This is a genomic window from Nocardioides sp. NBC_00368 (genome assembly GCF_036090055.1).
Classification (GTDB): Bacteria; Actinomycetota; Actinomycetes; order Propionibacteriales; family Nocardioidaceae; genus Nocardioides.
In genome coordinates this window covers 686,666-742,328 of the sequence record NZ_CP107970.1, presented here as the reverse complement: position 1 = coordinate 742,328, position 55,663 = coordinate 686,666, and the positions used below count along the sequence as shown (strand labels likewise).

60 protein-coding genes and 1 pseudogene (2 of these 61 cut by a window edge) are annotated in these 55,663 nt (G+C 68.4%); 36 read left to right on the top strand and 25 right to left on the bottom strand.

Translation table 11 applies throughout. From position 1 onward, the window contains the following. The 4 genes in view from OG984_RS03425 to OG984_RS03410 are tightly spaced (at most 47 nt apart) and all read right to left on the bottom strand, a layout consistent with a single transcriptional unit that may run on beyond the window. A protein-coding gene (locus OG984_RS03425) for a nitroreductase family protein (protein WP_328530249.1) crosses the window boundary here: on the bottom strand, positions 1–578 show its 5' portion. Its footprint begins 85 nt before the window's first position; 578 of the gene's 663 nt are visible here — the first part of the coding sequence; its start codon is at positions 576–578; its stop codon lies beyond the left edge, outside the window. Between the two features lie 18 nt (positions 579–596). Next, a complete protein-coding gene (locus tag OG984_RS03420; RefSeq protein WP_328530248.1) occupies positions 597–1,358 on the bottom strand; it encodes a sulfite exporter TauE/SafE family protein in 762 nt (253 codons plus the stop codon). Further along, positions 1,359–2,477, bottom strand: a complete 1,119-nt coding sequence (locus tag OG984_RS03415) for an SPFH domain-containing protein (protein ID WP_328530247.1) — start codon at positions 2,475–2,477, stop codon at positions 1,359–1,361. 47 nt (positions 2,478–2,524) lie between these two features. Next, positions 2,525–2,986 (bottom strand): NfeD family protein, encoded by a 462-nt coding sequence (locus tag OG984_RS03410; RefSeq protein WP_328530246.1) that lies wholly within the window; start codon positions 2,984–2,986, stop codon positions 2,525–2,527. 166 nt (positions 2,987–3,152) lie between these two features. On the opposite strand from OG984_RS03410, the gene OG984_RS03405 reads away from it, so the two are divergent. The 5 genes from OG984_RS03405 to OG984_RS03385 are packed head-to-tail and all read left to right on the top strand — an operon-like array spanning position 3,153 to position 5,823. Then, entirely contained in the window at positions 3,153–3,866 is a 714-nt protein-coding gene (locus OG984_RS03405) for a WXG100-like domain-containing protein (RefSeq protein ID WP_328530245.1), read from the top strand. Positions 3,867–3,875: 9 nt separating this feature from the next. Then, positions 3,876–4,448 (top strand): HNH/ENDO VII family nuclease, encoded by a 573-nt coding sequence (locus OG984_RS03400; protein WP_328530244.1) that lies wholly within the window; start codon positions 3,876–3,878, stop codon positions 4,446–4,448. 9 nt (positions 4,449–4,457) lie between these two features. Next, a complete protein-coding gene (locus OG984_RS03395; protein ID WP_328530243.1) occupies positions 4,458–5,021 on the top strand; it encodes a hypothetical protein in 564 nt (187 codons plus the stop codon). Positions 5,022–5,056: 35 nt separating this feature from the next. After that, complete coding sequence (locus OG984_RS03390; protein WP_328530242.1) at positions 5,057–5,386, top strand: DUF2185 domain-containing protein; 330 nt, start codon at positions 5,057–5,059, stop codon at positions 5,384–5,386. Further along, positions 5,383–5,823 (top strand): SMI1/KNR4 family protein, encoded by a 441-nt coding sequence (locus tag OG984_RS03385; protein ID WP_328530241.1) that lies wholly within the window; start codon positions 5,383–5,385, stop codon positions 5,821–5,823. Before OG984_RS03390 ends, OG984_RS03385 begins: the two co-directional genes overlap by 4 nt. Positions 5,824–5,827: 4 nt before the next feature. Here the strand turns inward: OG984_RS03385 and OG984_RS03380 are convergent, their stop codons facing one another. Continuing rightward, entirely contained in the window at positions 5,828–6,625 is a 798-nt protein-coding gene (locus OG984_RS03380; protein ID WP_008357048.1) for an ABC transporter ATP-binding protein, read from the bottom strand. Positions 6,626–6,678: 53 nt separating this feature from the next. Here OG984_RS03380 and OG984_RS03375 point away from each other — a divergent pair, with 53 nt between their 5' ends. Beyond that, positions 6,679–7,467 (top strand): hypothetical protein, encoded by a 789-nt coding sequence (locus tag OG984_RS03375; RefSeq protein ID WP_328530240.1) that lies wholly within the window; start codon positions 6,679–6,681, stop codon positions 7,465–7,467. Positions 7,468–7,501: 34 nt separating this feature from the next. Next, the gene (gene serB / locus OG984_RS03370) at positions 7,502–8,746 is read left to right on the top strand and encodes a phosphoserine phosphatase SerB (protein WP_328530239.1); all 1,245 of its coding nucleotides are present in this window, start codon (positions 7,502–7,504) and stop codon (positions 8,744–8,746) included. Between the two features lie 231 nt (positions 8,747–8,977). Here serB and OG984_RS03365 read toward each other — a convergent pair whose 3' ends face one another. The 3 genes from OG984_RS03365 to fabG are packed head-to-tail and all read right to left on the bottom strand — an operon-like array spanning position 8,978 to position 11,018. Continuing rightward, complete coding sequence (locus tag OG984_RS03365; protein WP_328530238.1) at positions 8,978–9,484, bottom strand: SixA phosphatase family protein; 507 nt, start codon at positions 9,482–9,484, stop codon at positions 8,978–8,980. A 17-nt stretch (positions 9,485–9,501) separates the two neighbouring features. Next, positions 9,502–10,275: an enoyl-ACP reductase FabI gene (fabI, locus tag OG984_RS03360; protein WP_328530237.1), complete on the bottom strand. Its 774-nt coding sequence runs from the start codon at positions 10,273–10,275 to the stop codon at positions 9,502–9,504. A gap of 2 nt (positions 10,276–10,277) precedes the next feature. Then, on the bottom strand, positions 10,278–11,018 hold the full coding sequence (gene fabG, locus OG984_RS03355) for a 3-oxoacyl-ACP reductase FabG (protein ID WP_328530236.1): 741 nt from the start codon (positions 11,016–11,018) through the stop codon (positions 10,278–10,280). A gap of 140 nt (positions 11,019–11,158) precedes the next feature. Here fabG and OG984_RS03350 point away from each other — a divergent pair, with 140 nt between their 5' ends. From OG984_RS03350 to OG984_RS03340, 3 genes are read left to right on the top strand one after another with little or no spacing between them, the layout of a single operon-like run. Further along, positions 11,159–11,482 carry a DUF3099 domain-containing protein gene (locus tag OG984_RS03350; RefSeq protein ID WP_328530235.1) on the top strand — a complete coding sequence of 108 codons (324 nt, stop codon included), beginning with the start codon at positions 11,159–11,161 and terminating at the stop codon, positions 11,480–11,482. Beyond that, positions 11,482–11,676: an acetone carboxylase gene (locus OG984_RS03345; protein ID WP_328530234.1), complete on the top strand. Its 195-nt coding sequence runs from the start codon at positions 11,482–11,484 to the stop codon at positions 11,674–11,676. Before OG984_RS03350 ends, OG984_RS03345 begins: the two co-directional genes overlap by 1 nt. Before the next feature lie 24 nt (positions 11,677–11,700). Beyond that, positions 11,701–12,654, top strand: coding sequence for a nucleoside hydrolase (locus OG984_RS03340; RefSeq protein WP_328530233.1), 954 nt, complete (start codon positions 11,701–11,703; stop codon positions 12,652–12,654). A 91-nt stretch (positions 12,655–12,745) separates the two neighbouring features. On the opposite strand, the gene moaA is transcribed toward OG984_RS03340, so the two are convergent. Next, positions 12,746–13,765, bottom strand: coding sequence for a GTP 3',8-cyclase MoaA (moaA, locus tag OG984_RS03335; RefSeq protein WP_328530232.1), 1,020 nt, complete (start codon positions 13,763–13,765; stop codon positions 12,746–12,748). Between the two features lie 66 nt (positions 13,766–13,831). On the opposite strand from moaA, the gene OG984_RS03330 reads away from it, so the two are divergent. Beyond that, the gene (locus tag OG984_RS03330) at positions 13,832–14,719 is read left to right on the top strand and encodes an SURF1 family cytochrome oxidase biogenesis protein (RefSeq protein ID WP_328530231.1); all 888 of its coding nucleotides are present in this window, start codon (positions 13,832–13,834) and stop codon (positions 14,717–14,719) included. Between the two features lie 8 nt (positions 14,720–14,727). Here the strand turns inward: OG984_RS03330 and OG984_RS03325 are convergent, their stop codons facing one another. Beyond that, complete coding sequence (locus OG984_RS03325; RefSeq protein ID WP_328532314.1) at positions 14,728–16,611, bottom strand: ABC transporter ATP-binding protein; 1,884 nt, start codon at positions 16,609–16,611, stop codon at positions 14,728–14,730. 225 nt (positions 16,612–16,836) lie between these two features. Between OG984_RS03325 and OG984_RS03320 the strand changes: the two genes are divergently transcribed. The 5 genes from OG984_RS03320 to OG984_RS03300 are packed head-to-tail and all read left to right on the top strand — an operon-like array spanning position 16,837 to position 20,922. Further along, positions 16,837–18,351, top strand: coding sequence for an ATP-binding protein (locus tag OG984_RS03320; RefSeq protein ID WP_328530230.1), 1,515 nt, complete (start codon positions 16,837–16,839; stop codon positions 18,349–18,351). Continuing rightward, positions 18,341–18,727: a roadblock/LC7 domain-containing protein gene (locus OG984_RS03315; RefSeq protein ID WP_008357073.1), complete on the top strand. Its 387-nt coding sequence runs from the start codon at positions 18,341–18,343 to the stop codon at positions 18,725–18,727. Before OG984_RS03320 ends, OG984_RS03315 begins: the two co-directional genes overlap by 11 nt. Positions 18,728–18,731: 4 nt before the next feature. Then, positions 18,732–19,091, top strand: coding sequence for a DUF742 domain-containing protein (locus OG984_RS03310; protein ID WP_328530229.1), 360 nt, complete (start codon positions 18,732–18,734; stop codon positions 19,089–19,091). Further along, on the top strand, positions 19,072–19,656 hold the full coding sequence (locus tag OG984_RS03305) for a GTP-binding protein (protein WP_328530228.1): 585 nt from the start codon (positions 19,072–19,074) through the stop codon (positions 19,654–19,656). Before OG984_RS03310 ends, OG984_RS03305 begins: the two co-directional genes overlap by 20 nt. 33 nt (positions 19,657–19,689) lie before the next feature. Next, on the top strand, positions 19,690–20,922 hold the full coding sequence (locus tag OG984_RS03300; RefSeq protein ID WP_328530227.1) for a hypothetical protein: 1,233 nt from the start codon (positions 19,690–19,692) through the stop codon (positions 20,920–20,922). Between the two features lie 33 nt (positions 20,923–20,955). Here OG984_RS03300 and abc-f read toward each other — a convergent pair whose 3' ends face one another. After that, positions 20,956–22,554: a ribosomal protection-like ABC-F family protein gene (gene abc-f, locus OG984_RS03295; protein ID WP_328530226.1), complete on the bottom strand. Its 1,599-nt coding sequence runs from the start codon at positions 22,552–22,554 to the stop codon at positions 20,956–20,958. 223 nt (positions 22,555–22,777) lie between these two features. Here abc-f and ypfJ point away from each other — a divergent pair, with 223 nt between their 5' ends. Next, positions 22,778–23,728 (top strand): KPN_02809 family neutral zinc metallopeptidase, encoded by a 951-nt coding sequence (gene ypfJ, locus OG984_RS03290; RefSeq protein WP_328530225.1) that lies wholly within the window; start codon positions 22,778–22,780, stop codon positions 23,726–23,728. Positions 23,729–23,848: 120 nt separating this feature from the next. On the opposite strand, the gene OG984_RS03285 is transcribed toward ypfJ, so the two are convergent. Continuing rightward, the gene (locus OG984_RS03285; RefSeq protein WP_328530224.1) at positions 23,849–24,760 is read right to left on the bottom strand and encodes a phosphotransferase; all 912 of its coding nucleotides are present in this window, start codon (positions 24,758–24,760) and stop codon (positions 23,849–23,851) included. A gap of 90 nt (positions 24,761–24,850) precedes the next feature. On the opposite strand from OG984_RS03285, the gene OG984_RS03280 reads away from it, so the two are divergent. Then, entirely contained in the window at positions 24,851–25,276 is a 426-nt protein-coding gene (locus tag OG984_RS03280; RefSeq protein WP_328530223.1) for a hypothetical protein, read from the top strand. A 10-nt stretch (positions 25,277–25,286) separates the two neighbouring features. On the opposite strand, the gene OG984_RS03275 is transcribed toward OG984_RS03280, so the two are convergent. The 6 genes from OG984_RS03275 to OG984_RS03250 are packed head-to-tail and all read right to left on the bottom strand — an operon-like array spanning position 25,287 to position 29,664. Further along, a complete protein-coding gene (locus OG984_RS03275) occupies positions 25,287–25,901 on the bottom strand; it encodes an acVLRF1 family peptidyl-tRNA hydrolase (protein ID WP_328530222.1) in 615 nt (204 codons plus the stop codon). Positions 25,902–25,910: 9 nt separating this feature from the next. Then, positions 25,911–26,273 (bottom strand): MmcQ/YjbR family DNA-binding protein, encoded by a 363-nt coding sequence (locus OG984_RS03270; RefSeq protein WP_328530221.1) that lies wholly within the window; start codon positions 26,271–26,273, stop codon positions 25,911–25,913. Positions 26,274–26,283: 10 nt separating this feature from the next. Next, positions 26,284–26,832 (bottom strand): ASCH domain-containing protein, encoded by a 549-nt coding sequence (locus OG984_RS03265; RefSeq protein WP_328530220.1) that lies wholly within the window; start codon positions 26,830–26,832, stop codon positions 26,284–26,286. A gap of 27 nt (positions 26,833–26,859) precedes the next feature. Then, complete coding sequence (locus OG984_RS03260) at positions 26,860–27,726, bottom strand: GNAT family N-acetyltransferase (RefSeq protein WP_328530219.1); 867 nt, start codon at positions 27,724–27,726, stop codon at positions 26,860–26,862. A 20-nt stretch (positions 27,727–27,746) separates the two neighbouring features. Beyond that, entirely contained in the window at positions 27,747–28,382 is a 636-nt protein-coding gene (locus OG984_RS03255) for a maleylpyruvate isomerase family mycothiol-dependent enzyme (RefSeq protein WP_328530218.1), read from the bottom strand. Between the two features lie 13 nt (positions 28,383–28,395). Continuing rightward, positions 28,396–29,664: a dicarboxylate/amino acid:cation symporter gene (locus OG984_RS03250; RefSeq protein WP_328530217.1), complete on the bottom strand. Its 1,269-nt coding sequence runs from the start codon at positions 29,662–29,664 to the stop codon at positions 28,396–28,398. A 307-nt stretch (positions 29,665–29,971) separates the two neighbouring features. On the opposite strand from OG984_RS03250, the gene OG984_RS03245 reads away from it, so the two are divergent. Next, positions 29,972–30,313 (top strand): WhiB family transcriptional regulator, encoded by a 342-nt coding sequence (locus tag OG984_RS03245; RefSeq protein WP_328530216.1) that lies wholly within the window; start codon positions 29,972–29,974, stop codon positions 30,311–30,313. A 228-nt stretch (positions 30,314–30,541) separates the two neighbouring features. On the opposite strand, the pseudogene OG984_RS03240 reads toward OG984_RS03245, so the two are convergent. Then, a pseudogene (locus OG984_RS03240) lies at positions 30,542–30,631 on the bottom strand (metal-sulfur cluster biosynthetic enzyme); the annotation flags it as partial. A gap of 489 nt (positions 30,632–31,120) precedes the next feature. Here OG984_RS03240 and OG984_RS03235 point away from each other — a divergent pair. Beyond that, complete coding sequence (locus tag OG984_RS03235) at positions 31,121–32,641, top strand: hypothetical protein (protein ID WP_328530215.1); 1,521 nt, start codon at positions 31,121–31,123, stop codon at positions 32,639–32,641. Positions 32,642–32,734: 93 nt separating this feature from the next. Here the strand turns inward: OG984_RS03235 and OG984_RS03230 are convergent, their stop codons facing one another. From OG984_RS03230 to OG984_RS03215, 4 genes are all read right to left on the bottom strand, one after another. Continuing rightward, positions 32,735–32,971, bottom strand: coding sequence for a helix-turn-helix domain-containing protein (locus OG984_RS03230; protein WP_328530214.1), 237 nt, complete (start codon positions 32,969–32,971; stop codon positions 32,735–32,737). Positions 32,972–33,623: 652 nt separating this feature from the next. Beyond that, a complete protein-coding gene (locus OG984_RS03225; protein WP_328530213.1) occupies positions 33,624–34,739 on the bottom strand; it encodes a PIN domain-containing protein in 1,116 nt (371 codons plus the stop codon). 186 nt (positions 34,740–34,925) lie between these two features. Continuing rightward, positions 34,926–35,516: a MucR family transcriptional regulator gene (locus OG984_RS03220; protein WP_328530212.1), complete on the bottom strand. Its 591-nt coding sequence runs from the start codon at positions 35,514–35,516 to the stop codon at positions 34,926–34,928. A 905-nt stretch (positions 35,517–36,421) separates the two neighbouring features. Next, positions 36,422–36,985: an NUDIX domain-containing protein gene (locus OG984_RS03215; RefSeq protein WP_328530211.1), complete on the bottom strand. Its 564-nt coding sequence runs from the start codon at positions 36,983–36,985 to the stop codon at positions 36,422–36,424. Positions 36,986–37,514: 529 nt separating this feature from the next. Between OG984_RS03215 and OG984_RS03210 the strand changes: the two genes are divergently transcribed. The 5 genes from OG984_RS03210 to OG984_RS03190 all read left to right on the top strand — a co-directional run bounded on the left by OG984_RS03210 (position 37,515) and on the right by OG984_RS03190 (position 39,580). Then, complete coding sequence (locus OG984_RS03210) at positions 37,515–37,709, top strand: hypothetical protein (RefSeq protein WP_328530210.1); 195 nt, start codon at positions 37,515–37,517, stop codon at positions 37,707–37,709. Beyond that, the gene (locus OG984_RS03205) at positions 37,710–37,847 is read left to right on the top strand and encodes a DUF6086 family protein (RefSeq protein WP_328530209.1); all 138 of its coding nucleotides are present in this window, start codon (positions 37,710–37,712) and stop codon (positions 37,845–37,847) included. Beyond that, complete coding sequence (locus OG984_RS03200; RefSeq protein WP_328530208.1) at positions 37,837–38,064, top strand: DUF6086 family protein; 228 nt, start codon at positions 37,837–37,839, stop codon at positions 38,062–38,064. The genes OG984_RS03205 and OG984_RS03200 overlap by 11 nt, the downstream gene beginning before the upstream one ends. Before the next feature lie 132 nt (positions 38,065–38,196). Next, complete coding sequence (locus OG984_RS03195) at positions 38,197–38,541, top strand: hypothetical protein (protein ID WP_328530207.1); 345 nt, start codon at positions 38,197–38,199, stop codon at positions 38,539–38,541. A 109-nt stretch (positions 38,542–38,650) separates the two neighbouring features. Next, the gene (locus OG984_RS03190; protein WP_328530206.1) at positions 38,651–39,580 is read left to right on the top strand and encodes a pentapeptide repeat-containing protein; all 930 of its coding nucleotides are present in this window, start codon (positions 38,651–38,653) and stop codon (positions 39,578–39,580) included. Positions 39,581–39,686: 106 nt separating this feature from the next. On the opposite strand, the gene OG984_RS03185 is transcribed toward OG984_RS03190, so the two are convergent. After that, the gene (locus OG984_RS03185) at positions 39,687–40,115 is read right to left on the bottom strand and encodes a hypothetical protein (protein WP_328530205.1); all 429 of its coding nucleotides are present in this window, start codon (positions 40,113–40,115) and stop codon (positions 39,687–39,689) included. Between the two features lie 265 nt (positions 40,116–40,380). After that, the gene (locus OG984_RS03180; protein WP_328530204.1) at positions 40,381–40,821 is read right to left on the bottom strand and encodes a helix-turn-helix domain-containing protein; all 441 of its coding nucleotides are present in this window, start codon (positions 40,819–40,821) and stop codon (positions 40,381–40,383) included. A gap of 1,083 nt (positions 40,822–41,904) precedes the next feature. On the opposite strand from OG984_RS03180, the gene OG984_RS03175 reads away from it, so the two are divergent. From OG984_RS03175 to OG984_RS03125, 11 genes are all read left to right on the top strand, one after another. Then, positions 41,905–42,420: a hypothetical protein gene (locus OG984_RS03175; RefSeq protein ID WP_328530203.1), complete on the top strand. Its 516-nt coding sequence runs from the start codon at positions 41,905–41,907 to the stop codon at positions 42,418–42,420. Beyond that, on the top strand, positions 42,395–43,741 hold the full coding sequence (locus OG984_RS03170; RefSeq protein ID WP_328530202.1) for a hypothetical protein: 1,347 nt from the start codon (positions 42,395–42,397) through the stop codon (positions 43,739–43,741). The genes OG984_RS03175 and OG984_RS03170 overlap by 26 nt, the downstream gene beginning before the upstream one ends. A gap of 80 nt (positions 43,742–43,821) precedes the next feature. Next, the gene (locus OG984_RS03165) at positions 43,822–46,950 is read left to right on the top strand and encodes a phage tail tip lysozyme (protein ID WP_328530201.1); all 3,129 of its coding nucleotides are present in this window, start codon (positions 43,822–43,824) and stop codon (positions 46,948–46,950) included. Between the two features lie 381 nt (positions 46,951–47,331). Then, entirely contained in the window at positions 47,332–48,111 is a 780-nt protein-coding gene (locus OG984_RS03160) for a hypothetical protein (RefSeq protein WP_328530200.1), read from the top strand. After that, a complete protein-coding gene (locus tag OG984_RS03155) occupies positions 48,108–48,809 on the top strand; it encodes a hypothetical protein (RefSeq protein WP_328530199.1) in 702 nt (233 codons plus the stop codon). Before OG984_RS03160 ends, OG984_RS03155 begins: the two co-directional genes overlap by 4 nt. Positions 48,810–49,046: 237 nt before the next feature. Continuing rightward, positions 49,047–49,415: a hypothetical protein gene (locus OG984_RS03150; RefSeq protein ID WP_328530198.1), complete on the top strand. Its 369-nt coding sequence runs from the start codon at positions 49,047–49,049 to the stop codon at positions 49,413–49,415. A gap of 101 nt (positions 49,416–49,516) precedes the next feature. Continuing rightward, positions 49,517–50,491 (top strand): hypothetical protein, encoded by a 975-nt coding sequence (locus OG984_RS03145; protein WP_328530197.1) that lies wholly within the window; start codon positions 49,517–49,519, stop codon positions 50,489–50,491. A 108-nt stretch (positions 50,492–50,599) separates the two neighbouring features. Next, positions 50,600–53,119 (top strand): relaxase MobL, encoded by a 2,520-nt coding sequence (mobL, locus tag OG984_RS03140; RefSeq protein WP_328530196.1) that lies wholly within the window; start codon positions 50,600–50,602, stop codon positions 53,117–53,119. 187 nt (positions 53,120–53,306) lie between these two features. Continuing rightward, on the top strand, positions 53,307–53,879 hold the full coding sequence (locus OG984_RS03135; RefSeq protein ID WP_328530195.1) for a hypothetical protein: 573 nt from the start codon (positions 53,307–53,309) through the stop codon (positions 53,877–53,879). A gap of 544 nt (positions 53,880–54,423) precedes the next feature. Next, a complete protein-coding gene (locus tag OG984_RS03130) occupies positions 54,424–54,852 on the top strand; it encodes a hypothetical protein (protein WP_328530194.1) in 429 nt (142 codons plus the stop codon). A 44-nt stretch (positions 54,853–54,896) separates the two neighbouring features. Next, a protein-coding gene (locus tag OG984_RS03125; RefSeq protein ID WP_328530193.1) for an AAA family ATPase crosses the window boundary here: on the top strand, positions 54,897–55,663 show its beginning. 1,003 nt of this gene lie beyond the right edge of the window; the window shows 767 of its 1,770 coding nt (coding positions 1–767); its start codon is at positions 54,897–54,899; its stop codon lies off the right edge, out of view.

The following is a 55,663-nucleotide window of genomic DNA, read 5'->3' as shown; positions in this document are numbered from 1 at the left end:
GGCTTCCCCAGCGGCACGACCGCAGCGACGGCGTAGCCTGCCGGAGCGCCGAGCAGCTCCAGGAGCGCCGGCTCCTCGGCGACCGCCATGGTGGTGAGCACGCCGCCGAAGCCCTCGTTGCGCGCGGCCAGGAGCGTGTTCCACACCAGCGGGTAGACCGAGGCTCCGGAGACCACACCGACCCGGTCCAGCTCGGAGTCGAGGGAGGCGACCACGCCGAGATCGACGAGGAAGACGAGCACGACCGCAGAGGTACGCAGCGCCTGGGTCATACCGCTCGGTACCCGGGTCGCGGCGATCTGCTCGTCGGTGACCGCCGTCGGGTGCACCGTGTTCCACGGCATCTCGCCGGCCCGCTGCTGCGCGAGGTATCTGCGGGCACCCGTCGCCGTCAGCTCGACCAGACGCTCACGAGTCTCCTGGCTGCGTACGACCACGACATGGGCGCCCTGCCGGTTGCCGCCCGAGGGCGCGAACCGGGCGTTGTCGAGGATCCGGGCGATGACCTCGTCGGGCAGCGGGTCGTCGGTGAAGTCGCGTACGGCATGGGTGGTCCGCATCGCCTCGTAGAGCTCCATGGGCCCATCCCACCAGACTCAGCCCAGCAGGAAGGCCACCAGTGCGGTGATGCCGACCACGACGATCACGGCGCGGAGCACGTTGGGCGGCAGCCGGCGGCCGATCTTCGCGCCCAGCAGGCCGCCGAGCGTCGCACCGACCGCGATCAGGGCGGCGATCTTCCAGTCGACGTCGGCCACGACGGCGAAGATGAGCCCCGAGATGCCGTTGGTGATGGCGACCAGGATGTTCTTGAGCGCGTTGAGGCGCTGCAGCGACTCGGCGACCCCGATGCCGATGATCGCGATCATCAGCACACCCTGGGCGGCACCGAAGTAGCCGCCGTAGACGCCGAGCCCGGCGATCGCCGGCCAGACCCACCAGCGCTCGCTGCCATCGTCGGGCAGCTCGCCGTGTCGCTCCGCGACCCACCGGGAGATGCGTGGCCCGGTGATCACCAGGAGCACGCCGAGACCGATCAGCACCGGGACGATCGCCTCGAACGCCCCCGGCGGCAGCACCAGCAGCAGGATCCCGCCGACCGCGCCGCCGATGAGAGCGGCGACGCCGAGCCGCAGGATCCGCCCGCGCTGCCCGGAGAGCTCGCGACGGTAGCCCCAGGCACCGGCCAGCGAGCCCGGGACCAGGCCGATCGTGTTGGACACGTTGGCGACCACCGGAGGTACGCCGAAGGCCAGCAGCGTCGGGAACGTGATCAGCGTCCCGGATCCGACGGCAGCATTGATGGTGCCCGCCCCCACCCCGGCGATCAGGATGAGGGCGGACTGGAGAGGATCCACCTAGACGGTCGGCTCGGCAGGAGGCTGCGGAGCCGACGGCGTCTGCGGGGTCTGCGGGGCCTGCGGCCGGTTGGGAGCCTCGGCCTGCTTCGCCTCGGCGAGCGCCTCCTCGACGGCCGCGGCCGCGGAGGAGGACTTCTCCAGGTCGAGCTTCGGCTCGGCCGAGCCCATGTCGACACGCTTGACCGGGCCCTCGACCTCGTCCGGGATGCCCTTGAGGCTGTTCATCGTCGAGCCGAGGCCCTCGAGCGCGTTGCCGATCTCGCTCGGGATGATCCACACCTTGTTGGCGTCGCCCTCGGCGATCTTCGGCATCATCTGCAGGTACTGGTAGGCCAGCAGCGACTGGTCGGGACGGCCGTCGTGGATCGCCTGGAAGACGGTCTGGATGGCCTGGCCCTCACCCTGGGCGCGCAGGATCGCGGCTTCACGGTCGGCCTGCGCCGCCAGGATCTGCGACTCGCGCTGACCCTCGGCGTTGAGGATGGCGGACTGCTTGTTTCCCTCCGCGGAGAGGATCGCGGACTGACGCTGGCCCTCGGCGGTCAGGATCGCGGCGCGCTTGTCGCGGTCGGCGCGCATCTGCTTCTCCATGGCGTCCTTGATGGACATGGGCGGGTCGATCGACTTGATCTCGACGCGCTTGACCTTGATGCCCCAGCGGCCGGTGGCCTCGTCGAGGACGATCGAGAGGCCGGAGTTGATCTGCTCGCGGCTGGTCAGGGTCTCCTCGAGCGTCATGCCACCGACGATGTTGCGCAGGGTGGTCATGGTGAGCTGCTCGACGGCCTGGATGTAGTTGGCGATCTCGTAGGTCGCCGCGACCGGGTCGTTGACCTGGAAGTAGATGACCGTGTCGATGGAGACGGTCAGGTTGTCCTCGGTGATCACCGGCTGCGGCGCGAACGCGACGACCTGCTCACGCATGTCGATCATGTAGCGCACCTTGTCGACGAACGGGATCACCGCGTTCAGGCCGGGGTCACGCTTCGACTGGAACTTGCCGAAGCGCTCCACGATGCCGACCCGCGCCTGCGGGATGATCTTGATCGTCTTGGCCAGCGTGGTGATCACCAGCACCGCCAAGATGACCAGGAGGGCCAGGATGATGCCACCCATTGCCAATCAGTCCTTGTCTGTTTCGGTTGCGTCAGGTTGCCCGGAAACTACGGAGTCCCGAGCTCCGGAAGAGGATGGACGTAGGCCGTCGCTCCTCTGATCTCGAGCACCTCGACCGGCGTGCCGGCCGCGATCACGAGCGTCTCGTCATAGGGCTGAGCGGTCCAGAGCTCGCCCTCGAGCTTGAGCTGCCCAGGCTTGTGGGCGCTGATCTCGACGGGCGAGACCGCCTGGACGCCGATCAGCTTCTGCGCGCCGATCTGGATCTCCGGGCCGTTGTGGAGCCGCCTGGCCAGCCCCGGGCGTACGACCGCGAGCATGGAGACCGAGACCGCCAGCGCGACGATCGCCTGGATCACGAAGCTGTCGGTGAACGCGCCGGTCACCGCACCCGCGAAGGCTCCGGTCGCCAGCATCAGCAGGATCAGGTCGAGGCTGAAGAGCTCTCCGACGACGAGCAGCGCTCCGAGTGCCGTCCAGATCGCCCAGTCCCAGTCCTGCCAGTCCATGACGTCACCCTAGCGGCATGGCGTTCACGGCGCGGGGATGTTTTCGCACCGGCGTGCGCATCGAATTTCGGTCGCCGCGTTCCGATGGCTGCCGGTAGGGTTCCACATCCCCCAGGAACCTGCTCCTGGGCTTCGATCCGGGCGAACTTTCGGGAGGGTTTCAGGAATGGGGATGACGATCCCGGCCGAGCTGGACTATGTCCTCGATCTGCTCGGCTACGAGTGGCCGAACGTCGACGAGGATGCGGTCCGCGACGCGGCGCAGCTGGTTCGGGAGCTCGAGTCGGACGTACGGGACACGCTGGATCGGCTCGAAAGCCGGCTGATCGAGCTCCAGGAGGGAGCCAAGTCGAAGTCGGTCAGCGCCCTGATCCAGGCGTACGCAGACAACCGGACCTCCAACCTGGATCAGCTGCTCGACGCGCTGCCCGAGGTCGCGTCCGGCATCGACATCCTGGCCGACGCGGTCGTGGCGCTGAAAGTCAAGGTCATCGCCGAGCTGACCATCACGGCAGCGCAGATCGCGGCTGCCGCCGCCACCGCGGTGGTCACCGCCGGCGCCAGCCTGGCCGCCAACGCCGCCATCATCGCCGCCCGGAAGAAGGCCCTCGACATCGCCACCGACATCGCGATGGACGAATTGATCGGCCAGGTCGCGTCCATGGTGATCGAGCCACTCACGGGTACGATCACGGACTTCGCGATCATGGCGATGGAGGCCCCTTTGGTGACCAGTGGGGATGACGTCGCCGGGGTCGACCTCGGCTTCGACCTCATGGATCAGATCGCGACCGCCATCGACGACTGTGGTCTCGACCAGCTCGAGATCGGCCACAACTTCGCCGCCCGCCTGTCCGCGCTTCCGCTGTTCGCGTCCTGAGGAGTCCACATGGCCGACAGATTGTCCGACACCGTCGAAGACGCCCGCGAGACCGCGGTGCAGACCCTGCGCGACGTGATGGTGAGGCTGGCTGAGCGCAAGCGCAAAGAGGCCGACAGGCTCCGCAACGACGTCGAGCAGCGTCGTGACCAGGACAGCGACCTGGCCGACTCCGTCGACAGCAACCAGCCGGGGTCGAACCCGGGGAATGACGCGCCACCCGAACGCGGCAAGGACAAGGACGGTAAGAAGCTCCCCTACGCCAACCCGAAACGGCGACCCAAGTACGCCGACGGTCAGGTCGACGAGGTATGGGAGAACGCCAAGAACGGTGACGGTGAGGTCTGGGTCCAGAACCGGGATGGCGACTGGTACGAGGTCACCTGGCAACCCGGACAGTCCCGCAAGGGTGTCTGGGACATGGGCCACGTCCCTGGCGAGGAGTACCGGCGCCTTCACGACGACTACATGAGCCATCGCATCTCCAAGGAGGACTTCCTCGAGCGCTACCGAGACGCCGACAACTACCGGGTCGAGGACCCTCTGCGCAACCAATCTCATGATGACGAGGACCATGGCTAGGGTGGAGACATGAGCGCCGATCGAACCACCGAAGAAGGCCAACGCCTCCGCTCGCTGGCCAAGCGCGGCACCATCGAGGAGTTCCGTACGCTCTACCGCCCCGCGGATGCCACCGACTCCGACCTGGGCCCCGGCCTCCTCTTCGACGCGCTGGCTCAGAAGGTGCCGGCGAATCGTCCGGTCATCGTCGGCATGCTGCTCGACGACGGAGCCGATCCCGGTTGGGAGCAGGCCGGTGGGGTCACCACGCTGCATGTGCTGCTGGGGCAGAACAAGCACGACTTCGCGGCCGAGACGCCCCTGCTACGGCGGCTTCTCGATGCCGGAGCCGATCTGAACCGGGTCTCATCACGGCACGGAACCCCGCTGGAGACGATCGGGAAGGTCTTCAAGTTCAGTGAGTCCGAGATCGCGCCGTTCCTCGACGAGATCTTCGGCCGAGAAGATCTCGACCTCACCAAGATGAGCGTCGACGGCCGCACGGTGCTCGACAACATCCGGCAGTACCCGCGACGCCCCGACATGGTTGCCCGAGCCGAGGCGTACGTGAAGGAACACGGCATCGACCGCTAGCGGTCGTGCCCGAGATCAAGAGCGAAGGAAGCGACATGGAGTTCATCCCGAAGGCCGGCGCGTGCCTGACCACCAAAAACGTGCTCTCCGGCGCCGGCCGGGTCAAGTGGATGGTCCGCGAGGACTCCAAGGCGGCCGCAGACAACGGCTGGCGGATCTTCTCCAGCATCGACACGGACGAGTACCTGGCGGACTCGTCCAACATGCAGATCGTCGACTACAACCGACTCTGCGAGATCGAGCCTGCTCTCATCGGCATCTGGTCGCTGCCCGTCGGCTCCGATCTTCAGCTCGTCGACGACCCCGACGACGGCGGGATCCGCGTCGTCGACAACATCTCGGGCGACACCGTCCGCACCGGGTGACTGAACTGCGGTACGAGCGGACCTTCCCAGCCGCTCCCTCGAACAAGCTCGTGGAGCTCGAGGAGATGCTCGGGGCCGGCCTTCCCGAGGACTACCGCAGATATCTGGTCAGGCAGGACGGCGGAGCGCTCGCGGGCTACAACAACCACGGCATCGAGATCATCTGTGGCGTCGGAGACGTCCCGAAGTGGTCGAGCCTGTGGCACCTTCTCAGCACGCAGAGCGACGTCATCCCTGTCGGGTTCGTCCCGGTGGGCAGCGACGCCGGTGGCGGTCTGTTCCTGCTGGCCGCCGCCGGCGCCGACCACGGCTCGGTGCGGCACCAGAGCAGCGAGACCGAAGTGGATGCCGCGGCCACGGTCACTCCCGTGTCGCGGGAGCACCTGGCCGACTCCTGGGACGAGTTCCTGTCCTCGATCGAGCCGCTGGAGGAGTAGGAGCCTACCGGGTGTGGCGGGCGCGGCGCTTGGCCCAGTAGCGGCCCTCGCTCGTCTCCAGCTCGAGCGGCATGCCGAACGTCTTGGAGAGGTTGGCCGCGGTCAGCGTGTCCTCGATCAGCCCTTGGGCGGTGATCCGGCCCGACCGCATCATCAGGACGTGGCTGAAGCCCGGCGGGATCTCCTCGACGTGGTGGGAGACGAGCACGGTGGCGGGGCTGTCGGGGTCGTAGGCAAGGGTCGACAGGGTGGAGACCAGGTCCTCGCGACCTCCCAGGTCGAGGCCGGCGGCCGGCTCGTCGAGGAGCAGCATCTCCGGGTCGACCATCAGCGCCCGGGCCAGCTGCACCCGCTTGCGCTCGCCCTCGGACAGGGTGCCGAACCGCCGCTCGCCGAGGTGCTTGATGCCGACCTCGATCAGCAGCTCCTGGGCGCGGTCGTGGTCGAGGTCGTCGTAGTGCTCGCGCCAGCGCCCGACGACGCCGTAGGACGCGCTCACCACGACGTCGCGGACGAGCTCGTGGCGCGGGATCCGGTCGGCGAGCGCGGCGGAGGTCAGACCGATGCGCGGGCGCAGCTCGAAGACGTCGATACGGCCGATCTGCTCGCCGAGGATCTTCACGACTCCCGACGTCGGGTGCAGCTGTGCCGCGGCGGTCTGGAGCAGCGTGGTCTTGCCGGCGCCGTTGTGGCCCAGGATCACCCAGCGTTCATCCTCTTCGACCACCCAGCTCACAGAGTCGAGAAGGGCGTTGCCCCCGCGGCGTACGGTGACGTCGGTGAACTCCAGCACGGCTGCCATGGCGGCAAATCTATCGGCAGGGGTCGGTGGGCTCGGGGATAGGGTGGGCGCCCGTGAGTCATGAGGATGCGGGGTGGGACGAGGCCACCCCTGAGGCGCTGCGCCTGGCGTGGTGGATGACGGCGTGGCTGCGCGGCGAGGCGGTCACCGACCTGGTGCTCGACGCGGTGATCGGTCCCGACGCGACCCACACCGTCAGCGGGCTCGCCGCGCTCGGGCTCGGTGGCGCCGAGGGCGTGGCGGACACCCTGGTGAGCGGGATGGGGCGGCTGCGTACGGAGGGGGCGACCGCCGTCGGGGTGACCTTTCCCGCCGAGGGCGACCCGGTCGGGCTGGGCGGCCCGAGGGCCTTCAACGACGCGGCCCTGGAGGCCGGCGAGGCGGTCGTGGTCTCGACACGCTCGACCACCGGGACCTGGATCGGCCTCGTACCCGTCCGTGTCGGGGCGGTGCTCGAGTGGCAGGCGTACGCCGCCCAGCGCCGTCAGCTCCCTGACGTCGGTGAGGCCGACCGGGCTCTGCGGCTCGCCCTGAGCGAGTCGGCGACGGCGCTCGCCGAGCTCGACGTCGCCCGGTGGCGGCCTGAGGTCGCCGACCAGCTGATGAACCTGCGTCACCGGCCGTCCCTGGCCGGCGCGCCCGGCGTGCCGGCGCGGTGCGTGGACCTCGCCGCCCGCGGCGTACAGGCCCGGGAGATCGTCGCGGTGGCGCTCGAGGACGACGGCGGGGCCGTCTCCGCCTCCGAGATGTCACTGCGGCGCTCGGCGCTCGTCGGCCTCGACCGCGCGGCACGGAGGGCGCTCACCGCGGCCGGATCGCCCGAGGTGTGGCCGCCGGACTGAGACGTGGGCGCCGGCTCCACTATCCTGTGCAGCGATGACCGAGGAATTCGACGCGCTCGAGCGCCGTCCCGACACCCTGCTGATCACCCTCGCCGGAAATGACCGTCCCGGGCTGACCTCGGCCACCTTGGCGACGCTAGCGCTGGCGGGGGTCGACGTGGTCGACCTGGAGCAGATCGTGCTGCGTGCGCGGCTCGTGCTCGGGCTGCTGGTGACGGCGCCGGCCGACGCGGCGAGCACCGACGCGCTCAAGCACGCGATCGAGGAGACCGCCCACGCCCTCGACATGACCGTCGAGATCGAGGAGGGCGTCGGCGACACGCCGCGCGAGCCCGCCGACCGAGCCCGGGTCACGGTCCTGGGCCTGCCCCTGAAGGCCGCCGCGCTCGCGTCCGTGACGCGCACCATCGCCTCGGCCGGCGGCAACATCGACCGGATCATCCGGCTCGCCCGCTACCCGGTCACCGCCTTCGACCTGCACGTGAGCGGGGCCTCTCCCGACGAGCTGCGGGTGACCCTCTCGGCCGAGGCCGCCGCCCAGGGCGTCGACATCGCCGTGCAGCCCGCCAACCTGGTCCGCCGCGGCATGCGGCTGATCGTCATGGACGTCGACTCGACGCTGATCGACGGCGAGGTGATCGAGATGATCGCCGCCCACGCTGGCTACGAGAAGGAGGTCGCCTCGGTCACCGAGGCGGCGATGCGCGGCGAGCTCGACTTCGAGGACTCGCTCCGTGGCCGGGTGAAATATCTCAAGGGCGTCCCGGCAACCGCGCTGGACGAGGTCTACGCCGGGCTGCAGCTCAACCCCGGGGCGCGGACGATGGTCCGCACCCTGCGCCGCCTCGGCTACCGCTTCGCCATCGTCTCCGGCGGGTTCTCGCAGATCACCGACCGGCTGGCCGCCGACCTCGGCATCCACTACGCCCGCGCCAACGAGCTCGAGATCGTCGACGGGGTTCTCACCGGTGAGGTGGTCGGGGAGGTCGTCGACCGTGCCGGCAAGGCCCGGGCGCTGCGCGAGTTCGCCGCCGAGATCGGCATCCCCGAGGCGGCCACGGTGGCCATCGGCGACGGCGCCAACGACCTCGACATGCTCGCCGCCGCCGGGCTCGGGATCGCCTACAACGCCAAGCCCGCGGTCCGCTCGGCGGCCGGGACCGCGATCAACGTCCCCTACCTCGACACGATCATGTATCTCCTCGGGATCTCCCGTGAGGAGATCGAGGCCGCCGACGCCGAGGCCGGCATCGTCACCCCCGCCCCTCCCCTCCTCTGAGCAAGGGGCTCGCTTCAGCCGAGTCGGCAGAAGTGGCGTACCGAATCGGTAGAAGCGGCGGGTGAATCCTCAGATCTGGCGCGCCGAGTCTGCAGTTGTGGCGGACGGATCGGTAGTTGTGGCAATCGAGATCTCGGTACGCCACAACTGCGGTCTCACCCACCACAGCTGCAGTCTCGGCGCGCCACTTCGACGGTCTCGGCGCACCAGAACTGAGGATTCGGCGGGAGGTCAGGCGCGGGCGACGTGGAAGGCGGTGACGGAGGCCTCGGCCTCGTCGAGCTCGGACCAGTCACCGTCGTAGGTGAGTACGGCGACGGCGGCGGTGGGGAAGCCGAGAGCGAGCTCGTTGCCGGCCTCGTCGTCGCCCTCGCCGTCGTCGAGGAGCTGCACCAGCGAGAACATGGTGGGGTTGTGCCCGATCACCACGACCGTTGAGTGACCGTCGTCGACCTCACGGATCAGGTCGAGGGCGGTGGAGGTGCCGGCGGCGTACAGACCCTGGTCGTACTCCGCCAGCGTCAGGTCCCACGACGCCCCCACCGCGACGTCCTCCCAGGTCTGGGTGGTGCGGTCGGCTGCCGAGACCAGGACGTAGTCCGGGTCAACGCCCTGCTCGGCCAGCCACTCGCCCGCCACGACCGCGTCGGCATGGCCGCGCTCGGTCAGCTGGCGCTCGTAGTCGGTGGGTGCCGACGACTCGGCCTTGGCGTGCCGCATGATGACAAGGGTCCGCATGCGGCAACCCTATGACCTCACGCCCCCAGCGAGTGATAGCCCCCGTCGACGTGGACGATCTCACCGGTGGTCGCCGGGAAGAAGTCCGAGATCAGCGCGCAGACGGCCTTCGCGGTGGGGCCCTGGTCGGTGTTGTCCCAGCCGAGCGGCGCCCGGGTGCCCCAGCCCTCGTCGAGCTCCTCGAAGCCCGGGATCGCCTTCGCGGCGAGCGTCTTGAGCGGCCCCGCGGAGACCAGGTTGCAGCGGATCCCGTCCGGACCGAGGTCACGGGCGAGGTAGCGCGAGGTCGACTCGAGGGCGGCCTTGGCGACACCCATCCAGTCGTACGCCGGCCAGGCGATCGTCGCGTCGAAGGTCAGCCCCACGATCGACGAGCCGGACGACATCAGCGGCCGGCAAGCCATGGCGAGCGACTTGAGCGAGTACGCGCTGACCTGGACCGCCTGGGAGACGTCGTCCCACGGGCCGTCGAGGAACTTGCCGCCGAGGAGCGTCTCGGGGTTGCCGTACGCGATCGAGTGCACGACCCCGTCGAGCCGCTCGACTCCCTCGGCTCGGAGCGCGTCGGCGAGGCCGTCGAGGTGCTCCTGGTTGGTGACGTCGAGGTCGAGGACCGGCGGCTCCTCGGGGAGCCGCTTCGCGATCCGCTTGGTGATCGACAGCGCGCGGCCGAAGTTGGAGATCAGGACACGGGCGCCCTGCTCCTGGGCCACCTTGGCCACCGCGAAGCCGATCGAGGAGTCCATCGTGACTCCCGCGACGAGAACAGTCTTGCCGTCCAACAAACCCATGATCAGTGCCCCATTCCAAGTCCGCCGTCGACCGGGATCACGGCCCCGGTCACATAACCCGCATCTGCCAACCACGTCACGGCCGAGGCCACCTCGTCCGGCGACGCGTAGCGTCCCAGCGGCACCCGGTCCGTGATCGCCTTCTGCTGCTCGTCGGTGAGGACCGCAGTCATCTCGGTCTCCACGAAGCCCGGCGCGACCACGTTGGCGGTGATCCCCCGTGAGCCCAGCTCGCGCGCGAGCGATCGGGCCATGCCGACCAGCCCCGCCTTCGACGCCGCGTAGTTGACCTGGCCGGGGTTGCCCAACAGCCCGACGACCGAGGAGATGAAGATGATCCGCCCGCGGCGCAGCCGCAGCATGCCCTTGGAGGCGCGCTTGGCGAGCCGGAAGGACGCGGTCAGGTTGGTGTCGATCACCGAGGTGAAGTCGTCCTCCGACATCCGCAGGACGAGGGTGTCCTTCGTGATCCCGGCGTTGGCGACCAGGACCTCGACGGGGCCGTGGGCGGCCTCGGCGGCGGCGTACGCCTCCTCGACGGCGGCCGGATCGGTGATGTCGCACACCAGGTCCAGAGCCCCCTCCGGAGCCCCGCCCTTGCGGGAGGTCACGGCCACGTTGTCGCCGTTGGCCACGAAGGCCTCCGCGATCGCCCGGCCGATGCCGCGGCTGCCACCGGTGACGAGCACCGAGCGCGGTGCCCGCGATGGACTCTGAGTTGTGGGGTTTTCACTGTCAGTCACAGGCGCGACGGTAGCGATTACTTCGGCGTACGACCAATGCCTTGGCTTTGCTTGTGAGAACCCTCCAAGGTCGTTCGGAGCGCCCCTGTAAGGACCACACCATTGACCGACGCTCATCGGCCACGGCCTAGACTGGCGGTATGTCCAAGGCGCAACCGATCAGGATCACGACGGCGGGGCGCAGCCGCGCCGAGGACATCGCGATCCGGCAGAAGCGCTACGCCATCTCGATGTCGATCCGCTCGCTCTGCTTCATCGGCGCCGTGATCGCCGGCCTGGCCGGCATCGCCTGGCTGTGGCCGATCCTGATCGCGGCCGCGCTGATCCTGCCCTACATCGCGGTCGTGATGGCCAACGCGACCAACACCAAGACCGACGAGATGAACCTGATGGACTCGCCCTACGGCCCGCGCCAGCTCACCAGCGGCCGCGAGCAGCAGCTGCGTGAGAAGGGCGAGGACTGATGGGCGCGCTCGACTCCGACCTGTGCTCGGCCAAGGGCTGCCAGGACTCCGGATCGTGGGAGCTGCAGTGGAACAATCCCAAGATCCACACGCCCGAGCGGCGTAAGATCTGGCTCGCGTGCGACGCACACAAGGAGTCGTTGAGCGACTTCCTGGGCGCACGCGGGTTCCTCAAGGACGTCGTCGCTCATTAGCTGTTCTGACAGAGAGGCTGTGCGATGAACCCGATCCCCGTCCTCCTCGACTGCGACCCCGGCCACGACGACGCGATCGCGATCCTGCTGGCGCTGGGCGACCCTCGCATCGACCTGCTCGGCATCACCACCACCTTCGGCAACTGCCCGGTCGAGAAGGCCACCTACAACGCCCAGCGGATCCTGGCTCTGGCCGAGCGTCCCGATGTCCCCGTCGCCACCGGCGCCGCTGCTCCCCTGGCTGGCGAGGTCCACATCGGCGACTTCATCCACGGCGCCACCGGGATCGACGGGCCCGATCTCCCGGAGCCGCTCGCGCCGCCGGTCTCTCTCGGCGCCGTCGAGTTCCTGCGTACGTCGCTGCTGGCCGCCCCGGCGCCGGTCACCGTCGTGGCCACCGGACCGATCACCAACGTCGCGGTACTGCTGCGCGACCACCCCGAGGTCGGTCCCCAGATCGCCGAGATCGTGTTCATGGGCGGCTCCACCGACCGCGGCAACACCACCCCCGCCGCCGAGTTCAACGCCTACGCCGACCCCGAGGCGCTCGACCTCGTGCTGACCAGCGGGCTCCCGATCCGGATGGTCGGGCTCAACCTGTCCCACCAGGCGCTGGCCACCCCCGACGTGGTCGCTCGGATGCGAGCCATGGACCACCCGGTGGGCCGGGCGTGCGCCGACCTCATGGGCTTCTTCGGCGGCACCTACTCCGACGTCTTCGACTTCGCCGCTCCCCCGGTGCACGACCCGTGCACCATCGCCGCGCTCATCGACCCCGGCCTGATCACCTGGCACAAGTCGTTCGTCGCCGCCGAGACCGCCGGCCGCTGGACCCGCGGGGCCACCGTCGTCGACCTCCACGGCCGCCTCGACGAGCCGCCCAACGTCCAGGTCGGGATCACCCTCGACGTCGACGGCTACTGGGAGCTCGTCCTGGACGCCCTCGACCGCGTCGGAAACCCCGTCGCCGAGAAGTGAGTTCTGGCGAGCGAATCTGCAGTTGTGGGCGACGAAAGTCGACTTTCGTCGCCCACAACTACAGATTCGGCCGCCGCTTCGACGGTCTCGGCTAGCCGCCGATCGCTGACATCGGGCGGTCGGGCTGCAGGAAGCCGAGGTCGTCGATGCCGTGACCCGCGCGCTTGCCTGCCATCGCGGTGACCCAGCGGGCGGCGAGGTCGTCGTCGGAGGCGCCGGCACGCAGCGGCGTACGCAGGTCGGACTCGGAGCGCGCGAACAGGCAGTCGCGCACCTGCCCGTCGGCGGTGAGACGTACCCGGTCGCAGTCGCCGCAGAAGGGGCGGGTGACCGAGGCGATGATGCCGACCTTGGCCGGGCCGCCGTCGACGTAGAAGAGCTCGGCCGGGGCGCTCCCGCGCGGCTCCTCGGCCGGGGTGAGGTCGAACGCCGCCGACAGCGCGGCGAGGGTGTCGTCGGCGGTCACCATGGTGTCGCGCGACCACCCGTGCTGGGCGTCGAGAGGCATCTGCTCGATGAACCGCAGCTCGTAGCCTCGCTCGACCGACCAGCCGAGGAGCTCGGCCGCCTGGTCGTCGTTGACGCCGCGCAGCAGCACCGCGTTGATCTTGATCGGCCCCAGACCGGCGTCGGCCGCGGCCTCGAGACCGGCCACGACATCGTGCAGACGGTCCCGCCGGGTGATCTCGGCGAACGTCTCGGGCCTGATCGAGTCGAGAGACACGTTGACCCGGTCGAGACCTGCCTCCGCGAGCGAGCCGGCCATCCGGGCCAGACCGAGCGCGTTCGTGGTGATCGAGAGCTCCGCGTCGGGAGCGACCTCGCGGGTGCGCGCGACGATCGAGACCAGCCCGCGCCGCACCAGCGGCTCCCCGCCGGTGAACCGCACCTCCTGGACCCCGAGCCTTCCGGTGGCGACACCGATCAGCCGCACGACCTCGTCGTCGGTGAGCACCTCGTCGCCGGGCAGCCAGTCGAGCCCCTCCGGCGGCATGCAGTAGGTGCAGCGCAGGTTGCAGCGATCGGTCAGCGAGACGCGCAGGTCGGTCGCGACCCGGCCGAACCGGTCGACCAGCTTCTGCTGGGCCTGATCTGTCGGGGAGGTCGTCATCACACCAGTCTAGGCAGCCGCGACCCGGATCGTGAGCGAGGACCGTATGCCAGTTAGTCTCGTGGCGTGAGTTCGTTCCGTTTCCTGCTCAGCCGTCGCTGGGCCGGTTTCACGGTGTTCGTGCTGATCCTGGCCTACGGGACGTGGTGGCTGGGCCAGTGGCAGTTCGACCGTCTCGAGGACCGCAAGGCCAGCAACCAGATCGTCCGCACCAACGAGCAGGCCGCCCCTGCCCCCGTCTCCGAGGTGCTGGCCGAGGGCGCGAAGGTCTCCGAGAAGGACGAGTGGCGGCGGGTGACCGCCACCGGGACGTACGCGGTCGACGACACGATCATCTGGCGCTACCGCACCCCCGACGAGGCCAAGGGGATCGACATCGTCGTCCCGCTGGTGCTCGCCGACGGCACCGCGGTGCTCGTCGACCGTGGCTGGCTGCAGACCGAGTCGCAGGACGAGTTCGACGATCTCCCGGCGCCTCCGACGGGCGAGGTCACGATCACCGGCTGGGTGCGCGCCGACGGCACCGGCGACTCCACCGACGTCGCCCAGGTCGACGGCTACCACGCCACCCGGGCGCTCTCGTCCACCCAGGTCGCCAAGGTTGTCGACGAGCCGCTGCTGACCGGCTGGCTCCACCTCGACACCGAGTCCCCCGAGCCCGCCACGCAGCTGCGCCAGGCCGACCTCCCCGAGCTCGACAACGGCCCCCACTTCTTCTACGGACTCCAGTGGTGGTTCTTCGGCATCCTCGCGATCGCCGGGTTCTTCTACCTGATGTACGACGAGCGGCGTACGCAGAGCCGGGACGAGACCGCACCGGACGATGACGAACCGGCCGATGACGAGAAGACCGACGAGCGCGCCCGCAAGAAGGCCGCCAAGCTCGCCCAGAAGCAGGCCGTGAAGGCGGCCTACCAGGCTGCGTACGAGAAGGAGCGCAGCGGGAAGGGCTGACCCGGGCCCTAGCGCCGGAACTGCGTCTCGTAGAGCTCCGCGTAGAGCCCGCCGTCAGCGAGCAGCGACTCGTGGGTGCCGGACTCCACGACGCGACCGGACTCGATGACGAGGATGCGGTCGGCGGCGCGGATGGTGGAGAGCCGGTGGGCGATGACGATCGAGGTACGTCCCGCCAGCGCGGCGTCCAGGGCGGTCTGCACCGCGGCTTCGGACTCGGAGTCGAGGTGGGCGGTGGCCTCGTCGAGCACCACGATGTGCGGCGCCTTCAGCAGCAGCCGGGCGATGGCGAGGCGCTGACGCTCACCGCCGGAGAGACGGTAGCCGCGGTCACCGACGACGGTGTCGAGGCCGTCGGGAAGTCCCTTGATGACGCCGGCGACCTGGGCCGCCTCGAGGGCCGCCCAGATCTCCTCGTCGGTGGCGCCCGGGCGCGCGTAGAGCAGGTTGCCGCGCACGGTGTCGTGGAACATGTGGGCGTCCTGGGTGACATAGCCGACCGCGGCCTCGAGCGACTCGAGGGTCACGTCACGCACGTCGAGACCACCGACCTCGACCGACCCGGCGCGTACGTCGTAGAGCCGCGCGATCAGGTGGGTGATCGTCGACTTCCCGGCGCCGGAGGGGCCGACCAGGGCGACCATCTCCCCCGGTTCGGCCACGAAGTCGATGTCGGTCAGCACCTCGCGCACCTCGCGGCTCTCCGGCCGCGCGATCGTCTCCAGGGAGGCCAGCGAGACCTCGTCGGAGCGGGGGTAGGTGAAGGCGACATGGCGGAACCGCACGGACGCCGCGTCGGCGGGCACCTCGACCGCGTCCGGCTTCTCCTTGATCAGCGAAGGCAGGTCGAGGACCTCGAAGACGCGGTCGAAGCTGACCAGCGCGGTCATCACGTCGATGCGTACGTTGGAGAGCGCCTGCAGCGGCCCCAGCAGCCTCACCAGCAGCAGACCGAGCGCGGTCAGGGTGCCGAGCGTGACGTCGCCGCGGATGACCATCCAGCCGCCGAAACCGTAGACCAGTGCGGTCGCCAGCGCCGGCACCATCTGCATGGTCGCCCCGAACAGACGCGTCAGCAGCGCGATCCGGATGCCCAGGCGGCGGACGACGTCGGCGCGCTGCGCGAACGCGGCGTCCTCCTCCTCACGCCGGCCGAAGAGCTTGAGCAGCAGGGCGCCGCCGACGTTGAACCGCTCGGTCATCGTGGTCGCCAGCGCCGCGTTGCCGTCCATCTGCTCGCGGGTCAGGCCGGCCAGCCGGCGGCCGACCCAGCGCGAGGTCAGGAACAGGATGGGGAACAGCGCGACGCACATCAGCGTCACCTGCCAGGAGAGCACCAGCATCGCCGCGCCGACCACGAAGACGGAGATGAGGTTGGAGACGCTGTTGGACAGCGTCGAGGTGAACGCCCGCTGCGCGCCGAGCACGTCGGTGTTGAGGCGGCTCACCAGCGCACCGGTCTGGGCGCGGGTGAAGAAGGCCAGCGACTGGCGCTGGACATGGCCGAAGACCTGGGTGCGCAGGTCGAAGATGAGGCCTTCACCGATCCGCGTCGAGAGCCAGCCCGAGACCACCCCGAAGGCCATGTCGACCACGGCCACGATCGCCATCGCCGCGGCCAGCCAGATCACCAGCGAGAGGTTCTTGGCGAGCACGCCGTCGTCGATGAGGCGCTGGGTCAGCAGCGGGGTGACCACCACGAGCGCGGCGTCGAAGACGGTGAACAGCAGGAACGTGCCGATCAGGGTCCGATGCGGCCCGGCGTAGGAGACGACGCGCTTGACGGTGCCCTTCGGCAACCCACGTTGGAGCACGGTCCGGTCGGCGCGCAGGTTGCGCATGATCCCGCCGCCGCCCATCGCCCCGCCGGTCGTACCGAAGCCTGGACCCATTTGTGACACCCCGACACCTTAGTCGCCCGGACGCGTACTGCCGCTTCCACGACCATCGTCGAAATATGGTCAAAATCACCCGGAGCAGGTGACCAAGCGCTCTGTTGGTGGTATGAAGTGGTGCGCGTGTGTGCGCCGGTCTCCGGGGGCTGGATCAGGAATCGTCCCCCTGTCCTGACCCGCGGGTTCATGCCTGACTGTTCACCCCCACACCAGGTGCCCGACATGACCCGACCACTCCTGGCCCGACTCCACCGAGCCGGTCCATGGTTCTGCAGTACCGCGATCCTCCTCTTCGTCGCGCTCTCCCCCGTCATCTTCGTCACCGCCTCCGGTGACCAGTGGATCTGGCGATGGATCCTCGCCGGCGTACCCGTCGTCGCCCTCACCCTCTGGCTCACCGCGATGGCCTACGAGTCCACCCCCGCCCCCGCCGAATCGGTAGAAGTGACGGCCGAATCGGTAGAAGTGGACGACGAGTCCGCTGTTGTTGTGGCCGAGTCCGCAGATATGGACGACGAAACGACAGTTTCGTCACCCACAAGTGCGGACTCGGCGCCCACAACTGAGGACTCGGCCCCCACAAGTACGGACTCGGCGAGGGCGGCCGGACGGGGTGGCGACGCCGGGATGCGGGTGGCGGTGCTGTCGCTGTCGCGCAAGGTGCAGGCGTCGGCGCACCGGATCCAGGAGGAGTCGACGCGGATGGTGGCCAAGTTCCCGGCCGAGCCGGACGTGCTCGAGGCGGGGATGCGGGTCGACCACGCGGCGGCGCAGCAGGCGCGGCTGGCGCAGAGCATCGCCACGCTGTGCGGGGAGCAGCCCGGGCAGCACTGGCGCGACCCGCTCGCGATCGCGGACGTCGTACGCGGCGCGGCGGGCCGGATCACCGCCTACCGTCGCGTCCGGGTGGAGGGCGACCCGCCGGTCGCGGTCCAGGGCGCCTACGTCGAGCCGCTCATCCACCTCGTCGCCGAGCTGCTCGCCAACGCGACCCAGTCCTCGCCGCCGGCGACCGAGGTGCTGGTCACGATCCGTTCCGTACGCCGCGGGGCGGCCCTGGAGATCGACGACGCGGGCGTCGGCATGGACGAGACCAACCTCGCCTGGATGCGCGAGATCGCCTCCGGCACCCGGCAGGTGAGCCTGCACGACCTCGGCGAGATCCCGCAGACCGGCCTGGCGGTCGTCGGCACCTACGTACGCCGCCACGGGTTCCGGGTCGACCTGACCGAGTCGGTCCACGGCGGCCTGCGGGTCGCCGTCCTCGTTCCCGAGTCGATGACCACCCCGCTAGGCCACCCGGCCGTCGAGCCGGAGCCGCGTACACCGGCCTCAACCCCCGTGCCTGCCTCGCTCCTCGCGCAGGTCCCGAAGGCACCGCCCGCATCGACCACCCCGGCCTGGCCGGTCTACGCGGCCGCGAAGGCGCCCGATCCCCTGCCCGGCCACGAGCAGCGCGAGCCGTCGCTGTTCACCTCCGACGGCCTGCCCCAGCGCCGCTCGAAGCGAGGCCAGCGCTTCACGACCGGACAGCAGCCGGTCGGCCGGGTCGTCCCACCCCGCCCGGAGCCGACCGCCGAGCAGGCGGGCGCGTGGATGAGCAGCTTCCTCAGCACTCCGGCCACGCCCGCTGCCGGCACGTCCATCCCTCGCCAGGCCGTCGATCCCAAGGACGGCAGCACCGCCGCGGAGACCGATTCCGCACCTGAGAACCACTGGAGGAACCATGACCGATGAGAACAGCTGGATGCTGGAGCTGGTCGCGGGAGTACGCGGCGTACGTCATGTCGTGGTCCTCTCCGCCGACGGGCTCGTCCGGGTCCGCACGAGCCACACCCCGCGCGAGGAGGCCGACAAGCTGGCCGCGGCGTGCGCCGGGCTCACCTCGCTCGGCCACGGGATCAGCCGCCAGTTCGGCGTCGACGCCCACCCCCGTCAGGTGATGGTCGAGTTCAACGGCGGCTTCCTGTTCATCCGTGGCGCCGGCGACGGCTCCCGGCTCGCGGTGGTCACCGAGATGAGCATCGACCCGGCGCTGGTCGCCCAGCAGATGCAGGCGACCGTCCTGATGATCGGGGAGCGCGCGATGAGCACCCCGAGACGTTCGATCTGAGCCGATGCCCGACGCGCCTGACGACTACGTCGACCACCCGATCCGGTCCTACGTCCGGACCGGCGGTCGCGTCCGCCCGACCCACCGGCTCACCCCGGCGACGCTCCTGGTCGGCCACACCAGCCCGTCGGCCACCCCTGCCTCGGTGGGGCGCCAGGAGCGCGAGGTCCTCTCCCAGTGCCTCGGCGTGATCTCGATGGCGGAGATGGCCGTCCATCTCGGCCAGCCGGTCAGCGTCCTCGCGGTGATCGCCTCGGACATGATCGACGCCGGCCTGATCGGGGTACGCCCCGACAGCGACGCCGCCGGCGGCCCCTCCCGCGAAACCCTCCAGAAGGTGCTGCATGCTCTCAACCACCTCTGACAACCACTACCTGGCGCCCACGGTCGTCGAATCGGTCAAGATCCTGGTCGTCGGCTCCTTCGGGGTCGGCAAGACCACGCTGATCGGCTCGGTGAGCGAGATCGAGCCGCTGCGCACCGAGGAGTCGATCACCCAGGCCAGCGAGGGGATCGACGAGGTCGCGGCGACGCCGGAGAAGTCGACGACCACCGTCGCGATGGACTTCGGCCGGATCACGTTGACCGACGAGATCGCGCTCTACCTGTTCGGCACCCCGGGGCAGCGCCGGTTCTGGGACCTGTGGTCGGGCCTCGCCGAGGGAGCCGCCGGCGCCCTGGTCCTGGTCGACACCCGCCGCCTCGAGGACTCCTTCGAGGTGCTGGACCAGCTCGAGACGCGTACGTCCCTGCCGTTCGTCGTCGCGATCAACCAGTTCCCGGGCGCGCCGAACTACGAACCAGACCAGATCCGCACGGCGCTCGACCTCGACGACGAGACGCCGATCGTGGTGTGCAACGCCAAGAACCGCAACGCCTGCGTCCGAGCGCTCGCCGCGCTCGTGCGCCACGCCCTCAAGACCCACTGACCCGCAGCCCAGACCCAGACGACAGGCCCCGCGATGAGCCCCACCCGCACCGTACGTCTCGCCGACCTCACCGACCTCGTCCAGGCACCCGACACCGTCGGGCCGCGGGCACGGGAGGTGCACGAACAGCTCCGGGCCGAGTGGGGTCCGGTCGCCCCGGGCGAGCTCTCCCCCGGCGTACGCCTCTGGTTCGCGATGGGCTACGCCGAGTTCAGCGAGGTCATCCGCAACGAGGAGGTCTTCTCCCGCAACGGCGACAACTGGAGCGCGGTGCAGGAGGGCAAGATCCTGCCGGACATGCCGATCTACCCGTTCGTGACGACCCGGCAGAACTCCTTCCACAACGACGGCGAGCTGCGCCGGCGGCTGCGCTCACCGGTCGACCGCGCCCTCTCCCGGGTCGACGAGCACGGCTACGCCGCGCAGGTACGCGGCATCTGCAACGATCTCGTCGACGACATGCTCGAGCGCGGCGAGGCCGACCTGGTCCAGGACTACGCCGTGCTGATCCCGCTCCTCTCGGTCGCCGCGATGTTCGGCATGGGCCCCGAGGTCGGCGACTCGATGCGCAAGGCCGCGCACAAGGTCCTCGGGGGCGGCCAGCTCGCCCAGGAGGGCGTCATCGAGCTCGCCGTCGAGATCGTCGACCACATCGCCAGGCGCCGGATGGATCCCCGCGACGACCTCACCTCGCACCTCATCGACGACCCCGGCCTGTGGGACGACAACGAGGTCATGGAGGCGATGATCGTGATGATCATCGCCGGCAACGAGCTGACCATCGCGACGATCACCCAGACGCTGCTGCTGATGCTCTCCGACGAGCGCTTCGCGGGCCGGCTACGTGGCGGCCGTCTCGGTGTCGACCAGGCGATCGAGGAGGTGATGTGGCGTGACCCGCCCTGCTACAACATCACCCCACGCTTCGCGCTGCGCGACGTCGAGCTCGGCGGCCAGCTGATCCGGAAGGGCGACGCGGTCGTGCCGTGCATCGCCGCCGCCAACCTCGATCCGCTGATGACCGGCGGCGACCCGTGGGTCGAGATCGGCAACCGGGCCCACATGTCGTGGAGCGCCGGCCCGCACTCCTGCCCCGCGCAGCGGCCCGGCACGATCATCGTCCAGGCAGCCGTACGCACCGTGCTGGAGCGCCTTCCCGAGGTCTCCCTCGCAGTGCCGGCCGACCAGGTCGAGCGCAACACCGACTCGCTCTCCTACCGCTACCCGACCTCGATGCCGGTGACGTTCGTCCGCACCCTCACCTGACGCCGAGTCTCGTCAGTTTGAGCCGACTCGGGATCACGCGAGCGAGACCAGGTCGGCGTACTCCTCGTTCCACAGGTCCTCGACACCGTCGGGCAGGATGAGCACCTTGTCGGGCTCGAGCGCGTGCACGGCGCCCTCGTCGTGGGTGACCAGCACGATCGCGCCCTCGTAGCGGCGGATCGCGTTGAGCACCTCCTCGCGGGAGGCCGGGTCGAGGTTGTTGGTGGGCTCGTCGAGCAGGAGCACGTTGGCCGCGGAGACGACCAGCGAGGCCAGCGCCAGCCGGGTCTTCTCCCCGCCGGAGAGCACCCCGGCGGGCTTGTGCACGTCGTCACCGGTGAAGAGGAACGCACCCAGCACGGTGCGCGCCTCGGTGTCGGTGAGCTGAGGCGCCGCGGACTGCATGTTCTCCAGCACCGATCGCTTCGTGTCGAGCGTCTCGTGCTCCTGGGCGTAGTAGCCGACCTTGAGGCCGTGACCGGGCACCACGCGACCGGTGTCGGGCTGGTCGACCCCGGCCAGGATGCGCAGCATCGTGGTCTTCCCGGCGCCGTTGAGCCCGAGGATGACCACCCGGGTCCCCCGGTCGATCGCCAGGTCGACGGCCGTGAAGACCTCGAGCGCGCCGTAGGACTTCGACAGGTCGTTGGCGGTGAGCGGGGTCTTGCCGGACGGCGCGGGCGAAGGGAACTTGATCGCCGCGACCTTCTCCTGCTGCCGCTCGCCCTCGACGCCCTCCATCAGCTTCTCGGCGCGCTTGAGCATCTGCTGGGCCGCGGTCGCCTTGGTGGCCTTGGCGCGCATCTTGTTGGCCTGGTCGGTGAGCGTCTTGGCCTTGTTCTGCGCGTTCATCAGCTCGCGCTTGCGCCGGGCCTCGTCGGTCTCCCGCTGGGTCAGGTACTGCTTCCACGGCATGTTGTAGATGTCGATCACCTCGCGGTTGGCGTCGAGGTGGAAGACCTTGTTGACCGTCTGGGCGAGCAGGTCGTTGTCGTGGGAGATCACGATGAAGCCGCCCTTGTAGGACTTCATCCAGTCGCGCAGCCAGATGATCGAGTCGGCGTCGAGGTGGTTGGTCGGCTCGTCGAGGATCAGCACCTCGGCGCTGGAGAAGAGGATCCGCGCGAGCTCCACCCGGCGGCGCTGACCACCGGAGAGCGTCTTGAGGGGCTGGGTCATGATCCGGTCGGGGATGCCCAGCGACTGGGCGATCTGCAGGGCCTCGGTCTCGGCCGCGTAGCCACCGCCCGCGTCGAGCTCGTCGTGGGCGCGCTGGTAGCGCTTCATCGCCTTCTCACGGACGTTGGGATCATCCGACCCCATCTCCTCCTCGGCGATCCGCATGCGGCGTACGGCATCGTCGAGCCCGCGCGCGGACAGGATCCGGTCCTTGGCGATCACCTCGGGGTCGCCGACTCGCGGGTCCTGGGGCAGGTAGCCGATCTCGCCGGTGTTGGACACCGTGCCGGAGGCAGGCAGATGGTCGCCGGCGAGCACCTTCGTCAGGGTCGTCTTTCCAGCGCCGTTGCGGCCCACGAGCCCGACCTTGTCGCCGGGTCCGACTCGGAAAGTGACGTTCTCCATCAGAAGTCTGGCGCCGACGCGGACTTCTAGGTCATGGGCAGTGATCATCGCAGTCGTGGTCTGTCTCGTGAGGGGCTCGGTGCTAGGCGTGTTCAGGGTGTATGGCTCGCAAGGCGGCGACGCGACGGCATACCGGGCTGTCTTCCGAGCGGCGCCAACGCAGCGAGGCGTGAGCCATGGGCGCGCGTAGCGCGCAGCCCCTCACGAGACAGACCACTAGTGTATGGGCGGGGCACTCGGCTCCACACATCAGCACCTCCAGGGGGACAAGATGCGGTTCAACCCGAAGGCCAGACTCGACACCAGCCGGACGTCCGGCGGCGGTGGCGGTGGCGGGTTCGGTGGCGGCGGCGGCCGGATCCCGATCCCCGGAGGCAAGGCGAGCGGCGGCATCGGCACCGTCATCCTGCTGCTGGTCTTCTTCCTCGTCACCCAGTGCATGGGTGTCGGCCCGCAGGTCCTCGGCGACGGTGGCTCGACCTCGGTCGGCACCGGCACCTTCGGCGGGCTCGAGGCGGCCGAGCGCGGCGACACCGGCGACTTCGGCTCCTGCCAGACCGGCGAGGACGCCAACAACGACGAGAACTGCGCCTTCGTGGCCCTGGAGAACTCGATGACGGGCTACTGGGACTCCCAGCCCGACCTCACCTCCCGGTTCCGCCCCGAGCAATCCGTCGTGATCTTCGCCGACCAGGTCCAGACCGGCGGCTGCGGCGCGGCCTCCAGCTCCGTCGGCCCGTTCTACTGCCCGGCCGACGAGACCATCTACCTCGACCCGACGTTCTTCGACTCGATCTTCGAGCAGCTCGGTGGTCAGGACACCACCTTCGTACGCGCCTACGTGCTCGCCCACGAGTACGGCCACCACATCCAGAACCTGCTCGGCACCATGGGCCAGGTACGCACCCAGCAGGGCCCCGACTCCGACGCCGTCCGCCTGGAGCTCCAGGCCGACTGCTACGCCGGCATGTGGACCGCCGCCGCCGAGAACGACGGATTCGTCGAAGACATCACCGACCAGGACATCTCCGAGGGCATCTCCGCCGCCAAGACCGTCGGCGACGACCACATCCAGTCGAGGACCACCGGCCGCGTGGACACCTCGCAATACACCCACGGCTCCTCCGAGCAGCGGATCGCGTGGTTCCGAAAGGGCATGACCACGCCCGACTCGATCGCCGGGTGCGACACGTTCAAGGCGCGGGATCTCGACAACCCGTAGGCCCGGGCGTTGGGATACCCGGTTAACCGGGTATTCCTGCACTTCTCGGGCATTGCAACGCCAGAGAAGTGCAGGAACCGCCCGAACGGTGTTGCGGATGTGACCCGTGGGACGTCGTGATCACATCTCGAGCAGCGCCTCGACCAGCGGAGCCTGCTTCTGCAGGGTCCTCAGATGAGGCGCGACCGCCGGGTGACGGAACTTCGCGAGCAGCGGACCCTCGCCCGGCGTGACCCGGCTCAGTGCCCACTCGGCGCGGCTGATCGCGGTGTAGACCGCGCTGATCTGGACACCGAGAGTCACCTCCTCGCGGGTCGCGATGCCGGGCGGCAACCCCAGGACGTACGCCTCAAGCAGGGGCTCGAACGACTCTCTCGCGTGCAGCAGGTAGAGGCCGAGATCGCCGCCGACGGGACCACGGCCGAGGCTGGACCAGTCGATCGCGATCAACCGCTCGCCGTCGTCGGTGCGGCCGAGGAGGTTCTGCGGCGCAGGGTCGCCGTGCTGGGCGACCTGGGGAAGCTCGTCGAGGAGGTCGGTGAAGCGACCACGCCGCTCCCAGAGGGTGTGGGCGATGTCCGCAGCGGTCGTACGCATCATGGTCGGCCAGCCGCCGTTGTACTCCACCCGGGCCATCCGGTCACGGAACTGGTCACGCGCCAGCCAGCGCACCTCGCCGAGGTCCGCGCCGGCGAAGCGGCCCATGGAGAGCGCCGCGAAGAGGCCGGAGTTGGCGGCGTCCTCGACCCACTCGGTGGTCAAGGTGATGCCATCGTCGTCCTCGGCCACGCTCGTGCGGGCGGAGATCATGCCAGGGGTGTCGTCGACCAGCCCCGAGACCGCGACGTCGGCCGCCCGCCGCCAGTAGGCGAAGTGCCGCCGGCGACCCAGCTCGACCGGGTCGTACGTCCCCGGGCGACCGACCCGCTTGACCACGACCGGCTCGTCGCCCACCGCGGTGCGCCAGACCCCCAGCGTGGAGGGTCCGGTGCCTCCGGGAAGGAGGTGCCACCCGGGGTCGGGTTGCCACATGCTTGCCAAAGTAGCGCATCCTCGCAGGTCGTCACCGCATTCGCCGCCGGGATGCCACGGCGGCGTGATCGTGCCGATATCGTTGAGCCGATGTCCGAGACTGACTACTGCGAGCTGTGTGACCTGCCGAAGTCACAGTGCATCCACGGCCGGCCCCCGGCCCCGCCCGCTCCGGCCCCGGTGAAGAGGCCGGCGACCCGGGTGCGCAAGACCACGACGAGCTCGACGGCCGCCCCGAAGGTCGTCACCAAGTCCGCTCCCCGCAAGTGGACCCCACCGGCCGCCTTCGCGCCGCTCATCCTCGAGATCCTCGAGAACGCGGGCGGCTCGATGTCCGCCGACGCCGTCCTCGACGAGCTCGAGAGCCAGCTGGCCGACCAGCTCCTGCCCGGCGACTTCGAGACCACCCCGGAAGGCGAGCTCCGCTGGCGCTACGCCGCCCGACGCGCCCGCCAGACGCTCCTGAGCGACGGCTCGATGATCAAGGGTTCGCCGGGAGTCTGGCAGCTCGCCTGACGCCGAGGCGTCAGCTGTCGGCGTTGAGGACCTCGATCCGCACCTTCTGGGCGTCCTCGATCGCCTGATCGAGCACCGCGCGGTTGGGGTCCTGCACGGCCAGCCACGGTCCGGCGACGGTGAGCGACCGCAGCCGCCGGTCCTCGAGCACGTCGTCGACGCCCCCGTGGTCGCCGCCGGTGACGAGCGGTCCGCTCAGCCCGTCGAGGATCCGCGCGGCGTGGTCCGCAGCCGCCTCATAGGCCGCGCTCGCCTGGTTCGCGCGGCGCCTGGCGAAACGCTGCTGGCTCCAGCCGCCGGCCTTGGTCTTTCCCTGCACGTGGCGGCGGCCGATCTTGTGGTCGGCGATCTCGGCGCCACTCATCCGGGCGATCGCGAAGCCGCCCTTGCGCACCAGCAGGATGCCCCACTCCCGCGGAGCCGTCGAGGCGGAGACGAACGCCTCGACCTCGGCCGGACCGGCGTACGTCTTCTCGAACGGGAGCGCCGCGATGAACGAGGACCCGTCGGCCGCGGCACCGGTCAGTGCCCCGGAGTCGACCGCGAGCCGGGTCTCGCCGTGGCGCGCGGCGAAGTTGTCGACCCAGCGCGGAATCCGAGCGACCGGGACGGCGACGTTGGGCATGGCCGTACGCTACCGGCCCAGGTCTCGCACCAGGCGCTCCGGCGCGATCTGCCGGTAGGCGTCCTCACAGATCTCGGCGACCTCGGCCCAGTCGACCTCACCGTCGAGCCGCATCCCGATCCAGCCGCGGCCACCGACATAGGGAGGCACGAAGAAGCGCTCGGGGTCATCGCCGACCACCTCGTCCTGCACGCCCGGCGCCGCGGCCGCCCACAGGTGCGGCTCGTCCCGCCCGTGGTGCCCGAGCGGCCAGAGCATCACGAACTGCTTCTTGACGAAGAACCCGGGCGCACCGTGCGTGACCCGCTCGGCGCTCTCCGGGAAGCCGAGGCAGATGCCCCGGACCCGGTCGGTCAGCTCCTGCGGTGTCATCCGGCTCGGTTCACTCCGGCTTCGGCCAGATGAGCTCGAAGCGCTCGAGGACGACCGGCATGTCCTCGGCGAAGCCGCGGTCGTGGCCGGCCTCCTCGGAGAAGAAGGTCCGGTGGACCTCGCGCCAGTGCTCCAGGCTGCCGTCGCCCTCGCCTTCGGCGCGGGCGTGCTCCTCGGAGACCTCGTCGAACGGCACCACGTCCACGGCGGTCGTCACGACCAGAGCCCGGGGGTGGCCGGCGCCGTCGAGGACGATGCCGAGGGTGCCGACGGTCGGGATGGGCTCCTCGGCGGCTTCGTAGTCCCACATCGCGGAGGCGGTCGCGGTCTTGACGCCCTCGAGAACGAGCTCGAGGAGCTCGTTGGACTGCTCGGGCGTGCCTCCGAAGGCCCACGCCGGCGGCTGCAGCGCCTCCAGCGGCGAGGCACCGAAGTAGCCCGGCGCGGCGCTCAGGTGGGCGTGGTGCTTCACGTCCTCCCAGAACGCTGCGATGTCGGCCTCCTGCTGGGAGTCGAAGGCAGGGGCATCAGGCGCAGGGGTCGCGGCGTCGTCGCTCATAGGCGCCACTCAACCACAGTTGGGCGGTCAGCCGTGCCGGGACTCGACAGACGTACGCGGCGCGGCGGATCGCGCTGTCACCAGGCGAGCCTCGACGCGCCAGCCGAGCCCGGCGTAGAGAGCCTCCCCCATCTCGCTGGCGACCAGGAGCCCGTGGACCGCACCGGCCTCGCGAGCGGCCGAGACGAGCAGGCTCATCACCGCGCCGCCCAGTCCACGCCGCCGGTGGCCGGGGTCGGTCTGGATGCGGTCGGCGACGGCGTCGGTGCCGATGACCGCGATCCGCCCTCCGGCCGCGGCGGCGTCGGCGTCGGCGTCGGCGTCGGCGTCGGAGCGCACCGTGACGGCGATGACGCCGCCGTCCCGCTCCACCTCGACGCGGTAGCCCTCGGGAAGCTTCCGCGACGCGTGGTCGGCGAGCCCGATCGACATCAGCGCCTCCTCGGCCTCGCCGGCCACCAGCCCGCCCTCGGCGAACCAGGGGCGTACGCTCCCGGGCGAGTCGGTCACCACCGACAGCCACGCCTCGGGCGTGGCCCGGACCGTGTCGACGAGCCCGGCAAGCGTGCCCGCGTCGTCGGTCACCACCCACTCGACCCGCCGCTCCGGCTCTCCCACCTCGACGCGTACGCCGCCCGGAACCTCCGTGGGACGCGGGAAGCCCCGCGCGTAGGCCCAGCCCCGGGCCCATCGCGAGACCAGCTCGGGGAGGTCGGCGTTCTGGGCGGCGAGCGCGAGGGCGGCCTGTCGGCCGCGATACCACTCCCCCAGCACGGTCGCTCCGAGCACTACGACGGCAAGCCCGAACGCCAGCGGATCCAGCGTGATCAGCCCGATCACCGCGATCCCTACCGCGGCGATGTAACCGAACCAGATCCGACCAGGTGCCTCCACGTCCGCGGAGCCTACCCGCGTCAGCCGATCCGCTCCCGCAACGTCGCCACCCCTGGCCCCTCCAGGTCGGTCAGCGCGACCGACCGGCCGGAGAGTGTCATCGCCAGGGCCTCGCTCGGGCCGGCGACCTCGGCGCCATCTTCCGCACCCCAGGACCAGTCCTGGTCGGTCGCGCGGAGGGCGAGTCCGTCGAGCCGTCCGGCCGGCACCACTCCGAGCGAGGCCTGCTTGGTCGGCAGCCAGTCGAGCACGGCACGCCAGTCCTCGAGCGCGACATCGGCGTCGAGGCCGAGCGGTCGGGCGCAGTCGCGCAGATGGATGCAGTGGTCGGTGAACTGCCCCATCGGACCGACCCCGGGGGCGGGCACCCGCTTGCCGGCGTACGTCCGCAGCAGCCCGGTCAGCTCGGCGACCGGTGGTCGCGCCTGCTCCTCGGCGATCGCCGAGGAGGCCCGGTCGATCGAGCCGCCGGCCAGCAACGTACGCCACAGCAGCCGTCCGATCCCGACCGAGAACGGCATCGCGCTGTGGCCCAGCACCTCCCTCACCGTCCAGGCGGAGCACAGGCTCTGCGTCTCCAGCTGGGAATCGTCGAGGCCGTCGAAGAAGTCGGCGAGCAGGCGGCGGTTGCCTGCGGTGCGGGCGGCTACGTCCATGCCGCCCATCGTGTCAGGCCGCGGCCTCCTCCGTGACCGGCTCGACCGCCGGCTTCGTCCCGGCGTAGACGTCCCGGTCGATCTCATCGGCACCATGCGCGACGAGCAGGGCGACCATGGTGTCCCCGTTGACGTTGAGGAACGTACGCAGGATCCCGGTGAACCAGTCCACCGCGATCAGCAGTCCGGCGGCCTCGATGGGCAGGTCCAGCGAGGTGGCGAGGAAGATCGCGACGACCGGGAACCCTCCCGGCACGGTGATCGTGCCGATGTTGAGCAGCACCGCGAGCGCCATCCCGAGAGCGATGTCCCCCGGCGACAGCGAGACGCCGGAGGCCTGGGCGAGGAAGAGCACCACGATCGTGTAGTTGAGGACCGCGCCGCACGAGCCCATCGTCATCCCCAGGCAGAGGGTGAAGTCCGCGACCCGCTTGGAGATGCCGAACTTCTCCACGGCGTTCTTCAGCACGGTCGGGAAGGTGACCGCCGACGACGTCGTGGTGATGGCGACGACGGTCTGCTCGGCGAGCTTGGCGGGCAGGAGCAGCGGGTTCAGCCGGGTGACCGCGACGACCACGACGAGGTAGAGGGCGAAGATGATCACCACCCCGGCCAGCGTCGCCCCGAGATAGGCCAGAGCCGTGGTGACGACCGCGAAGCCGACCCGGCCGGCGAGGTCGGCGAGGAGGCAGAAGACGCCGATCGGGGCCAGGAGCATGACGTACCTGATCATCAGCAGGACGATCGCCTGGACCTGCTCGAAGAAGGTGAGCACGACGGTCGGGCCGTTCGTGGCGGTGTAGCGGTTGAGCGCGAGGCCGAAGAGCAGGGCGAAGACGATGATCGGCACCATCGCACCGGTGGCCATCGCCTCGATGACGTTGGTGGAGACGAAGCCGGTCACCGTCTGCTGCCACCCGACCGCCGTCGCCGCGGCCGAGTCTGCCAGGGCCGGGTCGAGCTCGCCGTCATAGCGCATCCCCGAGCCCGGCTGGATCAGCTCCGCCAGCCCCCAGCCGACGAAGGCGGCGGCCACCGCGAACCCCAGCATCCAGCCGAAGGTCGCCCCGGCCAGCCTGCCCGCTCCCGCGCCGGTCATCGCGCCCGTCGCCACGATCACCGAGGAGGCCACCAGCGGGACGATCGACATCTGGATCAGCCGGATGAAGATGTCGCCGACGAACTTCAGGTTCGCCGCCCACTCCCCGGCCACCAGGCCGAAGACGATGCCGGCGACCGCGCCGACGAGGATCAGGACGGCCGGGGACTTCAAGACCTTCATCGGGTCTCCTAAGCGTCGGGGAGTCGGTCCCCGGACGCTAACCAGGCCGCGTACGCAGCGGGTTAAGCCGCCGTCACCGACACGTTTCCCGACAAACCAGTGGTTTCGCCGCCGTCCCGGTCAATACCATGGGTGTCATGCGCGAGACGACCATCTGCACCTCCCCGGACCGCCCGGTCCGGGGCGTGGAATTTACGCGCCCGGAGCCGCATCAGACGTAGGTGCTCACCGCACCCACCGGGCCGCTCCGATCGACGAGGAGCGGCCCTTTCTCATGTTCAGCAACAGTCACCAGGAGGTGAACGAGATGGAGATCATCACACTCTTCGGAGAGGGATTCAGCACCAAGACCTATGAGCTGACGCTGAAGCACCCGACTCCCCGGACCGACGAGTGGGCCTGCGTGGGCGAGGACCCGGAGCTCTTTCACCCCGAGGACCTCACCCAGCTCGCCGAGGCGCAGGAGGTCTGCGCGGGCTGCCCGATGCGACAGACCTGCCTCGACCTCGGCATCGACCGGCGGGAGTGGGGTGTCTGGGGCGGTGTCCTCCTGGAGAGCGGCAGGCCCCGCGACACTCCCAGAACCCCCGGGAGAAAGCCCTACAAGCGCAGCCAGGAGGCGATCGCACGGGCCGGCCGGGTCGCCTGAGCTGACGTGGGGTCGTGCTCAGGCAGCAGGGGCCCCGTCAACGTCCAGGTGCGGGACTCACCCTGCGTCGGCATGACGTGCCGAGCCGGGTGCTGTGGTCAGGTTCCAGCAGTCAGCTCCAGGACCTCGGCTCAGGCACCGCCCTCGTGGCGACCCCCTGAGCACGAAATGACGTGGGAGTCCCGAGGTCACCCAGTGACCTCGGGACTCCCACGTCGGGACGAACCCTCAGACGTTGAACCCGAGAGCGCGCAGCATCTCGCGGCCGTCAGGGGTGATCTTGTCGGGGCCCCACGGCGGCATCCAGACCCAGTTGATCTGGGATACTTCGCAGGGGCCGGCCTAATAAACCGCGCTTGACCTGGTCTTTTAACTTTCGACTCAACGCGCAGAAACGCTCACTACGCGCCGAACTACGCTCCATCCGACAGCGCCGATTTCGGAGTACTAATCCACTCGGATACCAACAACCACCGGTACCGAGCTGGTCGGGGTCTCGCTCAAGAGCTATCACCTGCGAGCGCCCCCTGGCGACCCCTGACGACCGCACGCTCATGGGCTAGCGAAGCACAGTCCGACTCCACATCGCGACCTCATCGAGCAACCCCTTCGCCCAGGCGCTCGAACTACGCCGCCGTGACCCTCTTCGGTCGGAGCTGGTGCCTCTTACGCTTGCCAGGCCGTCCTTCCTGAGTCCCTCAGCCTCACGCGGGTCGACAACACGCCTGAGTCCGTGTCGTCTGTTGTCCGCATGCGCGACACTGTTGTGGCCCGCCGACATGACAACCCCCGCGCGAAGGATGGACCGTGGCCACTGTGACGGACGAGGATCAGGAAGAGACCGATGAGCCGGTCCCCTGGACCCCTGACCCGGCCGGCATCTACTTCAGCGACAGATTTGGCGTCAGCCCACAGTCGCTCGAGGCGTTCGGCGCATTCGATATTTCTGTAGTCTCCGACCTGCCGGTCTTCATCGACCCCTTCCTTCTGTTCAACAGCGAGAAGGAGGAGTACTGCGCGCTCCACGACCAGATTCTCGACTACCTCCGGTTCCTTCGCGACCACGCCAACGAACCGCTCGACCCGGGCCGGATCAAGAGCTGGTACACGTTCAGCGAGGTGCGGCAGAACTGGCTCGGATTCGTCGTCGGCGGCAACCGCGGCCACGGACTCGGCAGAAAGTTCGCTGTCGCCCTCCACGCTGCACTTGGGGACGTGCTCGACAACTTCGGAGAAGAGACGATCACGAGCTCGAGCCACGTGGAGAAGCTCGCGCTCATCCGTCCCGGAGTCGGCCGTGACACCATCTCGGACCTCACCACGAATCTCATCAAGCACTACTTGCTGCGGTACACCAGCGAGTTCGCCGTTGCTCACCTTGCGCTGGAGGCCCGCAAGGCCGTGTCTGTTCCGCGAGCGAAGTTCAACTACAACACCCAGACTTGGGCGACTGCGAAGTACGAACTTCCCTACACCGACGGTGACTTCGTCATCTTGACGCCCGCCGACCTGCTGACCAAGGACGACACCTGGATCAATCGGTCGGACATGGTGAGTTCGTTCGATCTGCTCCCCGACGTCGCTGGGAACGATCAGTTGCGGTCCGACGTGAGCAACTACCTGCGCATACGACTGACCCGCAGGTCCTCGGACCGTGAGCGGCGCGAGGTGCGCGCACGGGCGTTGCTCCAGTTCCCCGAACTCATCGACTGCTACATCAAGCTCAAGGAGGACACCGGCGATCAGGCGGCGGCGACCAGCCGCGACAAGGTCATCGACACCCAGACGATGCTGCGTGACCAGGTCCAGCGCGCTGCGCGCGACCTGGCCGATAAGACCAACCTGTTCGAAACGCCCTGGACCTCGTACGACGAGGCGCTCCAGGCCGTCGAAACCTTCAAGAACTACGTGGAGAATCAGGACGGATGGCGAGTTATCAACCGCGGAGGCGGCAAGGTCTTCGCGAACGAGACTGAAGTCCAGGGATTCTTCGGCCTCCTCCTTCAGCCCTCGCGCTTCGACGTGAACCGCGAGGCCAACAACGGTCGCGGACCTGTCGACTTCAAACTCTCCATGGGCCTGGACAAGACCCTCATCGAGTTCAAGCTCGCCAAGAGCAGTGCCCTCGAACGCAACATGGAGCGCCAGCTCGCCGTGTACGAGAAGGCCAACAAGACGAACTCCTCGGTGTTCGTCGTCATCGGTTACAGCGACGCAGAAGTCTCAAAGGCGGCCAGCGTGATGAGGAGACTTGGGTTGGATCAGCCGGACGCGAGGAAGGTCGTCGTCATCGACGCCTCTCCCAAGCAGTCGGCGTCCAAGGTCTAACCCGTCGAGTGCACGGCACGAGACGCCACTGGATGATGCGGGATTACACCGGTAGCGGTCGCTAGCCCCTGCGCTCTGGAGATCCAGCCGCAATCAACTCAGTTGGGACGTGTCCGCCGCAGGATCCAGCAATGTCAGAGCAGCAACACCCAATTGCTCGGCCAGCGCGTCGACGGAGTCCAGGGTGAGGTTCCGCTCGCCGCGCTCAATGCCGGCCAGATAGCGCGGTGTGACGTCGAGTTGCTCGGCGAGCTTCTCCTGGGTCAGCCCCCGAGCACGGCGGAGCTCGCGCAACTGCGCGCCCAGCGCCGACTTGAGGGAATCCGCCACCCTCAAGCCTGTTGTCAGGCACCGATGACTTCCAGGTAGTCATCGGTGCCTGACAAGTTCGTCAGCACTGCTCAGACACGAGGGGCGCGATGGGCGAGTCGGGCGAGTCGGGGAGTGATGACGCGAGACGCCCGCGCCCTGGCCGCGCCGCCCCGACAAACCATCTCCGTCTCGGTCGACGTGACGATGCAGCTCGCGCTGTCGGCGCCGACTCCGGACGGCACGCCTATCGCCGAGGCCATTCGCGAGGCAGTTATCGACGCCGCCGCACGTCGGAGCGAGCGACCATTGCCCACGGACGACGCTCAGGAGGGCCCGGCGTCGGAACGACCGCCATTGATCGAGCCAGGGCCTCCGCGTCCGGATGGCAGCACCGGGCCACGCATCCCTCGGCGGGAAGCGCGTTACACGGCCGAGCAGGCGGCAGCGCTACGAGAATGGGTCGCTCGTCAGGTCGCGAACGCTCCCCCGCTGTCCGCCTGCCAGGCGCACGTGCTTCGCACGGCGTTCGTCGACGGCCGAGTCGTCCGTGGATGCGAGGCGCTCGAGGGGCCGGACGGGCGTCCGAGTGACGGCCACCGCGGACTGACCAAGTGTCAGGCCCCGGAATGCCTCTCGGACCATCGCGACGACGACTGACGCGCGGCACGGGTCAGGGGGTTACCTCTTCGACCTCATCCACGGTCAGCGCGACTCCGTCGACGGTCGACTCGGTGAAGTCCGCGCTCAACGTGAACCGCACACGATGCTGCTCGATCGCCCGGAACCTGTGCCGGTTCCAGTCTTCGTAGTACGTGAACTGCGAGCCGCTCACGAGGAAGGTGCTCTTATCGATGAACCCTTCGATGTCGCAGTCGGCGTCGACGGTCACGCGAATTGTCATCTCGTCGTGGTAGCCGGTACGGAAGATCTCGAACTCGATGGTGTCGTTGTCAGGATCGACGCCGTTGAAGGCGACGTCATCAAGCTTGGTGTGGATGGGGCTGTCGTAGATGTCTCCAGGGGCGCAGAACCCTACGGTCTCCAGCTCGTGGCCCCCGAGTTCCGTAAGCGCGCGGTCGACGAGGCGCGTCACCCGCTGTTGCGTGAGCGATCCACTCACGACGTGGAGGCGGTCCGCGAGTGGCTTGATCTCCTCGTGCTCCAGGAGCAGGTTTAGTCGCTTGACGACCTCGAAGCGCTGGCCCGAAGGGAGCTCGTCCTGTAGATCAGCGTGCAGCTCCCCGTCCTGGCCGGCGCAGAAGTCCTTGTGGTTGTCCGTCACGAAGATGACCGGGCCGGCCGGATCTGCGAGATCGTCGCAAATCGATCGGACGTTCTCCCAGATCAGCGCGTCGCGGAAACCCGTGCTCCCCTTGCCGCATTTGCCGCACTTGCCGAACGGCTTCCTCCGGTCCAGATCCCTCTCCAGCAGGTCGACGACCGCCACCTCTGGGAATGCCGGGATCTCGACTCCCCTATCGACGAGCATGGCCGTGGCGGCCTCGTGGAGGTCAGACCGGTCGACGGTCGGCAGCTCGATGGAGAAGTCTGGAATCCGGACCTCTCCCATGATCTTGTTGGAGCCGTCGAAGGCGCTCTCGATCTTCGCGTTGTTCTCGGCGATCGAGTCAGCCCACTGCCGGGACAACTCGTGCAGGACCACGTCCGGAATGACGAGCCGGATGTGCTTGGTCTTGGAGAGCATCAGAAGCACCGCGCTCTCGGAGCGCGTGAACGGCTTTCCGCCGAAGAGGGCGTTGGTATCGAGAATCACGACCGGCTTCACGGTCGAAGGGTATGTGACTTGGCGTTCCGCGGATCTCTCGCGCCGCCATCACTCGGACGAAGTTGTCGAGGAACTGAGACCGGTCATCCCCGCCGAACGGCTGGCAGGCGGTCGAACTCGGCTCGATCCTCGCCCGCAGCACGAGGTCGACGATCTCGGTGGCCAATGCCCGGATGACACGACAATTCATAGGCTGCGTGCCCGCGTTGCTCGACGCGCGCAAGACCGCGAGCAGAACCGCCGCCGCCTCGCACCCGCGAGGGGACAGAAGGATGCCCCGCACCACGCGCAGGCCACTACGGTGCCGAGCCGTCCATGGCCACGTCGCGCGCGGCTCGCTGCGAGACCGGCTGGAGACATGTCGTCACCCTTGCTCAGCCGCGTGGCCATCGCCGCCGCCGGATCCCGTGCTGCGACGAACCGCGACTTGAATTGGAAGGTTCGTCGTGCGTTGTTCGTGATGGTCTCCCGGGTCGAGTTTGCGACGAGTCCACGGCTGCGCGCGAGACCGTGAGCCTCGCGGTACTCGGCGGCCGTCAGGTCGTGGGCTTTCCACGCGCAGAGGCCGAGGTGCGCGAAGCGGCGGCCGCACTCGTGGCAGAGCAGACCGTCCGCATCCTCGTCGATCGCGGCGCGTCCGGAGGCGTCGATCATCCTGCGTGCGGCCGCCTCGCCGGCTATCTCGCGGTCTCCCTCCTCCGGGAGCATGAACTCATGGTCATCGGCGTCGGTATCGGCCTCGCGCTGGCGCTGAGCGGGCGGATCGGGATCATCCACGGATCCGGGCGTGTCTCATGGTTCGGGGTGAGACGGTTTGCATACGGCATCGTAAATTCGCGTAGCATCCCTGCGCGTTGCGGTCCGGGCGCCCGACGCACTGGATCCCCCCTGCCCCAGTAGCGCAGAGCGGCCGGACCGCAACGCTGTCGAGAGGCCGATCGCGAACTGGGCGAGTACGGCAACGGCGACCACAGTCCACCTGCGCAACGGCGTGCTCGCCGTCGTCTTGAAGGCGGCCACCGAGGACCAGGCATCGCTCGAACGCCCTGCGAGGGCGCCACATTGCCGAAGCTCGATCCCAGCTCGGCGCTCGCGCCGATCACCGCAGACCTCGCCGAGACCGAGCGATGCGCACGCTCGGGCTCGAAGGCCTGCCACGGGCGATGAAGGTCCGCACCTCCATCCTCGGCAAGGACGGCACACGTGCGGTCGAGCGACGAGTTCCACTCGCGGGCCGATGCCGGGCTGGTTGGCGCTCGTCGCGCACCCAGTTCTTCGCGCCTCAACGCCAGGCTGACAGCGCGACCCCGCAGAGCAGGCACAGCTCGACCTGGCCCGCTCACCGCCACCTCGCGAGAGACCACCGCCAAGATCCCCCGCGAATGCGCCGATGACAGAATCATCGCCCTCGGACGCGGCCGCATCGCGGTCCTCGACCAGGACCGGCTGCGCCGTGCCTGCGGTGCCTGACCGCAGACCCATGGCGGGCTGTCGCGGCGAACGCTCCCAGCCCCGGTGATGCCCGGCTACGTCCTCTCGGCTGCAGTTCGGGCCGCGGACTTCGACAGCCGCCTGGGGCGTGCCTTCGCCGTCATCAGCTGCTCGACGCCGGATAGTCGACGCTGACTGCGGCCCGGGGCTGCAGGTCCCACTAGGACTTCATCCATCTGTCGTCAGCCTGATCACAGAGATCTGGCGACCGGCACGCTCCTGGAACCGCCGCCACCTCCCTTACGGCGAGCGGCGGACCCCCACCATCCGTCGAGGGAGACCTCAGCGCCTCCGGTGAGGTACTGGTGAAGGGCGCTGGCGGTGGTGTCAACGAACTGGGTCGGGATGGAGTCGGTGCTGACCCAGCGCACTTGGGCGTGTTTGCGTGGCTCGCGGTTCTCGGGCTCGCCGGCCCATTGGTCGGCGACGAAGACGACTGTGAGGAAGCCGTTGGGGGCTTCGACACCCCAGGCGCTGTGGATGATGTGGGCGACCTTGAGCCACTCCGGCTTCACGGTGAGACCGGTTTCCTCGTACAACTCACGGACCGCGGTTTGGGTGATCGGTTCGCCGGGGTCGCTCTTGCCTACGGGGATGTCCCACATGCCCTGGGCGAACTTGGCGCTCTGGCTTCGCTGGAGCAGGACGACGCGGTTGGTCGTCTTGTCGTGGACGATGACGGCGGCGACCAGCAGGGTCATCGACTCGAGTGCTGGCTTGAGGGCCTCGGGGTGGGCGTTGGACTGCTGGGTCACAGGGACTCCAATCGTCGGGTGGTCTTGGGCATGTTAGGCGAGCGCCTCACGGGCGCGGCGGGCGAGATCAGCGGCGCCAGGAACACGGCGACGCTGGTAGATTGGGACGATCTGGAGGGGCCTAGATCGACGCCGGTGACACGGGCCCGGAGCCGAGTGCCTGGTGGGCGAGGGCACGCATCGTCCACGGGGCCATGACCGTGAGGGTCTGCCTCGCAGGCGCGAGCTGGTAGCCGACTTGGCAGTAACGCTGAGCGGCGCCTTCGTGGCCCAGGTCGTGGTGCTTCCATCCTGCGAGGTAGGCGAGCTCGGCAACCGCGCCGAAGGCGCACGACGCGTGGCTTCACTGGCGAAGCGGCCGCGCTGGCAGCCGTGTACGAGTCGGCCGCCGAGTGCGGCGTGGAGGAGGGCTCCGGTCTGGCCATCGACGTGTCCCTGGCTACGCCGGAGTGCGGTAGTTTTAGGATCCGGGTTCGCGGGTAGGACCTCTAGGACGAGGTCGTTCGCCCCGATCGGGAGGGAACCCACGATGACGCTTGATCTGCTCACCCAGGCGCCGGCCGTCAGCGACCCCGCAGGCGCCGCGAAGCGCGAGATCGACCGGCGGAATGCTCCGTTGCGGACCGAGATCCAGCTCGTCCGTGGCAGGGCAGGCATCGAGTCAGCCATCGACGCGCTGCGCCGAGCAAACCCCGGCGTCGACATCAGGGTTAGGTTCGCCTAGATGAGCTTCATCATCGATATCAACGACGAGACCGTCTGGTCGCCCGCGCTTTACGTCGGGACCGCATACACATCCTGTGCCCAAGGGCTCGGGACAACGGTCGGCGTCGATCCCGGCTTCACGTTCATTGCTGAATGACTACGTCGAGGTCGACCCGTCCTCCTTCCAAGCCTTCGCCACAGCCCTGCGCGCGCGTGTCGGCGCGTCTCGCGACCACCTCGTGCTGGTCCCGCTGATCGACGCCGTCTTGGTCCCGAGCCTGGTCATGCTCGAACGAGCCGGCTACGCCATCGACATCTCCGCGGATCCAGAGCTCCTGACGAAGGTCGAAGCCTGCCGCACTCTGCCCCGCTGATCTCTGAGGGCTGTTTGCCCTCCACGAAACGCAAGGACTGCGATGGTTGCCCCGGATGGTATGCCGAAGTTCATCGATTGGAGCCGATCGTTCGTTCCTCCTGCGGGTGCGCTCGATTACCTCTCTCAGCAATTGAGCGTCACCGACGTCGTACTGCTCCTCAACCTGATCACCCCACCCTTGATCGAGGTCGAGGGCTGCGTCCTCTTCAAGGATCGGTACTTCCCCAACACCTTCGCGGACTGGGCGGCCCACCTCGACCATTCGCCGCAAGCCCTCGAGAGAGTCACCAACCAGGTCAACTTGTGGGACGTGTTCGAGCCCACAGATGCCACTGAGGAGGAAGCGCTGAACAGCGTCGCAACCACCCTGACCCACATCTGGCCAGAACATGCACGCCGCTCCTTCCCCGACATGACCTTCAAGAGCGAGATCACCGACTCCTACGGGCCCGGGGTGACACTCTTCCGAGCATGAGATCGGATAGGGCTCCGAGAAGCAGATCGGGACCGTCTGATGGTCGGATCTGCGCCAGACCCGACCATCTGACACGCCCTTCACGAACTAGGCAAGGACATCTCCGCGGGTGAACACCAAGCAACTCAAGCAACGCTGGAAGGACGACCGAGAGCTCGCCAATGCCACCACGGCGTGGCTGGGCGACACCAGCCTCCCTATCCCCGCTGGCATCAGCCAGGTCGACGGGCTCATCGACCTCCGCGGCCTCCCCACCTTTCCCGCAGGGCCGGTTCGCAAGATCACCTCAACACGATGGGACCACCTCGACCTCTCACATTCCGACCTATCCGGCTTGCAGCTTCGCGACGTCGAGATCACCGACTGCCGGCTCGACCAGGCGAACCTGAAACGGGCCCACCTCATCAACGTGGAGTGCTCCCGCACCACCCTGGTCTCGGCTGACCTTCAAAGCGCTGGCTTCGGCGCCCTCACGCCCGAGACCCAAACCATCTGGCGCGAAGTCGACTTCACCTACGCCAAGATCAGCCGGCACTTATGGGTGGGAGCCACCATCGACCGCTGCACCTTCCGCGGCACCAAGATGAAGCGCTCCGAGTTCCACCGCTGCCTCATCACCGACACCGTCTTCGCCACCGACCTCACCGAGGTCACCTTCAACGGCACGACCCAAGGCATGATGAAGTCCCCGCCTTTCCCGGACTACGACCGCGTGCCCATGCGCCGCCTGGACCTCACCGATGCCAAGCTCTTCTTCACCGCGTTCCGCAAGTGCGCGATGGAAGACACCACGTGGCCCGATAATCCCGACATCCAGATCATCGACCTGCCATCGCCCCGATTGGACGCGGCGCTGTCCTGGCTCGACTCCCAAGGAAACCGCGAGGACGCCGCAGCCGCGAAGGCCATCAGGCGAGCAACCGGGGAGGCATCCATCGCCCTTCCGCAAGGAACCCCGTTCATCCTTATCAACCTCGCCGAAGACGACACCCCTCCAACCGAGAGCCAACTGCGCAAAGCGCTCGAAGAAACCACGTAGCACGTCGACCAATCGAAGCCGACCGTGCCGGCTACCGCCACTAGCCTCGATGTTTCGTGAGTGAGCCCGAGCTGGTTGGCTTGGGCTCACTCGCGAAACATCGAGGCTAGGACACCCAGCGCAAGTCGACACAACTCCGGGGAGCGGTGAGCCGGCTGACCTCTTCTGCTTCCCGCGCCACCCGCTCAGCCACACGGTCGAGGTGCCGGATGCCGTCGGCGACGTACATACGCGCCGCGGCGATGGCGACGAGACCGGTCTCGTCGTCCGTGACATCCCTCAGCTCCTCAAGTGCGACGAGCAAAGCAGTGATGCTATCGGTTAGCGTCGCACAGTCTTCGGCGGTCGGCGCGAAGGGCGGACCCCATGGGCCGTCGACGAGTTCGTGGTGAGCGGCGCTGAGGTAGATAACGAAGTCCCCGAGCGAGGCTTCCTCCGCCATCGCCGACATCGCGGCGAGCAGCGACATCGCGGCGACGTAGGCCCGGTGCGATCTTGGGTGGCTGTTTCCCATGTACATATCCATGGAGACCATGACACCTGGTCCGACTCGAGCCGTCGACCAGGTCGCCCAGACCTGTGGATAAGTGGTTCCCGAGGGTTGCCTGTGGACAGCAAGCGGCCCATTCCGACGCGGAGCCATCTGGCGCCAGACTATCTGGGCTGCCTACCGACATGCGGACGATGCCCGTGCGTCGCGGCTCGCGTCGACACCGTACGACACGATCGCAAGCAGTCGCTAAAGCCGCGATCCGCCCCGCACAAGGAGCCTGGACCGGCCACGGCAGGCTCTCGACGGGTCAGGCAGTCGAGTCGCGGTCGCTACGCTCTGTCGCCTTGCGGTCACGCCGCCGCTGGTGCTCTCGCAGTTTGTTCTGGTCTTCGGTCAACACAGCGAGGGCGCTGTTGACCCGATGCAAGTCGATGCCGGACTTGTCGAATACCGCTTGGAGAGAGGATTGCTCGCGGCGGTAGTGCTGGATCTGCTGGCTGAGATGAGCATCGGCGTCCCCCTCAACCAGCAGCGCACCAAGCGGAAGTTTCAAGACATCAGCCATCGCGACTGCCTCGTCGAGCTTCACTGTCCGGGCCAGCCCCTCGATACGGGTAATCGCGCTGGGGTCGATCTTGGAGCTGAGCCGTTCCGAGACAAGCTCGGCAAACTCGGCTTGAGAAAGGCCAGCGCTCTCTCGTTCCTGTTTGAGTCGCTGCGCAAAGATCCTGCTCGGGACAGATGTCATGGACTTGGATCCGATTTCATGTGGCGATGGGACGGATTCCGGGCCTAGCCAACGCTGATATCGAATGGCCATCGGCGACCCAGAACGCATTTCCGGCGAGGACAACCAGGGGCTCCTGCTGTTCCCGCACGATACACCCGTCGCCCTGTGATTGCGACAGGGCGGGCGCGGGCGCCACCTCAGCATCGACACCATCCGCCATGGCGCGACCTCGCGCATCGGTTCCTGTACCAGGTCTCCAAATCCCTTCGCCGATTGCTCGCGGGGGGCGAAGTCAAGGCAACCCAATCAACAAGACGGAAGACCGCACTTCAGCAGACTGCCCGATCGCTCGCCACCCACGAGCTGACGCCACCACCATGCCGCCTAGCTGACACCCACCGACACGATCGCGACGTACACCTGGACCCTGGTTGAAGCGCCACCGGAAGGGCGTTTTGCGGATCGAGGCGTAGAGCTTCACAGCGGATCGCAGGTCGGCTCCACCGGCAGCCTCGAGTGCGAACCCGGAAACCGTCCACCAAAGCCGACCACTCATGCAGACGCCACCGAGCAAGACGATCGAGCAGGGTAAAGGCATATCGCCACGCCTCCGAAGCGCCTCGGACCTGCACTGACGGAGCGCGTGGATCCGGGCATCCAGGAAACGGTTCCGTCCGTGGACCATTCGACGTAGGCTTGGCACCCTAAGGGGCCGGTCCAGCTCAGGACGCGGCCCCTTTGCCATGCCCGCACGCCCGTAGGATCCACCGGGTATTGCAGGCACCCTGGGCGCCTGGCCGGATATCGAGGATGCTTCTGACTACGGTCAGCGACCGGCGCGCCGCCGGGCACCGCCGGCGCATGTCGCGCGGACCATCATCGCGCGAACGCTAGTGGACCCCTCGCGAGTCGCGGATCAGGTCCGCCAGCAGAGTGATTCGCGCTCTGGTCGCGCCCTCGATGGCCATTGGGTCGCAAGCCTCTGCCGCCAGCGCCCCTCTGTCGCCATTCGGGTCACAACCTCCATAGGCACCCTCCTTCTATCCGGATCGTCATTGATCGACCATTGACCCATGATTCATGACTATTATCGAATGATCGATGGAAAGACGTGACTACCAGAGGGCAATAGACATGAGTGACATCTATCAGGCGACGATGACGGCTTACGACGGGGCCGGATCGGCGGCGCCGGGGGCGTGGGACCTGCTGAGCTTCCTCGAGAACGCAAATGCCTACCTCCAGATCGCCGGCGGAGCACTCCTGATGCTGCTCGGCGTCGCCTGTCTGATCTGGGGCGGGGTCGTGTGCGTCAAGAAGCTGACTGCGTCAGCACAGGCGGCCAGTCAGGAGCATTGGAGCAAGATCGTGGTGCTCATCCTGGTCGGCGGTGCGTTCATGGGTGGTGGCTGGCCGCTGATCAGCAAGATCGGCTCCGGCGGCGAGAAAACCATCACCGAGCTCGGAGGCGGCACCATCGTCATCGGCGCCCTCACCGCACCTGGTGCCCGATCGGTTCTGGGCGATTCCACAGACACGCATACCGAGCCCGACAACGCCGACGCCCTCAGTCCCGCCCACGCTGACAGGGATGGCTCGGTCATCGGCGGTGCGTGAAGTGAAGGGCGTCGACGTCAAAGCCACGGCGATTGCGCTCAGTAGGCGGCTTAGGCTCGACTCGCACCACGAGATCGAGCGGTTCGGCGTGGTCTTCTCGATCCTGGCCTGTCTGGGCGTGATCGTGTTCGCGGTCTCGGGTGCCTCCGCGTTCGAACGGTCTCGGAGCTTGCTGGCGTCCAAGGCCTTGTATACGGCTGACTTCACTACGTCCAAGACGCTGCTCGCCGGTGAGGTCGACGGGGTCTATGTCAACCGCGCCCGAGACGTGGCCCTGGTGATGATGCACTTCGACCCCGAGGCTCGCATTTCCCACACTGCCTCGGACTACCGGGCGTTCCTCCTCGGCTCTGATGAGAACCTCTCGACCGACCCGGTGCAGACGCCGGCGGTCCACGGCTCTCTCCATGTCTTCGGGTCCACCGGCTATCTGGGGGTTCTGTTGCGGTCCTCGGAGCCGTTCGAGTCCCAGATCCTCAACCTCACCGTGCGGGCCAACGCCGAGCTCTCCTTCGCCGACCCACAGGCATCCGGGGCTGATGCCGATGAACTCGCCGGCGACGTCACCTTCCGCAAGTTCGACCAGTGGCGGGTCTTCCTCAACCCCGGCGCCAGCGACACCACCACGATCAGTGCGCTGGAGGCCAAGCGATTCAACCCCGCGAAGGCGTTCTACCAGGTCGTCACCCGTGAACAGGAGGCCAGCGCACGCGGGGCGCTGGACGCGAAGCTGCTGGAGATGCGCGCGGATCTGACCCAGGTCAGCGCGTATGGCGATGACCTGGCCACGACCAGGGTCGGCAACCTGTCGCTACAGCCACCGACCGTTCCGCCGATCCTGGCCGGGGATGAGGTCACAGGTGCCTCGGCGGCCGAGTCCGACCCCGGCCGCTCCAGCCTGAAGCTGGTCACTCGGAGCGTGGTTCCGGGCGGGTTCGATCTCGATTGGCGTGCGGGGACTGTCTATGACGGCTACCTCGATGAGGTCGTGCCCGAGGGGCAGTCCTATGTCACCTATCTGGCGGCCAAGCAGGCCGAGGCCGCTGGCACCGACGCCCAGAGCCAGATCAGCGACATCAGGTGGATCCTGTCCGACGGCACCGACCTGACCGGCGACTACGCCACCTCCGAGGTCGCCATGCGTCCGCTGACCAACGTCATGAACAGCCTCTCCCAGGCCTACCAGGCCTACTACACCCACAAGCGGGAGTACCAGGAGGCACTGACTCTCGATCTGCTCGCCCTCGACATCGATCTGCGCGACGTGGAGTCCAACACCACCGAGCACGACGGGCGGGGGTTCCTCACCGTCTACCAGTGACGACCACAGCTACAGGGCACCAGACCAAGGCGGGACACAACACCAGCGACGAGCACGAGGCACGAGCATGAGGAGGGGACGTGACCAACAAGGGAGACGAGACACAGCCGGACGAGCAGGAAGGGCCAGAAGGTCCGGCCGGGAACCCGATCAACCGCGCTGGCTCGCACGGGCATGGGCGGGGCCGCAAGAGCCTCGACTCCCCCACGAACGGCTCACAACCCACCGCACGCAAGAGCCTCGGACCCACCGGTAACCCGCGGAACCGGTCCGGTGAGCGGGGCACCGGCGGGAGCGACCTCGCCAAGCGTGCCCAGGGCGCGGCCATGGGCGCCCGCGCGGGAGGCCAGATCGGTGGCGCCTACGGGGCCGCAGCAGGTGCGGCCCTCGGCGCTCTCGGCTCCGGCAGCACGAAGAGGACCTCGTCGCCTGGAACCACTGACGACGGAGATGCCGAGCGCGACGCATCGTCGGGCAAGGATGTCCCTGCCAACCGGGCCGGTGGCGGTATGGGTGGGTTGCGCCGTCGTGGTGCGGTGCTCGGCGCCGCGACGGTGTTGCAGCCGCTCGCCCAGGGTGTCTTGCTAGTGGCGTTGCTGAACTGGCTCAAGTCCATGTTCTTCATGCTCGCGGCCACGGCCCTCAACCTGGCGCGGCTCTTGTGGGCGCTGGTGGCGACGGTCAGCAAGGCCGTGATCGGCAAGATCGTCGGTGTCTTCGCCGGTGTCGGCCAGGCCGCCTCCTCCCTGCTCGGGTTCGGCCCCGCCGCAGCGACAGCGTTCAGCTGGGCTGCGGCCACGGGGACCGCGCTCGTGGTCACGCTCGCCACGGCCGCGATCGTCGGGACCGCACGAGAGACCACGGCTCGAGAGGGAGCGCTCGAGACCAGCTGCAAACCCGCTGCGAGGAGCGGACCCGGTCAACTCGGCATCGCGCAACCAGGAGACGCCGACGACACCCAGACCCCACCATCCACAGACTCATCCACAAGGCCTCCCCCGGGCTCATCTCCGGGCTCATCGACAGGTCGCTCGCAAGGCGCGGCGGTTGCCGGCGACCCCGAGGCGAAGGGTGGTCAGACCGGATCCGGTCTCCGCCTCGGTGAGATGCCGGAGGTGAACCACGCTCGGATCCAGGACGCCCGGGTTCGCGGTTCTGTCCGGGCGGCGGTCGCCAATCTGCCCGAGCGGATGCGGAATGGGCGGGCGGCCTCGATCCGGGCGCTCATCGGCGCCGGGGCCGAGGTGATCGCGCTCAACGAGGTGCCCAGGTCCTCCCCCACCCAGCTGGCGGCGATGGCCCCGGGGTTCGGTGCCTACAAGGACACTTACACCAACATCGCCACCGGGGGTGGCAAGAACTCCCTGGAGAACGCGGTGCTGTGGAGCACCCGCGTCTATCGGCTGCTCGATGGCGGCCGGTTCCAGTACGTCGAGAACGACTGGGCCCGCCTCAACGGCCGTCCTTACCTGTCCAACCGGTACGCCACCTGGGTCGTGCTCGAACGCAAGTCCGACCACCAGCAGATCGTCGTGGTTTCCACCCACCACATGACCAACCCACGACGCTATCCCTCCCGTGCCGGCCACAAGATGCCGCAGACCCGGATGGAGCAGTACGAGGCAGGGATGGGTCTGCTGCGGCAGATGATCACGCGGCTCTCGGCCTACGGCCCCGTCCTGGTCGCCGGCGACATGAACACCCGCCCCCGCGACGGCGCCTGGTCCGCCCTCCCCCAGATGAGACGCTCCGGCTATACCCACACCCGCGACCACGGCGTCGTGTATCAGTTCGTCCCAGGCGGCGCCAAGGCCACCCACACCCGCCTGATACCGGTCACCTCCGACCACTCCCGAGCACTGCTCACCACGATCCGACTCGGCAGCGGACGCGACGGCGGTTCCCCCGGGTCGACGCCGGGAGCACCCACATCGGAGGCGCCAGGCACCTCGTCTGACCTGTCGATACCCGGAGGCGGCGGCTCAACCGGCGGGCAAGAGGGCAGTGAGAGCTGCTGTCCGCCCGCGGAGTCGAGCCAGGTGGTCACCGCGGGTATGGACGTGACCTCGATGGGCTCGCAGCAGACGCTGGCCAACGCCAAGCGCGTCTATGGCGTGTTCAAGAGGTGGGGTATGCCGGAGGAGAATATCGCCGGCGTCCTCGGCAACTGGTCCCAAGAATCTGGCATCGACCCCACGGCTGTCGAGGGCATCGGGACCGAGCCGTTCCGCGTCGGTGCCCGCAAGCAGGCCGCCATCGACGCCGGCGGCACCATGGGCATTGGCCTGGGCCAATGGACCGCAACCCGCAACACGCTCCTGCAGCAGTACGCCGCAGCCCACGGCCGCCCATGGTCGGACCTCGCCACCCAGGTCGCGTTCATGGCCACCGGCGACAACCCGGGCGACGTCGCCGTGTTCAACTCCATGATCTCGACCCGTCAGGGCACCCCGGCGCAGGCCGCCGTCTGGTTCCACCACGAGTGGGAACGTTCCGCCGACGACGCGACCGGTGTCGCCGAGCGCTCCGCTGACGCCGAGCGCTGGTACGCACTGATGAGTCGCTGGGATGATCCCTCGCCCGGCGGCTCGACCGGCAACACCAGCCCCGGTGCTGGTGTGGGTGACTCGATCCTTGATCTGGTCGACGGGGCGCTCCCCGAGGCAGTCACGGCGGGCCTGACCGCGGCCGGCTGCGACCAGGACGGCGAGGCCAGCTTTGCGGGCCTGCGCTCGGGCGGACTGGACCCGCTCGCCGCGCAACAGCTGATCGACCTGTACCTGCGCGAAGGCGACCGGTTCCTCGACATCCGCTACGGCGACCGGGGAGGGCCCGGTTCCTGCGGCTCTGACCATGCAGCGAACTGCAAGTCGTTTTCCACCTACTTCATGAACAAGTACACCAGCTTCGGGCAGTACGCTCCCGGCGACGGCATGGACACCGCCGGATCCATCGCCCGCATGACCGGGAAGACGACCTCGAAGACCCCGAGCGTGTACTCGGTCTTCTCGTCGGGGTCCAGCGCACCTGGACATACCGGTGTGGTCCTTGGGGTCCAGGGCGACACCCTGATCATCGGCGAGGCCCATTACTGCGCCGGTCGCGGCAACACCCGCATGGTGCCCGCCACCGTATGGCGAGCCCAGGAGTGGACCTTCGTCGACGTCTCCGACCTCATCACCGATCCAGCCATGGGCGGCGCCGCATGAGGCACCCACCGCGAGACGAAACGCATCGGCCAAACACAGCGGCCAACGTTCCGCACTCACACATCGAGGGAAGGAGCGGCCGTGGCCAACCCGGATCACACCGAGCGCGATGACACCGAGCCCGATTGCACCGAGCCCGATCGCACCGACAGCACCGACGGCGGCGCGAGATCTGCTGGCGACCGGGCCACGGCAAACGTCGAGCCGCCGTCCACGCCGTCTCTGCGGGTCCAGCTCGCTTCCGGGTCGTGGAGGCCGGCTCGGATCACCGGCGACGACCTCGCACGAGTGCTCACCTCACGGCACCGTAAGCCTGACCCGTCAGACCCCTCAGACCCACAACGGACCGAGAGCGACACAGTGGGGCAGGGGCACCGTCGCATGCGGGGCGGTGTCATCGCGATCGTGCTGGTCACCGTCCTCGTGGTGCTTGCGACGGCCACTGAGATGAGTCACTCGAACGAGGAGGAGCGTCGCGAGAGCAACGCCGCCCGGATCACCGCCCTCGAGCAGCGCTTGGCCCAGGCCCGTCGCCGTGCCGATGTGACCAGGCGAGCGGAGGCCCTTTCAGGTCTGGTCGAGGAGGCTACGAAGTCCGCCGAGGCTGTCGCTGTCGGACAGCAGCGCTATGCCGAGCTCGCGTACGCCGCGAACCCTAACGCCTCGGCGACGAGTAAAGCCGGGCCGAGGGGTGATGGTGTTCCCAGCTCCCCGGTGCTGGCGATGGTGCAGCAACGCCGGGTCCAGGCCCCGTACTGGAGCGAGGACTCCCTGGTGGTCGGCCCGGAGGAGGCCTACGTCTTCGACACCGTCGATCCGTTCGGTCCGGGCCAGATCGATCCTCGCTGGCCGTGGTACCTCCACTACAACGGGCCCCGTGCTACTGATCCCGCCACCTACGAGTGGACCACTCTCAGCATCGCCCCTACGACCGAGCCCTTCGAGGACACAGCCCGCACGCCGCGGCTGGTCAAGGTGGTGTGGGTGTGCCAGGAGACCAAGACCGGTGACGTGTTCGCCTGGGCCAGCGCCGTCTACGACGCCGGCACCCGCCGCTTCAGCAGCCTGCACCTGACCACCAGCTCGCACGCCACCCGACCTACCGCACCAACCACCACACCTGATCACCGCAGCCAAGGCAGTGAGAAGGACACGCCATGACGACCACGCCCGATCAGAACGGCCCCATCGAGGAACCGCTCCACGACGCAACGGCGGTGCGGGAGCGCCGCACATGGGCCGTGTGGACCGTGGTGCTGCTGGCCGCGACGCTCCTGGTCCTTCCTGTCATGCAGCTCGGTGACGACCGGGACCTGGTCGACCAGGAGCACCGGATCGAGGAGCTGCGCGCGAGGCTGGCGCAGGCTCGGACCGCGCAGGACAAGGACCACGCCGAGGCCGTTCGGGAGGCACTCGGAACCGATCCTGGCCGCGTCAGGGGCGATACCAGAACGGTCCGTGCGCTGGCTCGGACTGCACTGACCTGGGACTCAGGGGACAGCTATGCGCGAGCGCGCGAGAGCATCCAGCGCCGCTACGGGCTCGGCCCTGGGAGCCAGTTCATGACCGCACTGGTGCCCGCGCCTGCGGTGAACCGAGACTCGCGGGGTGAGTCCTATGACGCGATCGATGCCGCCGGGGCGAACTGTGCCCTGAAGAAACTCGACGTCGCCGTCATCGGCGTGGTCGCGACCGAGTCCAACTATGTGGCCGAGGCGATCGTGACCGTCACCTCCAACACGGTCGAGGACGGCGAGACGGAGCGCCGGGTACTGATGAAGGTCACCCTCGACGCGGCTGGAGAGGTCACAGACGCGTCCGGCCACATCGCCGACGGCCCAACCCGCGAATCCGAATAGCCTTTCACCCACCATTCGAATAGTCATTATTGATAGGCTCCATTCAGGGTAATTGATTGGATCTCAGCTGCCACACCAATGGTCAACCAGAGAGCGAGGCGGACGGTGACAGCAGACCGCAGGCCAGAGCACGACTCCGGCCAAAAGCGTCGCGGCACGCGTTGCCGCGGCCACGGGCACGGGGACGGCACGGACACCGGTGGTGACACCGGTCATGGCGTGACTGGATGGGTTGTGGTGGCGATGATCCGGGTCGCGACGCTGGTGCTGTGCTATCTGATGGTGCTGGTCACGACGGTCAGGGTCATCCCAGTCACCGGTGTCTTCCTGTACGAGAACAGTGGGGTCGGGGCTGATACGCCGCTCAATGCCCAGATCACCTTCTGGCTGATCCCATTCTGCTTCTTGGTGCTCCTCATGCTCATCGCCGAGGTCACCGCGTTCAGGGCACTGTGGGCGCTGGGCAGCCACTGCACCGCGCGTATGAGACGGACCCGGCACACGGGGCCCCTGGGAGACATGGGGCCGGCACAGCGGACACGGCCGCAGGGGAGAAACCTCCCGCAGGTCAACCTGCCGAGGAGCGATGCACGGAGGGCGCGATGAGGATCGCCGGACTGAGGATGGGTGACGCGTGGGCCGGCCGGTTGCTGCGCGAGCGCGGTATCGAGACACGGCAGGAGTCCGACCGGGTCTGCGAGCTGGCGGTGCTGGTCGAGGAGATGACCTTGGGTCACCACGGCCCAGATCGCAACCATCGGCCCTATCTGCATCTGTCGGGTGAGCTCCGATCGGTCCGGCCGGTCGATGGAACCTGGGCCTACGGGATCAAGGAGGTGGTCTACTCCCCCGGTCTTGGTGAGCGGGTCGACGCCTTCTACGAGTTCGATGACACCCAACTGGGTGAACTGGTGACCAAGGGCTACTTCCTGCCGGGGTTCAGCCTGCCGAAGGAGATCATCGGGATCGAGTGGGAGCTTCCGGCCACGGTCGACACATTGGTCGTCGCGCCCGACCCGGCCGGCGCTGAGACCGATATCCCGTTGGTCTTCCTCGAGGTTCGCGACCTGAATGGCCTGGAGGTGACCATGGCCTCTTCCGGGTACGACGTCGCCGCCTACTTCCACGATCAGTCCGAGGCCCTGCTCGACCAGCGCGAGACGCCCTCCGCCCCCATGGCGCCACCGGCCAAGGAGTCCCGGATCAGAAGCGGCGACGCGGGCAGCCTGTTGAGCGGTGACCTCGCCGACGTTGGCGGACTTGGCGATCCGGGCATGGGCGATGGCGATCTCAGCGGTAGCGACCTCGGCGATGGCGACCTGGGCGACGGCGCTACTGCGGTGTCCGAGGAGCTCGTGGGAACCGCGTCGGGTGCGGACCTTGTGAGTGACTTCAGGCGGCAGCTTCAGGAGGCCGAGGAGGTGCTCGATCGTGAGGAGCTGGCCGCCCGGCGGCGGCGCGAGTCCGAGGCCGGCACCCTGGAGAACCTGTACGCCCAGAGGGTCGGGATGCAGATGTCGACGTCCCCGGAGACACTCTCTGTGACCATCGACCCCGCTGGCGCCACAGATGGTCGCGCGGTCAGCCCCGCTAGCGGCTCCGCGGATGTCGCCGCGAAGGACCCCGAGCGTGCGATCGAGCAGGATCCGGGCGATGAGCACGGTACTGACCTGGAGCTGTGACCTTCGGCCCAGGGCGGCACCCGCACTGGTGGGAGCTTGTGCGGGAGGTGCGGGGCGTCCGGGTGCTGCGGATGACCGTGTGAGACGGCCTCGGTGCGGTGAGTAGCGGTGGACTTGAAGCGGTCGGTCGTGGTGGTCAGTGAGTACACGATCAAGTCGCCGATCACCGGGGAGGGCAGCCGCGGGAGCTCTCCGGGCGCCTACGTGGAGCGGTACATGGCACGGGGGCTGGCGGTGGAGTCGCTCGCGCCTGTGCAGCGCTACCGCACCGATGACTTCATCATGCGGTACATGGCACGCGAGTCCGCGGTCGAGCGCGCGTTCACCAGGGGCGCGGTCAAGGACGAGATGCGCGCGGCGCAGGGCCGCGGCGGTGTCGCGTTCGGGTACGGGGCGGCCTCGCTCTCGGATGAGAGTCTGCGGGCGGCCAGCAAGGACATCCAGGCCTGGTTCGACGCCGGGCACACCGTGCTCAAGACGGTGATCAGCTTCGAGGAGGACTACCTGCGCCGACACGGGATCATCGAGGAGGACTTCCATTGCGAGCACCGGGGCGACTATCGCGGCCATATCGACCAAATGAAGCTGAGGCTGGCGATCATGCACGGCCTGAAGCGGATGGCCCAGGGCGCACGCGGCTCCGGCGGCTTCGACGACCTGCGCTACGTCGGGGTGATCCAGGTCGACACCAAGCAGGTCCACTGTCATCTCGCGATGGTCGACGCCGGGCGTGGTCGGCTCGCCGGCGACGGCACCCAGCGAGGCAAGCTCGACTCGGGCCACTTCTCCCGACTCAGGCGAGGCATCGATGCCTGGCTGGACGAGAAACAGACGGTGGCTCGACTCTCCTCCGCGGTCGGGTACGAGCGCCGCAACGTGACCACCTTCATCAAACGCTGGGCACACCAGATGATGCGGACCGAGGCACTCCCCCAGCTCCTGCTCGCCTGCCTGCCCGCCGACCGATCCTTGTGGCGGGCCGGCAGCCGGCGGATCGAGATGCGCAAGGCGGACCGGCTCGTGCGCGAGCTCGTCCTGGAGCAGCTGGAAGGCCCGGGCTCCCCGATGCCGGCGGCGATGGAGACGATCCGCGGCTACGCCGACCAACGCCGCGAGACCGATCGGTTGAGCGTTCGCGAATGGCGACGCCTCCTGGACCAGGGTCGCAACCAAGTGCTGGAGCGCGCTATCAACGGGGTCTACGGGCTCCTGCGCGCACTACCGCCCGACGAGTTCCGGATCCGCACCCCGATGCTCGAGGTGATGGGGATGGACTACCAGCACCTGGCCTCCCTGACTCAGAACACTGGGGCACAGAGCACCGGAGCACAGAGCACCGGGGCCGAGACCGCCACCGCAGCGCGCGCACCGGGGCACCCCGAGACCAACCTGACCACCCCCGCCGCCGCGGTCGACGACGGTGGCGGCGGCATCACCGAGCCTGGGGCCGGCGCGGGACTGCCGCGCGAGGACGATCTGGTCTCCTTCGGGTTTCGCCTCCGCAGCTACTCCTCGCGGCTTGAGCATCACCGCGACTGGCACCGCACCTACCGTGCCCTGGCCCGTGAGTGGGAGAAGGCCGACGTGGCCGGCGCGGCCGCGGCTGACTCGGTGCCGCTGTACGACTTCTACCGCTACGAGGCCGACTGGCACGCACGATGCATTGCCAAGTACACCCACTTCCTCCCGGTCGCGTCCGATCCGAGCGGCTTCTACGAGCAGCAGCAGGCGCTCGCCGAGTACGGTCAGCGGCTGCTCGCCCTGCGGGCGATGCGCGGGGATGCCTCCCTGCAGCGGATGAAGGATGCCGATGAGGCCGAGCGCCTGGGCCGGCAGATCTACGACCAGGCCGGAGGCCGTCTGCTCACCCAGGGTTCGGGCGGCCGGGCCGTCCTGGACGAACGGATCAGGACCATGGCAGGGGTCTATGACGACCGCCTCGAGGAGCTGCGCGAGAACCTGGCCGACGCCGGTCTCGTGCTCCGAATCACCAGGGCCGCTCCTCGAGGAGCCGAAACCAGCATGCCCGGCGGGCCAACCGTCCAAGAAGACGGATCCGAACCCGGCGAGGCAGGCGTATCGGATCATGATGGCCATGAGGGCGATGCGAGTGATGAACGCGGGCTCACGCTTGAGATCGAGCCAGGGGCTCGGTACGACTTCGATGACGTCAAGGGAATCGATCTGCACCATCTCGGCTACGACTTCACCAGCGACGTCGAGGTCGGAGACACGGCACGCGACACGTTCCTCGCCGTCACCGATGAACGGCGCCGACACCTGATCGCCGCCATGGAGTACCTGGAACGCACCAGACAGCGCGAGGTCATCGCGGATCTCCCGGTCGACGACGTCGCCGCCATGGTCCGCACCACCGCGGAGCTCGAAGACCACGCCGGCGAGACAGTTCACGACGGTGAGACGGTTCATGTCCTGCGGTCACGTCTGGCCGAGCTGCAGGCGCTGCCCGGTGGGCAGGCCCCGAGGTCGGCGGCCTCCAGCCTGGACAGTGACCTTGCCGTACGGCTACAGCGACGCATCGAAGACATCGTCCGAGGCGAGACCGGGACAGACCCCGCGGCCGCGGGTGGGGCGGCCGAAGATGTCGCGACCTACGAGACGGACTGAGCACGCTCCCTGGCAACCACCTCAGACCCTCCTCCATTCAGTGTGATTCTGCATGATTTTGGTAAGTCGTTGTGATTTTCACATGACCTACTTATGATCGAAGTCATTCGACCACTTGTCGAAGGCCATTCATGATCACGTCTGAATCGGTAAGGAAACCGGTCAGGATAGAGCAGAGGGGAAGATCATGGTTTCACTCAAGGGGGAGGGCGCGTTCCACGGCGTGAACCTCATCGCTGTCACGCACGAGAACAACGCCACCAAGGACGGTCGGACGCAGTACTTCGACGTCCAGGTCGACGCCCGCGACCGGCGCGGTGCCGACCAGACCAACCTTCACCTGGTCTCCGACCGGGTCGAGAAGGACGGTGTCACCCGCTATAACAACGGAGCCCCCTACCGGGCCTCCCAGTTCGAGGCGATCAAGGCCACCGCCGGCCCCAATAGCGAGCCGATTACCAACAAGGCCGGCGAGCCCATCGGGACCGCCTATGGCATCAAGGCCGACCTGATGCCCGCCGGCACCGGCAAGGGTCTGCTCATCAACACCCAGACGCTGGCCCAGTCGGACTTCAAGGTCGACCAGGACACGCTCGACCACCAGTTCGCCGCCATGAAGACCGCCAAGCAGGCCCGGGCCGCCGCAACGAACGAGGCCGAGGTGGCGGCTCAGGCCGAGGTCTCCTCGCCGGCCGAGCCGGCGGCACAGTCTGCCGCATTGGCGCAGGCCAACGCGGCCGAGCTCGAGCCGCAGGTCTGAGGAGACTCGAGACGCAGGTTTCAAGGCAGCCAACCACGGCGGTGGCGATCGCCGCGTCGGCTGTCCAGATCCGATACCCAGATCAGATGCATCGGCGGACCAGGGCGCGGGACATCACTCCACCCCTGGTTCGCCCCGTTTTGACGCGAGCGGCGACCCCGTTACCCGGTTGGCCGCCTGCAGGAGGGGTCAGGTGAGGGCGATGGTGCGACTCAATGGGAACGAGCGAACCGGGGTGAACCTGCTGGTCAGGACCACGCATCTCTATCAGCCACGCGATGCCCGCGGCGAAGACGGTCTGAGGCATCTGACAGCCCCGCCACCCGGGTACGAGAGCGGGGCGTGGGTGCGGCACGTCGAGATACAGGTCGATGCCCGCGACCCGCGAGGGCGGGGCCAGCGATGCCTGAGCCCGGTAGGTGGCCCACGCGAGCGTCGCGGCAACACGATCCCCTACACGGTCACAGGCATCGAGAGACTCCGGGCCGCCGGCCGGACCGATGGCCACAACCGTGTCCTCGGGACCGAGGAGTCCACCGAGATCATGGCCTTCAAGGCTGACCTGCTGTCCGGGACCCGGCACGGCGAGCTCGTCCCGATGCTGGCCACCGCGACCGCCTCGGACTACGCACTCAGCGAGCAGACCTGGCCCGAGCAGGACCTCGCCATGCAGGGCGCGATCGAGCGAGCAGCCAGACGTGACTCCACCGGCATGAGGATCGAGGCACCCGGTAGGCAGCTCCGGACCCACCCCGAGACCCAGCGCGAGCCCCGGTCCGGGAGCGAGGTCCAACTCGGCGCTCGGCGCGATGACCCGGTCGCACTGGGCCAGCTCATCTATCCCCACGCCGCCTCGCAGCTGCTCCGACATGGCGAGCACGACGTACGCCAGCACGAGGTGCGCCCGCCGGAGGCACGCCAGGAGGCCGCACGCGAGCAGGGTGCGCGAGACGAGGAGTGGTTCTCATTCTGACGGCAGACGATGCCCGACGGCCGCCAGATACAGGGGGCGATCTGATGGTGCCCTCCGCAGGGCGTCTCAACGCGGGCTATCCGTTGCTCGGTCGGCTGGCGGGTCCGTTGCGGTCTGCGCGGCGTGCGGTGGTGGGGCGTGAGCACGAGACCTCGCAGCTGTTGGCCGCGATGCGGCGCCCGGAGCTGTGCAACGCGCTGCTGTTGGGTGAGCCGGGCTCGGGCAAGACCACGCTCGTCCAGGGTCTGATGGTTGCCGACCCGAGCCGCCTCTACCTGGAGGTCGACCCGGCCCGGATGATCGCCGAGGCGGGCACGGCGGCGAAGATGGCGGCCCTGCTCAAGGGGTTCTTCGACGAGGCGGAGGCCTACGTCGGCGACGAGGGCCGCGAGCTGGTGCTGTTCGTCGACGAGTTCCACCAGATCGTCCAGCTCTCCCCCGCCGCGGTCGAGGCCATCAAGTCCGTGCTGGCCGGCTCCGGGACCCGCGGTATCCGCATCATCGCAGCGACCACCTACGACGACTTCCACCACCACCTCTCCCCCAACCAGGCCCTGGTCGAACGGCTGCAGCGGATCAACCTCTCCCCACCCGACCAGGCCACCTGCGTTCGGATCCTGTCGGGCATGGCCGAGCACTACGGTGTGGCCGCCCAGTTCCGCGACGACCACATCTTTCGACTGATCCACGACTACACCGAGCGCTACGTGCCCGCCTCCTCCCAGCCCCGCAAGTCGATCCTCGTGCTCGATGCCATGGTGGGCTGGCACCGCGAGACCAACCGGGCGCTGGACAAGTCACTGCTGGCCGA

Bases quoted from the DNA above. Each gene is read 5' to 3' on its own strand.
- OG984_RS03415 (WP_328530247.1), bottom strand. From the start codon at position 2,477: ATGGGTGGCATCATCCTGGCCCTCCTGGTCATCTTGGCGGTGCTGGTG.
- OG984_RS03410 (WP_328530246.1), bottom strand. From the start codon at position 2,986: ATGGACTGGCAGGACTGGGACTGGGCGATCTGGACGGCACTCGGAGCG.
- OG984_RS03405 (WP_328530245.1), top strand. From the start codon at position 3,153: ATGGGGATGACGATCCCGGCCGAGCTGGACTATGTCCTCGATCTGCTC.
- OG984_RS03400 (WP_328530244.1), top strand. From the start codon at position 3,876: ATGGCCGACAGATTGTCCGACACCGTCGAAGACGCCCGCGAGACCGCG.
- OG984_RS03395 (WP_328530243.1), top strand. From the start codon at position 4,458: ATGAGCGCCGATCGAACCACCGAAGAAGGCCAACGCCTCCGCTCGCTG.
- OG984_RS03390 (WP_328530242.1), top strand. From the start codon at position 5,057: ATGGAGTTCATCCCGAAGGCCGGCGCGTGCCTGACCACCAAAAACGTG.
- OG984_RS03380 (WP_008357048.1), bottom strand. From the start codon at position 6,625: ATGGCAGCCGTGCTGGAGTTCACCGACGTCACCGTACGCCGCGGGGGC.
- serB (WP_328530239.1), top strand. From the start codon at position 7,502: ATGACCGAGGAATTCGACGCGCTCGAGCGCCGTCCCGACACCCTGCTG.
- OG984_RS03365 (WP_328530238.1), bottom strand. From the start codon at position 9,484: ATGCGGACCCTTGTCATCATGCGGCACGCCAAGGCCGAGTCGTCGGCA.
- fabI (WP_328530237.1), bottom strand. From the start codon at position 10,275: ATGGGTTTGTTGGACGGCAAGACTGTTCTCGTCGCGGGAGTCACGATG.
- OG984_RS03350 (WP_328530235.1), top strand. From the start codon at position 11,159: ATGTCCAAGGCGCAACCGATCAGGATCACGACGGCGGGGCGCAGCCGC.
- OG984_RS03345 (WP_328530234.1), top strand. From the start codon at position 11,482: ATGGGCGCGCTCGACTCCGACCTGTGCTCGGCCAAGGGCTGCCAGGAC.
- OG984_RS03340 (WP_328530233.1), top strand. From the start codon at position 11,701: ATGAACCCGATCCCCGTCCTCCTCGACTGCGACCCCGGCCACGACGAC.
- moaA (WP_328530232.1), bottom strand. From the start codon at position 13,765: ATGACGACCTCCCCGACAGATCAGGCCCAGCAGAAGCTGGTCGACCGG.
- OG984_RS03325 (WP_328532314.1), bottom strand. From the start codon at position 16,611: ATGGGTCCAGGCTTCGGTACGACCGGCGGGGCGATGGGCGGCGGCGGG.
- OG984_RS03320 (WP_328530230.1), top strand. From the start codon at position 16,837: ATGACCCGACCACTCCTGGCCCGACTCCACCGAGCCGGTCCATGGTTC.
- OG984_RS03315 (WP_008357073.1), top strand. From the start codon at position 18,341: ATGACCGATGAGAACAGCTGGATGCTGGAGCTGGTCGCGGGAGTACGC.
- OG984_RS03310 (WP_328530229.1), top strand. From the start codon at position 18,732: ATGCCCGACGCGCCTGACGACTACGTCGACCACCCGATCCGGTCCTAC.
- OG984_RS03305 (WP_328530228.1), top strand. From the start codon at position 19,072: ATGCTCTCAACCACCTCTGACAACCACTACCTGGCGCCCACGGTCGTC.
- OG984_RS03300 (WP_328530227.1), top strand. From the start codon at position 19,690: ATGAGCCCCACCCGCACCGTACGTCTCGCCGACCTCACCGACCTCGTC.
- abc-f (WP_328530226.1), bottom strand. From the start codon at position 22,554: ATGATCACTGCCCATGACCTAGAAGTCCGCGTCGGCGCCAGACTTCTG.
- ypfJ (WP_328530225.1), top strand. From the start codon at position 22,778: ATGCGGTTCAACCCGAAGGCCAGACTCGACACCAGCCGGACGTCCGGC.
- OG984_RS03285 (WP_328530224.1), bottom strand. From the start codon at position 24,760: ATGTGGCAACCCGACCCCGGGTGGCACCTCCTTCCCGGAGGCACCGGA.
- OG984_RS03280 (WP_328530223.1), top strand. From the start codon at position 24,851: ATGTCCGAGACTGACTACTGCGAGCTGTGTGACCTGCCGAAGTCACAG.
- OG984_RS03275 (WP_328530222.1), bottom strand. From the start codon at position 25,901: ATGCCCAACGTCGCCGTCCCGGTCGCTCGGATTCCGCGCTGGGTCGAC.
- OG984_RS03270 (WP_328530221.1), bottom strand. From the start codon at position 26,273: ATGACACCGCAGGAGCTGACCGACCGGGTCCGGGGCATCTGCCTCGGC.
- OG984_RS03265 (WP_328530220.1), bottom strand. From the start codon at position 26,832: ATGAGCGACGACGCCGCGACCCCTGCGCCTGATGCCCCTGCCTTCGAC.
- OG984_RS03255 (WP_328530218.1), bottom strand. From the start codon at position 28,382: ATGGACGTAGCCGCCCGCACCGCAGGCAACCGCCGCCTGCTCGCCGAC.
- OG984_RS03250 (WP_328530217.1), bottom strand. From the start codon at position 29,664: ATGAAGGTCTTGAAGTCCCCGGCCGTCCTGATCCTCGTCGGCGCGGTC.
- OG984_RS03245 (WP_328530216.1), top strand. From the start codon at position 29,972: ATGGAGATCATCACACTCTTCGGAGAGGGATTCAGCACCAAGACCTAT.
- OG984_RS03210 (WP_328530210.1), top strand. From the start codon at position 37,515: ATGACGCTTGATCTGCTCACCCAGGCGCCGGCCGTCAGCGACCCCGCA.
- OG984_RS03205 (WP_328530209.1), top strand. From the start codon at position 37,710: ATGAGCTTCATCATCGATATCAACGACGAGACCGTCTGGTCGCCCGCG.
- OG984_RS03185 (WP_328530205.1), bottom strand. From the start codon at position 40,115: ATGGTCTCCATGGATATGTACATGGGAAACAGCCACCCAAGATCGCAC.
- OG984_RS03180 (WP_328530204.1), bottom strand. From the start codon at position 40,821: ATGACATCTGTCCCGAGCAGGATCTTTGCGCAGCGACTCAAACAGGAA.
- OG984_RS03175 (WP_328530203.1), top strand. From the start codon at position 41,905: ATGGAAAGACGTGACTACCAGAGGGCAATAGACATGAGTGACATCTAT.
- OG984_RS03170 (WP_328530202.1), top strand. From the start codon at position 42,395: ATGGCTCGGTCATCGGCGGTGCGTGAAGTGAAGGGCGTCGACGTCAAA.
- OG984_RS03160 (WP_328530200.1), top strand. From the start codon at position 47,332: ATGCGGGGCGGTGTCATCGCGATCGTGCTGGTCACCGTCCTCGTGGTG.
- OG984_RS03155 (WP_328530199.1), top strand. From the start codon at position 48,108: ATGACGACCACGCCCGATCAGAACGGCCCCATCGAGGAACCGCTCCAC.
- OG984_RS03135 (WP_328530195.1), top strand. From the start codon at position 53,307: ATGGTTTCACTCAAGGGGGAGGGCGCGTTCCACGGCGTGAACCTCATC.
- OG984_RS03130 (WP_328530194.1), top strand. From the start codon at position 54,424: ATGGCCTTCAAGGCTGACCTGCTGTCCGGGACCCGGCACGGCGAGCTC.